Consider the following 57,671-nt stretch of genomic DNA (forward strand, 5'->3'; position numbering starts at 1 on the left):
GAAGTTCTTCAAAGACATCTGAAACATCATCAAAATCAAAAGTCGCTGATATATGGCCACCTATGTCCCTTCCAATAATTTTCATAAGGGGGCCATTATTGATTCCCTGCGCTTCTGAGCCATACCGGACAGCCCGGAAAGCATACTTAAGGAAATCAAATTCATCTTTCAGGGAAGAAGTAAACATATCAAGTGTCTGGTAATAATGGAAATCAAGAGGTTCTCTGGAGCAGGCAATGTACTTGGAACATAAAGTATAGGTTTTCCTGCGTCGGTCAGAGGGATCAACCTGTTCTCTAACCAAATTTGCTTTCTGGAGATCATTTAGATGGACCGAAACAGTAGACTTGGCTTTCCCGGTACTGCGAACAATTTCATCAAAAGACTTGGGATCTGCCTGCAAAAATTCAAGTATCTGGAGTTTCACTTCTCCGTTGATAGCAATAAATCCATTTGCAGTTGCAAAAAGAGCAGTATGATCTTTTGATTCCATACAGAAAAAAGATAAGGCAGGCAAATATATAAACGTTCGCCAAGATTCGAATGAATTTGAAAAAGGTATCCTGATGCAAGCAGAAAATACTAAAGCAATACTTGTCCCGAAGGAAAAAATTGAAGATATTCGCATGCATCTGCTCAAAAAAAATATCCTTGATACAAACAGGAAAATAAAAATTGCGACAAACAAGGATTTGGCCGAAATTCCAGTTTTGGGAGAAGTGGAAGGTTATGAACACATTTTCCAGGAAAAACCTGAATATTATTTCCAGTTCAAAAATTTAAGAGAAAGGCTGCAGGAAATCGCTGATCCTGAACAAAAAAAATACATACCTTCCGGATGGCAGGTGCTTGGAGATGTAGTTGTAATTACCATTCCTGAAAAAATCTCATCACTTAAACCTGTAATTGGGGAAGAACTCCTGAAAATGTATCCTTCATGTCACTGCGTGGTTAACGATAAAGGTATAGACGGAGATCTCCGCCAACCGAAAAGGGAAATCATTGCAGGGAATGGAACTGAAACCACACACCGGGAAAATGGGTGTGTGTTCAGGATGGATGTTACAAAAGTTATGTACTCAAAGGGAAACCTCTATGAAAAGAGGCACATGAGCAATATAGGAACCGGCGAAATCATTGTGGATATGTTTGCAGGCATAGGCTATTTTACAATACCCATTGCAGTCCATGCAAAGCCTGAAAAAATGTACGCAATCGAATTGAATCCTGAGTCGCATTCCTACCTTCTTGAAAATATCAAGTTGAATAATGTAGAAGGTATTGTAGAACCTGTATTGGGTAATTGCCTTGAAAAAGCCCCTGAAGGAGTAGCTGACAGGGTACTTATGGGATATGTAGGAAATACACATGAGTATCTGAAAAAGGCAATCTCAATCCTGAAAAAAGAGGGTGGAATAATCCACTATCATGAATCAGTTCCCGAAAAACTATTTCCTGAAAGACCCGTATCCAGAATAACTAAAGCTGCACTGGAAAAAGGGAAAAAAGTGGAGATTCTTGGCTTTCGGCGTATTAAAAAATATTCACCTGGCGTCTGGCATGTAGTTATAGATGCAAAAATTGGGTGAATTATTTTTCTTTCATGGATACAGACATATCCGCATCAAAAAGGTAGTCAAATTTGAGTTTATCCGTCCAGCCGCGAACATCAAAAGTGGACTGGAAGCATAGTCCAATCAATAAATTCCTGTCAGAATCCTCAAATATATTTGCAAGAAGCTCATTTGCGGCTTCTATATCAATACCTATTTTTGACATTGAAAGACCGCCTAAAAGTACAACTGTGTCAGCGTGGTAATCAATAGACTTGCCTATTTGCATCCCGTAATCGGTAGGAATTATGGCTTTTGCCCCATCAACATCGTCCTTTACAATGAAACCCAGTTCCGCAGGATTTTTGCGCATGGCATATGCTGCAAGCTCGGCAAAAGGTGTGCAAAAACCAGCTGTACCAACAAAAATTACTTTTTTGGAATCCCGGGTAACCTCGGCTAATCCGCGAAGCATTCCTCCGAGACCTTCGGAGGTTTCAATAACATTCAATACAACCACCCTGAACAAAAGAAAGGAGGTTAGACCTCCTTGATTCCAAAAGATTCGAGAAGAATTGGTGAGTTGATGTGACCTGAAGTATAAGACTTCTGGGTAGCAACATCGTTGATTGTTACCTTTGCAGGCGCAAACATTCCCGCATCAACCTTAAAGAAATCGAAGTTAGCTTCCTTGAAAGTTGTGAAGAATGGTTTTCCAAAGTCTTTTGATGTGGTTGAAGGTGCTTTCTTGACAAAGTCTTCAAGATCCTCCTGACCATAATCTACTGTGTAGTATGTTTCACCACAATAGATGATACAATCGTTTGTGGATCCCATACACTTAGTGTCATCTCCCACAACAGGTGCTATTGGAGTTACACCGAAACCGCTCTTGATTGAATTAATGTCAAAACCAATGGATTCAAGTTTGTGAATGCCTGTCTCTACGATACGTGCGGAAATCTGTACGGAACCAGCGATTGAGGATGTGGGCGCAACAGCAATGTAAACGTTTTCAGGGTCAACACTGCAGTGCTTTGCAATGTACTCAACAATTTCCTCATCTGGAAGAGCACCGGATTCCATAACAAGAACTGCGGCTTCAGAGTCATCCTTGTAACCGATTTCCTCGTAGAGTTCTTTTGGTTTGAGACCAAGTGCACGAGCAGGACCGGAACCCATTCCAAAGTACTTGCCAACTGATATCCTCCAGCCGGCATACTGGGAACCCATACATGCAACAATCGGATGATCAGTAACAACCTGGATTGCAGGAACTGGAAGCCCTTCCAGATCAAATTTTGTGTAGGTAATCTCTGCCAGGTCTGCAAGACAAAGACGGGAAAGGTACATACCTGCATCATATCCACCCTCTACGTTGACACCACAGTCAATGATAGTAGCACCATTTTCAAGTTGGCTGGATTCTACCTTGATTTCTTCTTCCCAGTCAAGCATTTCATCGATTATAGCAAGTCCCTTTTCGTTGACACTAATCATGTTATCACCTTTGTAAAAGACAAAGCAAAAAAGCTATCTGAATATAAATATTTGCCGATAAGGCTCAATGACTATAATGCAAAAATAAAATCGAAAAGGAAAAATGGAACATCCGCAAGTTCGGATGTTCAGAAAAGCCAGTAATTACTCTTCCCTGCGTTGCTGGAATATAAATGCCAGTCCGATGACTGCGGCAATTGGCAAAGCAACCGTTGGAAATTCAGGGATTTCTTCCTGACAGCCGTTAAATCCTACCTTATACACTGTAACATGCTTTGCAGAGCCCGTATCTTCCTGGTTTATTTCAATGGTATGGGTATCATAATCAAGACCGGAAATATAGACATATCTCATAGTCTGATTTACTAAGGGAAGACGAAGAGGAACATCATCAGCATCGGTATCACCTTCCCATACCCAGTTCCCATCGATGTAAATACTTGCATTTCCTTCATTGCTGTCACTGGCAAACTGGACGCAGATACAACTGGACGGAAGAAGTGTATTAACAACCATGGAGCCACTTCCATCAGTTGATGTAAGGGCAAGTCTTCCATCAGTTCCATCAACCCATGTAGGACCGGTTATCGATGTGATATTCAATAGATCCGTATCAGGATTATTGAAGGCTGGATCTCCGTATATCCAGTAAGAAGGGCTGCAAACACCTTCGTTGAATTCCACATTTAACTGCACATCTGATGCTGCACCCACAAATGAAAACAGCATTAAAAGGGTAACTGTAAGCACCACAATTTTGTTTAACATATTCAACCACCAACCTATTTATTTAGAAATTAAATTCCGTAAATAAAATAAGAACCTCAAATAATATAAACATTATCCAAATATTAAAGAAGTGATAATAATCCTCATTATGATGTGAAAGAGAAAATTGAATAAGAATTTACCATTTGTTTAATGGTTCGCTTTGCCAAATATGTCCCATTTCACCAATTTGGAAAGTAGTTGAAAAAATATCTCGATATACCACAACAAATCCAATTAAGAGAAATTAAAGATTTTCTACATAAAAAAACAACTAAAACCAGTGGCGGAGTATACATGTCACGTGCTTGGTGGTATTTAAGAACTAAATGTGACAGAATCCCGATGAAAGCGTGTTCGGTAGGCAATAGAATGGGATCTACTCCGCCTATGGTAGTACATTAGTAGTGTATGTACAAATTCGTATTTAAACAACTAAGACAAATGGTTTCGAAACACAGGTCCTTCTAGTTTCGAAGAATAAGTTGCTTGCACTTCTTTTTAAATAAAACTACAAAAAACATTCATTGAGAAGAAGTAAATCAAACAGGACCACAAATCGCGATACATTGTTGTTACTTGCAGTAAGAGACAATGATAGAGCGCTGAGGGGGAGATTCGAACTCCCGAGGCGCGCTGCACCACCGGTTTTCAAGACCGGCGCCGTAGTCCACTTGGCTACCTCAGCAATAAGAAATAGGCGCACTGAGAACAGTACTAATGCTATAAAAGGATAGCGAAGAGGAATTACTCTTCGCTGACTTCAGTTTCCTCAGATTCTGCCACTGGAGCTGCAGATTCCGGAGGGTAGGTTTCAACGTACTGGACTTTTTCCATTCCAATATTTTCAATAATCTGGGTTGCTATCTGGCCTTTAGCCATGAGCCAGCGCTGGTTGAAGGTAAGACCAAGAGGAACTTCAATTAATGCAGTTTTATCCTCAATTGAAACCTCAATTTCCGGTATGCCTGTATAGAGAGTCAGTAAACCAATGATCTTTGCAGCGTCTTCCTCAAGTTTGGATTCAATTGTGTAGTCATAGGTTACGGTCTTGCCTGCAAGGGGATGGTTGAAGTCAACACGTGCCCGCCTTCCAATTACTTTGACAACAACGCCGCGTTTGCCGTTAACTTCCACATTCATACCAGGCTGAATGTCTTTCTTCTCAAAACGGTTTATAGGAAGAGATTCCACAAGCTTTGGATCATGTGTGCCAAATCCTTTTTCAGGAGGTATGTCAACGGTTCCGGAATAACCAACCTTCTTGCCAATGAAATCCTCATCAAGACCCTGGATTGTGTGACCGGCACCGACAACAATCACATCGCCACCATAAACTCCACGTGGATTATAAATCTCGCTTTCCTTTGCAAGCTCTTCATCGGTTGTATCAAAAATGTTATCTTCGTCAAACTTTCCTGTATATGATACTTTTATAAAATCGCCTTTCTCGATTGTCAACATAATCAACTCTGTGTATTTGTATATTACAATAAAGTGTATGTTTGAGGTCTTCTGGCTATAGAACTCTGCCTTTATATAACTTTTTGGAACAAAACAAGGATAGCTTTCCCGCTACCTGCCGTATTGAATATAAAAAGAAAAAACTGAATTTTTCAGGGAAGGCGGCATAAAATTGCTTGCTAAACGATTTTCATAGCAATGCCAATGAACTTACTAAAAGAAAAAGCGGCCACATTAAAAATGCCATTCCATCACAGTATAAATATTAAAGTCAAAGGTAGAAAACATATACAGATTTATATACTTCGAAAGTAGTCTCATTATTTACCTATTTCAGTCAGAATTATGAGAGGATGGAATAATGGCCGCTCTAAAGAGCAAACTTGAAGCGGAGGCTTTATCTGCACCATCATATGAATTGATGGAAGAAACTGACGAAAGCATGGCGAGAATGCTAAGTCGTCTGATCAATAGCAGTCCTGCCGTTGTTATTTTCTGGCAGGGCAATGAAAGAAAGAAGCTTGATTCCGCATCTGAAAATGTCAATCAGTTTGGTTACGATGCAGCTTTGCTGAAATCTGGAAAAGTCGCTTTTGATGATATGGTTCATCCAGAGGATCTTGAATATGTGCATGCCCATTTTATGGACCTGATAGACAAAAGGAAGGACAGCGTTTCTTTTGAATATCGTTTGTACGACATCTCCGGAGATATCAGATGGGTTTCTGAAACAGTGGTATGCCACAAAAGCAAATCAGATCTGAATTACGCCAGCATTATTATTGATATTACATCCCGAAAGGAAGCAGAAAAAACACTGCTTGAGAAAGAGAGGGACATAGCCATTCTTTACTCTGCGTCAAGCCTCGCCTCTGAATCGCTTGATGTTGATGATCTTCTTGACGAAGTTCTGATGGAAATGGGAGATTTACTGGATATCCGCGCAGGCGGAGTTTATATTATAGATCATGAATCAAGGGAAGCGGTTCTTAGGGCATATATAGGACCTCATGACGAATATCCCGAAAAAATCCATTACTCGGTTGTTGAAAACCTTTTCAAGGGATCAGCTGACATCCCGTCAAGGCCTCTTGTTGCTGAGGAAATTGTAAACGTAGGCGGAGAGATCCAAAAACGCAAGCATCTCCTCTTCCACCTTCATTCAAAAGAGCATATTATGGGCTTTGTCCAGCTCACAATTCCCATAGAACATGAAATCAGCAAACCAAGTTTGCAGGTTCTTGAACACGTTGGAAAGCATATTGGCGTTGCTATCGAGAATGCGCAACTGTTCGAGGTCACTCAAAGGGCATATGAAGATCTCAAATCCCTTGACAAACTCAAGAACGAATTCCTTGCTAATTTGACGCATGAACTTAAAACGCCACTTATTTCCATAAAAGGTTTCAGCAAACTTCTGGATGATGGAAGATTTGGTGAATTAAACGAAGAGCAGAAGAAGGCGAACTCTGCAGTTGTCCGCAACTCAGAAAGGCTTAAACGCCTGATAGACTCCCTGCTTTACATAAGCCTGGAAAAAGAAGGCAACTATAAGTATTCTTTTGAAAACCTTGATGTAAATGATGTAGTCAATGATGCCATGGAAATTGTCAAAATCCATACCGAAGGAAAAGACATCAAGATAATTCCAAGCATACCTGAGACACTCTCCCCAATTTACGGGGATAAAGAGCGCCTTACAACAATGATAGTGAATATACTTGATAATTCTATCAAATTCATCCATAATGAAGGTCAGGTAAAAGTTACCGTCAAAGAAGAAGAAAACGATATCCATATCAAAATAAAAGACAACGGGATAGGAATTCCAAAAAGTAAAATCCCCCGTGTTTTCGATATCTTCTACCAGATTGATGGTTCAACTACAAGATCTTACAATGGAATTGGCCTTGGGCTTCACATTTGCAAGAAAATTGCAGAAGTCCATAACGGAAGTGTCTGGGTCAAAAGTCTGGAAGGGTTTGGGACCACTACCCACATTCGCCTTCCAAAATAATCCTTTTTGAATTGATCAATAAGGATAGTATTTTTTGGGTTTTTGAATATTACCAGAAGTAATATATAGTCTTGCAACTATTACTGGAACATATCAGCGAGGTCGGAATATGGTTGAGAAATCGATTAAGGAAATTAATAGTCGAATTGAGGACGGTAGTGTAAATGTAGTAACAGCCGAGGAAATGGTTGATATCGTTGTAGACTTAGGCGCAGAAGGCGCTTCAAGGGAAGTTGATGTCGTTACGACAGGCACTTTCGGTGCGATGTGCTCATCCGGCGTCTGGCTCAATTTCGGGCATTCCGAACCCCCTATTAAAATGAACAAAGTCTGGCTCAACAATGTTGAAGCTTATACCGGAGTTGCGGCAGTTGATGCCTTTATCGGAGCAACCCAATTATCCGAAACAGAAGGGATGGCCTATGGCGGAGCTCACCTAATAGAAGATCTGATAAGGGGCAAGTCCGTTGATGTCCACGCTACTGCATATGGCACTGACTGTTATCCGAGAAAGGTGCTTGATACAAGCATAAACATTTACGATCTTAACCAGGCAATCATGATGAACCCCCGCAATGCCTATCAGAAATACAATGCTGCGACCAACGGTTCAAATCACAAAATATACACTTACATGGGTACCCTCCTGCCAAATTTGGGGAATGTCACGTATTCCGGAGCAGGAGTCCTGTCTCCAATGCATAATGATCCAAACTATGAAACAATAGGAATGGGAACAAGGATTTTCCTTGGAGGAACACAGGGATATGTAATCGGAGAAGGAACCCAGCATTCACCGCAAAGCAATTTCGGAACAATAATGCTGCGTGGGAACCTTAAGGAAATGAGTTCCGATTACATCCGTGCCTCCACATTCGAGGGATACGGCACATCACTTTACGTTGGTATGGGAATACCTATACCGATTATTAATGAAAAGGTTGCTTTAGCTACCGCAATTACAGATGCAGACATAACAACAAACCTGCTGGATTACGGTGTTCCCAGCCGGGACAGACCAAAATTGGGCGAAGTCACCTACGAAGAGCTCAGATCCGGCACAATCGATTTCAATGGAAAGGAAATTCCGACCTCTTCGATGTCAAGTTTCAAGATGGCAAGAAAAATCGCAGGCGAATTAAAGCAATGGATAAAAGAGGGGGATTTCTTTGTCACAGAGCCTGTAGAATTACTGCCTTCTGATACAGTTTGCAAACCAATGAAACAGACAGATCGCAGTTTACTTGTCCAGGATATCATGGCAACAGAAGTTATTACTATAGATCAGGATGCAACGTTCCACAAGGCAGCAAAAACCATAATGGAAAATGACTACGATCACCTTCCGGTAATAAAAGAAGACGGAACAATTGCAGGTATTGTGACTGCATGGGACATCTCAAAAGCTGTTGCAGAAGAAGACTACAAGCTCGTAAAGGACATCATGACTAAAAAAGTTATTACTGCCAATGCAACCGACCCAATAGATATCGCGGCCCGAAACCTTGATTTTAATGGTGTTTCAGCAATGCCGGTTATTGACAATAAGAGAAAAGTTATTGGTATAATAACCAGTGGCGATATCAGCAAACTTATGGCAAGGAGGCAGTAACAATGATGTTCAAAATCAATATTTCAGCAGATATTGTCAGTGAACCAATAATTGCAGATTCAATTCTAGAAACAAAAGTGAGCCTCAACATATCGCAGGCGCATTTTGATGCTAATCATGGGGAAATAATAGCCGAAGTGGAAAATTCCCATTTCCGGAAAATAAAAGATGCACTCACATCGAAAGGGGCTGAAATAACAATCCTTGACAATCCGATAATCAGGGATGAGGAGGAATGCGTGGAATGCGGTGCCTGTATCTCTGTCTGCCCGGTAAAAGTCTTCTCGTTCGATAAGGAATGGAGTCTGCAGATGGATGCTGACAAATGTATCCAGTGCGGAACATGCCTCAAAATGTGTCCGCATAATGCCCTTATTCTTGAACTCTAAGGACAATAACTATGCAAGAGCTTTACAGGCTCAAGGAAACAATTGTTACAATAAAGGCAGACAAACAGGAATACATTGAAGTCGCCAAGAAATCAATTATTTCAAGCCGGAATCTCCTTGAGCACTATATTGTAAGAGACCCATATTTCAAAATCAATCTTGAGCCCCACGAATGTCGGGAAAACGCACCGGAAATTGCCCTCAGGATGGCAAATGCATCGCAAAAAGTTGGTATTGGTCCGATGAGTGCTGTGGCCGGGACAATTTCATCATTTGCAGTAGAGGCGATGAAAGAAGCAGGGGCAACTTACGCAGTAGTAGATAATGGTGGTGACATTGCATATATTACTGACAGAGCACTTCATGTCGGAATTTATGCAGGAGCCTCACCTGTAAAAGATCTGGCATTTGTTATCAATCCAACCCGGGATGTTAAAGGAATCTGCACTTCTTCAGGAACAGTCGGGCCGTCAATCAGTTTTGGAATGGCAGATGCGGCGATTGTGTTTTCAAACAATGTATCCCTGGCGGATGCTGCGGCAACAGCGCTTGGAAATGCCACGGATATCGGGCCTGCAGCTGTTGAAGAAGCTTTCAGCATTGTAAAAGGAGTAGATGAAATCGAGGGCGCAATGGTAATACAGGGAGAAAATGTCGGAATGTGGGGCAAACTCCCGGAAATAATACGCTCGAAAGTGGATTATGATTGTATAACGAAAGGATAAGAGGGGGAAAAAACTGCCACATGAGCCTTTCCCGCCAAATATCATCCCTGTGAAACCGTTGACTGGAAGGGAATTTCCTCATAAGGCTGTATCACAACAAAGCCTTCTCCCTTAAAGGCCATTTGAATACTTTCACCGCTGGTTCTGCCAACAAATGTTTTCAGTGAGATATCAGTTTTCAGATCAGGTTTAAGATTTCCTGACCACGCAACCGTTGCATTTGGATCGGTAAACACTGACCTGTCCTTTGAGACTTTGAGTGTTAATGGATCATAATGAGTTGTGATGGCAACCATGCCGCTGCCTTCAAGTCTGACATTGAAAAGACCTCCTGCCATTACACCGGTTACTTTTTTGAGCATTTTGATATCCCATTTGATACCATCTTCAAAGGCAAGCAGATCATTTCCATTTACATATATCGAATCATTATCGAGATTGAGTACAGATATTTTTTTTCCGGCATCTGCAAGGTAAACTTTACCCTGCCCCTCTGCCTTGGTAAGACTCATACCTTCACCTGTAACAGCCTTCTTGAGCATTTTGCCCACGCCGTGTTCGAGAACACCTTCCCTCGTAAATTTTACGTCTCCAATATACGCAACCATTGAACCTTTTTTGGTCCAGACACGACCGTTGAGGTTCAACTCAAGCATGCGCTCATTCTCCATTTCAAAAAGACCCTCCCCGCGGTCCTTTTGACTGGTCATTTCCACAAACTCATTTACTGAATATCTTCCCATGATTATTCCTCTTTTTATTGCACTGATTCGATACAGTTATTTTATTAACATAAAATAGATAATACTAAAGTGTATTTTTATTATATGTATGTTTTCAAATTCTGACTTTAATATATTAGTTAGATATAATTCGGCAATTGGTATATTTTGATTATTTTTGGCAGAATTACAAAGTGATCAAAATTGTCTTACATTCTAAAGAAAAGCTACCACAAACTAAGTGCTATTTCAAAAACATAATCTATCGAGCGCTTATTCATATTAATCTGCAAGAATTGATCAGAAAAGCAGATAGACCCTTTGTAACTTACAACTCAAATATTTGTTAAAGGAATATAGAAAAAAACCTGAATCCAGCACTCCAGTGACTATGTCCGTTCCGACAATTGTCGATAACCTTATATACGACTATGTACAAATAATATGTCAGACACAAGTCAGATTTTAGACAGACGTTTGGCGGACATATGTCGGCTTTGCGTCAGTTCTAAGGCAGACCATTGTCAGACAAGAGGAGCTAACATGAAGAGAATCACAATCAGATTGCCGGATCAGCAACTTGATATGATTGACTATATGGTAGCTCAAGGCGAATTTCCATCTGCAAGCGAAGCAATTCGGACAGCAGTGCGAGAATTAATTGATGAACGGGGTGAAAAACTTCTCCGTAGATCGGAGATGATAGCAGCCCTGTCATAAACAGACTTTTTGTGTATTCTAAGAGGGGATGAACACATGCAGTCAATAGTGCAGGAAGCTTTGAGACTAACAGAACAAGAAAAGCAGTTTAGAGAAGTATCAGACAGCGAAGATGATTTTGCATTCGGAATGCCCAGAATAACCATTGTTGGTTGTGGTGGAGCCGGAAACAATACCATCAACAGACTTTATAATATTGGCATCGAAGGCGCTGAAACCATTGCAATAAACACGGACAAGCAGCACCTTGATCACATTCGTGCCGATAAAAAAATACTTGTTGGAAAAACGTTAACCCGTGGACTTGGCGCCGGAGGCTATCCTGAAGTTGGTGCAAAGGCTGCAGATCTCGCTCGCGGAACCCTTGAAGAAGTCTTCAAGGAAAGTGACCTTGTTTTTGTTACAGCTGGTATGGGCGGAGGAACCGGTACCGGTGTTGCTCCTGTTGTTGCAGAAATTGCAAAAGAGCAGGGCGCAATTGTGGTAGGAATGGTATCCAGTCCGTTCCGTGTTGAACGTGCAAGAACAGTCAAAGCAGAAGAAGGACTTGAAGATTTCCGCAGAGCTGCTGACACCGTAATTGTGCTTGACAACAACAGGTTACTTGAATACGTGCCAAACCTTCCAATAGAGCAGGCATTCTCCGTAATGGATCAGCTCATCGCTGAAACCGTTAAAGGCATTACCGAAACAATTACCCAACCTTCCCTGATTAACCTTGACTACGCAGACATTCGCGCAATCATGGGATGTGGTGGCGTTGCAGTCATGCTTGTAGGTGAAAGCAAGAACCAGGACAAGAGTGACGATGTCGTAAGGGCAGCCCTGAACCACCCACTCCTTGATGTGGACTACCGTGGTGCTACCGGAAGCCTTGTACATATCACAGGTGGTCCTGATCTCAGCCTCAAGGAAGCTGAAGAAGTTGCATCTTCACTTACCTACGAACTCTCACCCACCGCTAACGTAATCTGGGGAGCAAGAATAAGAGATGATTACGAAGGAAAGATCAGAGTAATGGCCATAATGACCGGTGTGCAGTCAGCACAGGTACTTGGTCCTCAATACCAGACAGATATTGTCGAAAAGAGGGAACCTGTACGCAACACATCAAGAAGCTACACCCGCGTAAATAATGGTCAGCGCGCAATTGTCGAGCCCATTAACAGCTCCGGCAACGGCGGATCTATTATAGACATAATTAACTAAAACTCTATGCCGGGCAGGTAGACCCTGTTCGGCTGGAATAACTTTTTTTATCTTCACTGAACTTCTATATTCATGAATATTCTGATAGCCACAGGTCATCTTGCACTGGACACAGTGAAAGATGCTGCTGGAGACAAAGCCGAAATTCTACTTGTTGACACAGAAGTCGCAGCATTCATAACCCCGGGCAAGCTTCTGGATTCCTATTTAAAAAGTTACAAGCCAAACAGATTTGATCTGTTGCTTGTTCCAGGCCTTGTATCAGGAGATTTTTCTGCAACAGCAAGCAAAATGGGATGCCCTATTTATCGCGGCTCAAAACATGCATATGATCTGGCTACAGTTCTCCGGTTTGCAGATGACATAACCTTTTCCACAGAAATACCCGCCTGTGAATTGATTGAAGGAATCAGGAAGGAAGAAGCTCTAAATACTTTACAGGAACTGGAAGAAAGTGCATCTCCTGCATTCAATATAAGGGATCTCAAAATCGGAGGAAATTCCGGCATGAAAGTCATGGCGGAAATTGTCGATGCAGCATCCATGAATGAAGTTGAACTCAATCAAAAAATCAAGCATTTCCTTCATGAAGGCACAAGCATTATTGATCTCGGCATTGCAATGACAAGTTCTGCCGAAGCAGTTGAAGAAACGATTAAAGTTGCAAGAAAAGCGACAGATATTCCTTTGAGCATTGATACAACAATTGCCGAACATATCCTTTGCGGTGTTGAAAATGGCGTTGATCTTGTACTCAGTCTGAACAGTTCAAATATTGATTCAACTGCCAGAAAGATAGCAGAAAAAAATATCGCAGCCGTTGTGATACCTGATCCGGGAAAAGGACATGATTCGCTGATTAAAAATGTAGAAAAATGCCGGGAATACGGAATCAAGAAAATTATTGCAGACCCTATTCTTGATCCTGCAGGACATGGATTTACGGAATCAATTATCCGCTACAGAATCTTTGCTGAACAATACCCTGACATCCCCCTTTTCTTTGGTGCGGGGAATGTTACCGAGCTTTTTGATGCAGATTCGACCGGGATAAATGCCCTGCTCTGCACAATTGCCTCCGACACAGGGTCATCAATACTTTTTACTCCTGAATACAGTGACAAAACACAGGGTTCCATTTCAGAACTTAAAACTGCTGCAGGAATGATGAAACTTGCAGAATTCCGCAAAAGTTCACCAAAGGATCTCGGCTTTGATCTGGTTCACATAAAAGAAAAAAGGAAGAGACTGGAAATTCCAATGCCAAAAGACGCAATCGCAGCAAAACCCAACAACGGGTGGGAACTTGATCCAAAGGGACCATTCAGGATCGGAATAACGCATGATCCCGAGGGCAGAGGATATATTGTTGCAGAGCATGAGAAGACTACTATAATCGGTAAAACTGCATCAGAAGTACTGGATTCTATCATAACCAACGACTTGGTCAGCAAGTTTGATCATGCTGGATACCTTGGAATGGAGCTTAAAAAAGCTGAAATTGCACTCCAATTTAATAGAAGTTACGAGCAGGATGATGTTTTCTAACGAGGTGAAAAATTGAAACTTAATAGTCAGGATAAAACAGAAATTGCACAGATACTGGCTGAAAAATATTTTTCGGAAATGGACTGGAAGTGGGTAAACCTGAAAAAAGATGTGAACCGCATATTCACAGCTTATGAAGAAATCGGGGACCAGTATAGGGAATACCCCTACATGAGCAAAGACTGGTATGTTGAAAATTCCGCCACCAAAAGCATCCACATGTGTAAAAGCTGGGATGAGCTGAAAGATCTCGTAGACTTCCTGAAAGCATATTCTAACAATTTTGACTTCCTTGCAATGAACGACCGAAAGATGCTGTGTATCGCATCTACCGAAGACTCGCTTAACCCGCAACAGAAAAATGCAATTTCAGAAGCAAAGAAACTGCGCTACAGCATATTTGTATTCAGTGCAAAAGTACCCGAAGATATTGAATTTGAACTGATGCAAATCGGCGGCGGCATGTAAAATATTTCCAGGATTTTGTTACTTACAGGGTATCCAGATGTCCCAAACTGAAGAATATGATGTTGTAATAGTGGGTGCCGGCCCCGCAGGTGCAACGGCTGCTGCCTATGCAGCACAGTCCGGAGCATCAGTCCTTTTAATCGATAAGAAGAAGGACATTGGAGTACCCTTGCAGTGTGGTGGTTTCCTTACCCATGAGGATACATTGAGAGATTTAGTTCCAAGTGCTGAACTCCCTTACCAGCTTTTGGAATATCCAAAGTCCTGCGTTCACACATCAACTAATTTCCAGCGATTCATTGCTCCTGATGGCTACTCCAAGGGTTTTGAAGTTGAAGCCGACGCTCTTGACAGACGCAAATTCGACAGATACTTGGTAAAAAAGGCAGCTGATGCGGGAGCTGAAATACTAATTGGAACAAATGTCACAGAAATTAACAATCAGACAGTAATCACAGATGGCATTTTTGGAAGAAACGATTACAACTGTAAAGTCCTCATCGGGGCCGACGGACCAAACTCTCTTGTTGGAAAATCAAGAGACCTGGTAAGAGAACATGACCCCATGGGAGTCGGGACAGCATTCGAATACGAACTTTCCGGGGTTGATGTTGACAAAGATGCAGTTGAGATGTATTTCGGGAAGAAATACGTCCCGGGCGGTTATGCATGGATTATTTCCCAGGGAGAAGACAATGCCAATATCGGGGTAGGTGTCAGAGAAGCCCTTTTTGATGAAAATATGTGTGCAAGAGACTACCTGAATCGATTTATGCATGTGCACCCGCAGGCTTCCGAAAAACTTGAGGGCGGAACAATCATTTCTGTTGTTGCAGGCCTTGTCCCGGTTGGTGGTGCTCCTTCAAAGACAGCAACTAAGAACACTCTCATTGCAGGAGATGCAGCCGGGCATATAATCGCAACAAATGGCGGAGGAATTGCCACAGCAATGGTTGGAGGAAAACTCGCCGGAGAAACTGCTGCCGATTACCTGAGCGGGAAATGCAATCTTGAAGCGTATGAGAAACGCTGGAGAGAACAGATGGGACTTGAGATCAAAACAGCAGTTTATGCGCGCAAATTAATGGATAATCTCATGAAATCCGATGCGCTCATGTCAAAGGCAATCAAAGTGATTTCCCCGGAGCAAATGAAAGACATCCAGTGCGGCAAACTCCCGACTTCAGTCAAAAAAGCACTTCTAAAGCTTAATTTCGGACTTAATTAATCATGTATCTTTTTGTCTACGGAACCCTGAAAAAAGATTTTTCTAACCACCATCTCATTAGAAATACAAGATTTATCGGAGAAGACAAAACCAGAGATAATTATTGCATGATCGATATGGGTTATTTTCCGGCAATTCTGGAAAGGGATGGAACCACGCCAATAAGTGGAGAAACATATCTTGCTGACGAAAAACTCCTGGAAGTTGTTGATGAATTTGAAGGAAAATGGTTCTACCGAAAACAGATACGACTTGAAAGCGGAAAAAGAGCTTATGCATATTTTCTCTCACCGGAAGCCATTAAAAAGGAATATCCTTTAATCAGCGATGGAAATTGGAAGAGATAAGATGGAAGACACCCATAACAATACCATTTGCTATGAAGCACATGGCAATCTGTACCTGAACATTACCAATAGATGTAGTGCAGATTGCACTTTTTGTGTCAGGAATTTTCAAACAGGCGTGTATGGATATGATCTTCGCCTTTCCAGAGACCCTTCACTGGAAGAAATAATTGCAGAGCTAGAAAAACATGATATTTCAGAATATGGAGAAATCGTATTCACCGGTTTTGGAGAACCGACGTTAAGGTTTGAAGTCCTCCTAAAAATCACCGGCTGGCTGAAATCAAAAGAAGCTTATATAAGGCTTGACACAAACGGCCATGCACAGCTTATCAATCCGGAAAATGATGTTATTGAAAATCTTAAAGATGCCGGACTTGATGCAGTTTCTGTAAGCCTGAATGCCGAATCAAAGGAAAAATACGACAGGATATGCAAACCAGCGTATCCTGATGCCTATCAGGCCATGTTGGATTTCACAAAGAATGCACGCAATGCAGGTATCGACACAAGGATGACTGTTGTGAGAATTCCTGAAATCGACATTGATAAATGCAGGGAAATAGCCACTTCGATTAGAGCAGACTTCCACGTAAGAGGATAAAACTTACAGGTATTTCAGCAGATCATCTCTTTTGGAATCATGCAGTCGTTCCCTTATAAGGGACTTGAGAACACCGAGATCTCCTTTTTTTGCGCTGCTCGGGGCGACAACGTACTTCCATTTTGTCCAGGGTTTCAATAGTCCGAATCTGGAAATTATTTCATCCAGCTCTTCATTCTCGTTCTCCACCTTATCCATTTTATTTGGAACAATTATGGTATCAACTTCAAGTTCTGCAAGGAAATCAAACATTTCAATATCAATTGGAATCTCATTCCTGGACTCCCACCGCCCCACAACATCTACAAAAGAAGGTGCATCGATTACAAGAAGAGCCAGGGAAATCTCATCTGAATTTTTTTCAATGCCACGCACAATGCGATCTTTAACGATATCCTGCTTTCTTTCCTTGACGCCGCTCATAAAGCCAAATCCAGGATGGTCGGTAACAACAAGATCCGAGCGCTTTACAACAGTAGGTTTCAACGTAACTCCCGGACGTTTTCCCACACGAACCTTGTGACCTGTGAGCTCTCTGACAATAGAAGATTTGCCGACATTGGATCTGCCAAACATTGCGATCTCAAATTTTCCTTTTTTGGAGAAGCGTGATTCACTCATGCTTCTGCCGCCTTTTTATCTTCCATCTCGATTCTCCTGTCCAGTTCCAGAATAAAGGATTCAAATGACTCTTCCGGAATACGGGCACCAGCAGCAACGGAATGTCCACCACCGGAACCGCCATACATCGGAGCAACTTCCCTGAGAATTCGATTTATATCCGCACCATTGCGGGATCTAAGACTTAAGTCGTAAGCGCCTTTATTTTCCCTGTGCTCTGCAGCAACTCCTATATTTCTCCTGCCATAGGAAGCGGCATAAATAGCCGATTTTCCTAAGAAACCATCCGGATCTATAACATAGGCAAGGCTGCTAAGACTCTGGACAGTTGCTTTCACACGAATACGCAATTCTTCCTCTAAACGGGAGGCTGCCCTTGCGTACTTCGGAAGTTTAGCAATTTCAGATGGAATCTTATCCTTCGAAAGTGGAACCAGCAAACTTCGCTTGAAATCATAATTCCTGCCAGCATACTGGATTGCCTGAATAAGAGTACCTGCCTGATAATAGAGACTCCGCTTGTCCCAATCCTTGGTCCATTTTTTTACATCTGGGGTATGATCACAGTAATCTCCAATTGCGCCATAAATTGCAACCCTGCGAATATCCCTGCTCAATCTTGACTCAAAAACCTTGTAAGTGAGCTCCGCAGCACAGACATCAAGGTTGTGATGGAACCATGGGGCATCCCAGCACTGTTTGGGTAGCGGATGATGATCAATGTAAACTACGTCGCTTGTTGTTGCAATTGCATCAAGCTTTTGGTATAAAGTAAAACACTCACGTTCATCAACTGCAATATCACATATTATGACATTATCATACCCTTTAGCCATGTCAAGGCGACGGCTTAAGCTTACAGGGCTTGTAAAAAAAACATCTGCATCAGGGTACGCACTTTTAGCGATTGAACCGGAGCAGATGCCGTCTGAATCACCGTGAGTAAAAATTATTGTCTTCTTTGATTTTCCTTTCATTCCAGTCACCCAAAATACATTCAAAAGCCGAGTGCTTCATTGATTATTTCAAGTGTCTGGGTATAAAGAGATCTTATAGAAGTAATTTTCCCATATCCCGGAACAGGTGAATATATATCAGACTCTGTTGTAGCTGAAGAATTGGTTTCAGTAGTTTCAGTAACCACTTCAACTGAAGTATTGGCCACCTCTTCCGTATAAGTGCTATCATCAGTGCCAAAACCGGAATCGAAGATGAGTGATTTTGATTTCACTGTTTTGCTATATCCCTTAGAATCCGAGAATTCCGCAGTCACGGATGGTATGCTGACTGTATCTTTCATAGGAGTAAAAATACTATAACTAATTGATTCTTCATCAGAAGGAACAAGAACCTTTGAGAATTCCAGACTTCCAGCCGCCAGAGTTGTTTCCGGAGGCAATGTATCTACAATAGATGTATATGCTGCCCTGTCCCCCTCATTTGTAATGTTCACAGTAATATCTATCATATATCCCGAACCATCGGCCCTTACTGATCCAAGTTCCGCAGTTTTTGTCAGATTGATATACGGCCCATTAAATGTGAGATTGGTAGCATTTGTGGAAACTGTTCTGATTATACCAAATCGTTCAAGGCTTATTTCTGTAGGCTGGAGAGCATAAGTACCCGGTCGCAAAGCACGGACAGAGTAGTGATAATTGAATTTTTCATACGGATCAAGTTTTATGCTGGAATCCAAATCCACATCCGGATCAAATATTAAACCTTCAGGAAGAGTTTCAGCAATTGTAATATTATCGAAAGTTAATCCCTTGAGATTTGTAATCGATATCGTTACATGAACACGCTGATCAATGTACATTTCATTTCCTGCAGTCCTTGACACCTGAAGTGTATCATTGATCCATGAAACAGGTCCTTTTTTTGTCTCATTTGCAATATATACTTCTATTTCGGCATACGGAGTTGGAATATCAGTCCCAGTTGTCACATTAAGCGCTTTTATTTTGAACTTGTCTTCTACCACCTTCAAAGAAGGAAAAACTGAATTATTAGCTCCAAGTACTGCACTCCATGAATTGGATTTATTGTCTTCTATTGAGAGTACAACATAATCAACTTCCGTATCAAATGGTTCGGACTGGGAAAAATCCGATGCCCTTATAAGATACCCACTAACATTGATTTCATCTCCCCAAAACAGAGTATGGTTTTCGGGATCCTCCCACGATCCATCATCCTGGGCTGATGCCGGAATAGCCATGACCAGCAGGAGAGTCAGAAATATCAGCAGACTAAGAAGTTGAATCTTTTTCATGGCGGCTTTATCACCCACGTCGCTTGAAAATATATATCATACCGATCACAATTATACCTATCAAGGAGCTAAAGCCCGGTTCAACCTTATTATCATCAGCTGCTTCGCCAGGATTATCCGATTCCACAGGATCACCAAGAGTGAAAATTGGATCATTCTTACTGTCAGAATCCGAATTATCTGAGGAGGAAGATGATGAGTCAGATGAAGTACTTTCTGTGTTAGTTTGTGGTCCAACTAAAAGTGACAGAGAATTGGAAATTAGTTCCCCTTTATAGTTTTCCAGATCAATGAAGCTTCCTTCGGCAGGTGGAATCTGAAATGTACCGTTTTCAGTTGCTTCTACAACATAAGAGTAACTTGCTGATGCTCCATTATTAAGAACCTGATCAACAAATAAGCCTCCACTTACGAAAGTGAGGCCATCTGGTGGCTCAGAAGAGAAATAAACACTTGCATCCCTGTTACCAGTGTTTTTAACGGTTACTTTCACAGTTGAAGATTCCCCAATGGAAATATCCGGATCAGTAATGGATTGGCTTACTTCTATAACCGGCCCGTCAATCTGGATTTCCGGTTGTTGTGATTTAGCGGTGTATGTTTCACCATCTGCCTCAAAGGTAGCTTCAGTAGCTGGCAATTTGTGCTTCCCGTCATTAATCGGTTTAAGGGAATATTCAAAAAGAACAACGGATTCATCGGGATCAAGGGAAAGATCTTCTTTGAGGACAATACTATCCAAAATTTCAAAACTGCTATGTAGGGTATCTTCGACATGAATATCAGAAATCGAGTACAGACCCCAGTTGCGAATAGAAACAGTTATCCTGACATTATCTCCCATATAAGCTTCATCAACTGCTGATTTTGTTATCAGCAACTCAGATTTAGGTTTTATTGTAACCTTTTTAGCTTCTTCCTCTGTGTGAACGTCGTTGTTTATATCATAGCCTTCAACTGTAGCGGTGATGTCAATTTTAGTTTCTTCCCATAAATGCGGTATTTCAAGTTTGGTTACAAAAGTTTCACTTGTTTCATCTATCGCAAGATCTGTGATCGGATGAACAAGTTTTCCGTCTTTTAGTTCTGCTCCGGAAATTGTGAGAGTTAAATCTTCAGCCTCAGCATCACCAGTGTTTTTGACATATACAGTAACCTCAATTCCATCTACTCCGGCAGCGGTACGTGGATCATAAGTATCTTTGTTTGTTTCAATAGTTATGTCAAATTCGGGCAAACCTCGCTCAAACACCTGGATATTGGCAGTCGGATCCTGCATAGTCTCTGTCCATTCATCAATATCAAGATCAACTTCCTTTATGAAAACCCGAATGTCATGACCATCTGCAACATCCCTGTATTCCAGAGAATCGCCTACCTGCATTGGAGCATGTTCTACCTCTACACCGTTCTTGTAGAGGGTTACATAAACAAAACCATCCTCGTCAAAATCGGCAGTTTCAATAGTGTATTCATCGTTTTTTGCAGTGTCTCCCCAGTGCATGGTTTTCGAATCAATACTGGAAACCCATTGAACATCATCAAGTTCATAGGCACTGGCAGAACAGGTCAAAAGAAGTGTCGTCATCATAATTAGTATGAGAAAAAATTGAGCGCGCATAGGTATACCTCGTAATTTAGAATTGGATTTTCCCCTCTTATTCGTTTTTTATATAATAATAGAAAATCGTCTTTTTATAAATTTCTTTTTATCGGAAAATTGCATCCAAAAACAAATCAAGCAAACCATAATTCCAATCCGCAGGACATCGATAAATATATATAACTTTCCTAGCTATGTTCCTTAGGCGTGCTCGCCTTATAGCTATATTTATAGAGATTTCTGTATCAAAATGAGGGTTCTATATGGAAGATATCATTAATGAAATTAAGGAACAGGACCCACAACTTTTTTCGCAGGTCGAAAAAATCATTCCTTTCCACGGATATTTGAGTTCCGGTGCATTTATCGGATTGAGAATGCTCAATATGGCCAAACGTATTCTTGAAGTTCAGGATGGGGAACGTATTTACGCAGTCAGCGAGACCTACAATTGTGTACCTGATCCATTCCAGATTCTGGAAGGAGCAACCATAGGCAATAAAGGACTTCGCATAAAAGACTATGGCAAAATGGCTGTTACAGTCAACAAACGAGCTGAAAAAGGCGTAACATCAATGAAAGGTGTGAGGGTATACCTTGACCCTGAAAAGATGGAAGATTATCCTAAACTTCATGCCTGGTATATGAATACTGAAAAAGTGCCGCATGAAGAGGTCCTCCCTGAATTGTTAAAAGCTGGGGAAAGTGTTTACAGCTATGAAATGGTAGACATTGAAATTCCTCCACGAAAGAAAAAGAAAGTACGACTTTGTGAAAAGTGTGGTGAGAGCTTTGTCCAGTATGAAGATGAAGCGCTCTGTCCTGCATGTAACGATAACTAAACGGAGAATACAAGATGAACGAAACCGTGATTTCAACCAAGGACAATAAACAGACCGTATACATTCCAGAGAAATGTATCGGCTGTGGAACATGCGTCATGGTTTGTCCAAAGGATACATTGGTAATCGGATCTGTAGGTCCTGTTGCCCGTGGCCTCTTGGACAAGGATTTTTTAGATATCAGGCCAGATACCTGTATCACATGTGCAATGTGTGCAAAAGTCTGTCCAACCGGCGCATTAGAAATGAGAGAAGATGGAAAGCCAATAACCGATGAAACATACATCAACGGCTCTATTAAACCCACTACTGTAAATGATGACTGTGTGCACTGTGGACTTTGCGAACAGATTTGCCCACAGGGTTGCATTGAAGTCGAACAGTGGCTTTCAAACGATAATGTTGCAAAAGTAGAAGGCCAGACTAACATTGACAATGATTGCTGCGTGCACTGTGGATGGTGTGCTTCAGTCTGTCCAACAAATGCAATTTCTGTTGAGAAACCTTTTGCAGGCACATGGGAACGTGCCGAAGATACATGTCAGGCCTGCCGCACCTGTGTGGATGTCTGCCCATGCAATGCACTCTTCAATCCTGAATGGGAAGTTGGAGAACGTGTGGATAAAGTCGCACAGAGACCTGACGCATGTATATACTGTGGAGCGTGCGCAGTGTCCTGCCCTGTTAATGCAATTGATGTGAGGAAGACAGCCATTGTACCGGAAATGGCAAAGAAGAATGTCTTTGAGAAGAAACTTGTTGACAAGCCCTCTGCTACACCGGCACTCACATCCACTCTGGTTACAGACAGGGATGCATGCCTTGGTTGTGGCAACTGTGTAATCGTATGTCCGGTCAACTCAGAATCAGACGCTGCAATTGCAGCCGGTGCCCTCAACGACATTGATGATAAACCACTCCTGGAAGTAGAGAATGGTGCAATCAAAGTAATCGATCAGGAAGCTTGCGGATCATGTGGCGCTTGCGCACTTATCTGCCCGACATCTGCAATCTGGCTCGAGAAAAGAGAGGTGGTATAAAAATGGCATCTGCACTTATAGTTAAGAATGGTTATGTTTTCGACCCCCTCAACGAAATAAACGGGGAAATCAAGGATGTTTTCATCAAAGACGGAAAAATCGTTGCCGGTCTTTCCGATGCTGAGATGAAAGACGCAAAGGTTGTAGATGCGACCGGTAAGACCGTAATGCCTGGTGGTGTGGATTCACACACACACATTGCAGGATCAAAGGTCAACTCCGGAAGACTCATGAGACCTGAAGACCACTACAAGTACAACAAAGCAAAAACCGATATTACCCACTCCGGATCCGGCGAAACAACCAAAACAGTCTATCTTGAAGGTTATGAATACGCCCAGATGGGTTACACAACTGCTTTTGAAGCCGCTGTGCCGCCAATGAAAGCCAGGCACACCCACGAGGAAATGCGCTCTATCCCAATGCTGGATATGGGTGGCTACCTTGTATTGGGTAACAACTGGTTCATGATGAGGTACCTCAAAGAAGGTGACATGGAAAAGGCAGCTGCTTACATTGCATGGATGATGAAAGCGCATAAGACATATGGTATAAAATGTGTCAACCCTGCTGGTGTCGAGAACTGGGGTTGGGGTGAAAACATCAGTTCACTGGATGAAGCTAACATCCACTTTGAAGTAACCCCAAGGGAAATGATCAAAGGCCTTTGTGAGCTCAACGAAGAGCTTGGAATCCCAATGCCAATGCACTTGCACGCAAACAACCTTGGACACCCCGGGTGCTATGAGACAACTCTCGAATCCCTGGCAATTCCATCCAAGATCAAAGCTAAACAGGATATTGGCGTTGATTGGGCAGAAACAAAGATCGATCCATCAAGGGATAAATCTGTTTACCTGACCCATATGCAGTTTAATGCATTTGCCGGTACATCCTGGAGAGACTTTGAATCCGGTGTCAAGCCACTTGCAGACTACATCAACAAGAACGAGCATGTAGTCATTGACAGTGGCAGCGTACCGTTCGGAGAAGCAACCTGTATGACCGGTGATGGTCCTTCAATCCATGATGTAGCAGTACTGACAGGCGGCAAATGGTCAAACTGTGATGTCGATCTGGAATGTGGTTCCGGTGTTTGTCCGTTCACATACCTCAAGAGCAACCCCGTACACAGTGTCCAGTGGGCAATGGGTCTTGAATGCCTTTTGCTTATTGACAACCCATGGCAGGCAATCATGACAACCGACAGTCCAAACGGCGGTCCATTCACAAAATACCCACTTATCATGACCTGGTTGATGTCCGAATCCTTCAGGGAGCAGACATTCAATGAATGTCATAAATGGGCAAACGACCGCAGTGAACTTGGCGGTGTTGACAGGGAAATGTCACTTTATGATCTTGCAATCCTCACACGTGCCAATCCTGCAAAGACCATTGGTATGGTCCACAGGAAGGGAAGCCTCGGAGTTGGCGCAGACGGTGATGTAACTGTCTACGACATTGACCCGACAAAGCTGGATGTCAATAACCACGAGGATCTTATCAGGAAATTCGGAAGTGTAGCATACACAATCAAAGACGGCGAAATAGCCGTAAAGGATGGGGAAGTCGTTTCAATCCCAACACAGAGAACATTCTACAGTGACATTTCTGTTGATGATGCCGCTGAGAAAGACATGCTTGCGGATGTAAAAGAGTGGTTCAAGTACTACTCCATCGGATTCAACCACTATCCAACCCCTGATAAATACCTTACAAACCCAACCGCTGTCACGGTGAACACGAGACACATGTACAGGTAAATGCGGAGAAGTGATTTGAATGGCAGAGGTTATACTTACACTAAACAAAGAAATAGATCTTAAAGTTGAAGCAGACGTGATTACTCCTGATGAGTTTGCAGGCAAAGGAAATGCTGAAATAAAGCAGCTGCTTGTCTGGCAGGGTCCAACCCAATTCCCTCTTTCAGACTTCTTTGATGTAGAAGGAGATGGAGGAAACTCAGCAGAGGATACCAGCATTGTAATCAACGGCGATACTTCACGCGTAAAACTCATTGGCGCGAAAATGACAGCCGGAAAGATTACCGTAAAGGGTTCCACAGGAATGCATGTGGGATCTGAAATGGCTGGCGGAGAAATTGTCGTCGAAGGTGATGCAGATTCATGGCCTGGAATGGAGATGACTGGAGGAGTCCTCCACATCAAAGGAAACGCAGGCGATCATGTCGGTTCTGCATACCGCGGAAGCTGGCATGGTATGAAAGGCGGACGCCTGATGGTTGACGGAAATGCCCGCAGCCAGATTGGTGGCGGAATGGAAGGCGGAGAAATCATTATCGGTGGCTCCATTGAGAACTTCTGTGGACTTCACCAGACCGGCGGGCTTATTGTGGTAAAAGGTGACGCAATCCGTGCAGTCGGCGCAGAAATGAGCGGCGGCACAATTGTTGTCGGCGGACACATCCTGAAATTCACACCTGGAATGCAGGCTGATGGCGAGGAATCCAATCTGGAATTCGGAGATGTTGCATGCGATGGCACTTTCAAGAAGTTTGTTGGTGACTATGCAATTGCCAAGAAGCCAAAGGGTATCCTGTACGCAGGAAAAGAAACTAATCCGGATCTGTGAGGTGACAACAATGAAATTCTTACTCAACACCGGAAGTACTATTGATGAAGGAAGGCTTGCAAAAGGTGGAAACAAATACAGCCAGGATTACATGGATGAATGTGCTGTCTGCTGGATTTCCCCGGAAGATTTTAACATGCTGGGATGCCCTGAAAAGGTAAAAGTTACCAGCACTGATGGCAAGCACTCAATCGTGGTTAACACAAAATGCACTGACAGTGTAGTGTGCGGAGATGTCTTTATGCCCCGCGCCATCTGGTCAAACGTTGTAGTCGACCCATGGACATTCTCCACCGGTTCCCCACTTTACAAGGGAAGCCCTGTAACCGTGGAACCAAGTGACGAAGAGGTGCTCAGCGCCGAGGATGTCGTACAGAAATTATACTATGGAGGTGAGTGAAATGGTTGTCAAGAATGTAGTATGTCCTGTTTGCGGAGGTTCATGTGAAGACATCCAGGTAGAACTCAAGGACAACAGCATCACTGTAAAAAATGCCTGTAAAATGGGTAACGGTAAGTTCCAGGAAGTTGTAAGTGAACACCGTATAAAGGACCCAATGATCAAGAAAGACGGCAAGTTTGTCAAGGTAAGCTGGGAAGAAGCTCTCGATAAAGCTGCCGAAATTCTTGCTAACTCCAGAAGACCTCTCTTTTTCATGGGAAGTGAAACATCCTGTGAAGCCCAGGAAGTTGGTCTTCATATGGGCGAATATCTTGGCGGTGCAGTTGACTCCAATGCAACTATCTGCCACGGACCTACCTGTATGGGTATTCAGGAAGCAGGTCTTGCTACATCCACCTGTGGAGAAGCAAAGAACCGTTCTGACCTGAACATTTACTGGGGAACAAATCCACTTGCTTCAATGCCAAGGCACATGTCCAAATACGCCCTTTTCCCAAGGGGTTACTGGACAAAGAGAGGCAGGTTTGACAGGAAAGTAATCACCGTTGACCCACGTAAGACAGACACTGCAGTTGCTTCTGACCTGCACATCCAGCTCAAGCAAAACAGTGACTACGAGCTGCTGAATGCATTGAATACCATTCTTAACGGGAAAACACCACACCACTCTGTGGAGCAGGTTACCGGTGTACCGATTTCCGTAATGGAAGAAATGGTTGAAATGATGCTTGAAGCCAAATTCGGAAGCGTGAACGTCGGTCTTGGAGCAAGTTCATCATTCGGTAAGCACCGCAATATCGAAATGGCACTGAACTTTATCAAGGAACTCAACAACAACCATGGCACTAAATTCAGGATCGGTGCGCTTCGTGGACACTGCAATGTTGCAGGGTTCAACCAGATTGCATCCTACCTCTATGGATATCCATTCGCACTTGACTTCGGACGCGGATATCCAAGGTATAACCCTGGAGAGACTTCATGTGTTGATCTGCTGAGGGAACACGATGTTGATGCAGCCCTTGTACTTGGTGCTGACCTTGTGGGACACACTCCTGCAGATTCTGCAAAGTACCTCTGTAACATACCAATGGTTTGTATTGACATTGCACCGGGTCCAACCCCATCAGGTGCAGATGTTCTCCTGCCAGGTGTTATCGATGCATTCGAATGTGATGGTACATTCTACAGGCTGGACAACGTACCAGTCTACTTCGAGCCATTTACTGACTCACCCTTTGAATTTACAAAGAGCAATGAAGATACCATGAAACAGCTCTTTGCAAAGGTCAAGGAACTCAAAGAGAAAGCATGAGTCAGGACGACTGGCATTTCGATAAGAAGCCAAAAACAAAAATCACGTGGAAAGAAGAGGAGCGGGATGAAACCGCTCCTTATGTTTCCATGAACTGCATTGAGATCAAGGGAGATGAAACTCCAAAAGAGATCAGTGTGGACGTTGTCATTGAGGAAATGTATGACGTTTTCCTGAATGACAATTATATTTCTTCTTTTTTAGCAAGTCCAAGAGAACTTGAAGAGATGACCGTAGGCCACCTTATAGCTGAAGGTCATGTCAGCAGTGCTAATGAAATTTCATCAATTGAATTTGACGGTAGCAAGTTGCTTTGCAAAACAAAGGAACCTACCAAAAGCAAGGATGAAATTGTTTCATCATACCTGTGTGACTGCTCGTTATGGAAATTCCACCAGCTTACAAAAAACAAGACTGCCCCTGACCCCGATATACGAGTCAAAAAAGATACACTCTTCGACCTTATTGATCATATTTTTGAAGAAGGTAAAATCTGGAGGCGTACCGGTGGCGCACATTCAACCATCATTGCAAGCCCTGAAGGGGAAGTGCTCGCATTCTGCGAAGACGTCAGCCGGGCATCTTCTGTCGACAAAGCAATTGGGAAAGCCGCGCTTGATGGTGTGAAGCTACACAAATGCATCATGGCAACTTCCGGCAGGCTATCCGTCACAATGGTCGGAAAAGCAGTAAATGCAAGGATCCCGGTTATGGTAAGCAAAGCCGCACCAATGGATCAGGGAATCAAGCTTGCACAGGAAAATAATGTGACACTTGTTGGATTTGCACGCAAGCCTAATCTTTACATTTATGCAAATCCTGAAAGAATAGTGATTTGACAAGGGGTTTTACTGAAATCCCGTTTTCAGCTTTCGATTCGTTTTATTGTTGAAGTCATGTCAAGTGGCATTGCATAATAAGGAGCGGTTGTTACAATGACATCCGCATATGGTGCATATGCAGCCACATCCTTTGCATTGATTCCACCAACTGCAATTTCAAGACATGGGTTTATAGTTCTGAGAAGCGGGACAAGAACATCGAGTTTATCTGGAGTGTAATGATCCAGCAGGAGCATATCTGCAATCTTAGCATACCGGAAAGCGTCCTTATCATCCCGGGGTTCAATTTCTACTTTCCTGACAGCATTGGGTTTTTCCACCGGCCCGGCGACTTCAAGATGATTTTGTGTAATTAGAATCGAATCACTGAGGGAATTGCGATGATGTATGCCACCGCCGGCTTTCACAGCCTTTAACTCATATTTCCTGAAACCAAGATGTGTTTTCCTGCTTGTGGCTATCAGGACGTCCGGGTTTACTGCTTTTGCCGCTTCAACCATTTCCCGTGTTTTTCCTGCAATAGCACAGGTCATCGAAAGAAAAGTCTGGGAAACCCGCCAGAGTTTGAAAATTGTCCGTAGATCACCACTGGCCGAAAAAAGAACAGTGTTAGCATCGAATGAGCAACCATTTGCAACATAAGCTACAACATCCAATCCTCGTTTACGGTAAAACTCAGCGAGATCATCAGTGCAGGCAGCTACTCCTGCGTCTCTTGAAATTATCTCAATTGTGCCTTTTCCGCTAATGCAAAGAAGATCAGTTGTCTCATCACCGTACGGACAATCCTCCGCAAGATAATGCTCGAAATGATTAATCATACCACACCATATCTATGAACTCTTTTGAGTTATATAAAATATTCGATATTTTAGTGGTTTGGATGCAGGACACAGTTACAAATTTTAATTTTTAATAACGGTTATCTCTTTCTTGATGATTACGCGTTCTCCTTCCTCCGTTTGTAAATCATCCAGATCTGCATAGTCAAATTGCTCACAAACAGATTCATCAAGACTCCTCATCACACAAAGCCTGACAATCTCATCAGGAGCTAACTCGTCAATGAAATAGAAAGTTGTGTGTCCATTTGAGTTGGGGTAATTCTTATCTGAGACCTTTTCCACAAGATCAGTACCAAGGTATTCCTTATAAGGATCATAGGATGTGGCGTCTGCTTTTATCTTGAAAGCATCAAAGTGAATTTCCTCACGGGCATAGTACGGAGTCCCATCACTTTCCTTCACATAAACATCCAACCTGGCTGAAAAAGTAATATTTTCAGTTTCCTCAGCCATCAGATCCAGATTGTCTACACAGCCGGAAAGAAATAATGAGCTTAGACATAGACACAAAATTAAAACTGCTGCTTTCATGTTTTCACGTACCACCTTATCTTTCTCAATTGTCTTCATTAGAGGTAATTCTTGTTTTATATAAGTCTGTCTAATTTGTCTTTAAAAGTCTGGATCAAACCAAGATCTCCAAAAAAACGACACATTCATAAGAAAAACCAACCAATCAATACCCATGCACCTTTATGAAGTGGTCAGAACACTTGAAGAAATTGCATCTCCTGAACTTGCAGAAGATTTCGATGAAGGAAAAATCGGCCTGAATCTTGATCTCAACAACGACATAAACAAGATAGCCGTTGCTCTTGATGCCACAGGATACGTAATAGAAAGAGCAGCGGACATTGATGCTGACCTGCTGGTTGTGCATCACCCTTTCATATTCCATTCAATAAACAGCATTTCCACTGGTTTTGCAGCATTGCTTGAAAAAGCTCTTGCAAACCGCATTTCCATTTACTCAATGCACACCAACTTCGATAAGGCAGCAGGAGGAATTAATGATGTTCTTGCAAAACGCCTAGGATTGAAAGGTGTTGAAGAACTGGAGGCCGGGAGAGTAGGCTTTATTGATGACTGTACAGCTGACATCTTTGTACATCATGTCTCAAAATCCCTTGACACAACTATTCAGTATGTAGGGGAAAAAGAATCTATCACCAAGGTAATGGTTTTTGGAGGCAGTGGTTTTAACCCTGAATATCTTGAATCAGCCCGGAAAATGGGAGTTGATGCCTACGTTTCTGCCGAGCTTAAGCATAATATCATCCGTGACTTTACCGATATGCTGCTTGTTGATGCAACCCACTATGCCACTGAGAATCCCGGTATGGAAGAGCTGACTACTACAATTCGGGATAAAACCGGCATTGATACCGAGTTTATCGATCATAACCCATTCATAAAAGTGCTTTGAGGGAGCTTTCGTGGCCGAAAAAAAATCAATAAATGAAGAAGAAATTACCGATGATGAACTGGAGGAAATACTCGTAAGCCAGTTCAGCAAGCAGGGCGATAAAAAGCACCGTGGGTATGGCGGTTACGAAAGAAAACCTTTGCACAAAGGCCCAAAAGCGGAAAAAAAGAAAGATTAATCAGGGTTCTCAATTACCTGCTTCCCGCATTCGGTGGGAACAACTTCCAGTTTTGCCCCTTCAAACTTCTTATTCTTAAGTGGATCATTGCCTTCTGAAAGCCTGTCAAGGGTTACTGCAACTGCTGCAACTTCCGAATGCGGTTGGCTGCCTACCGCAACGTTCCAGTCTGCAAGCCCATAGATTTCAAATGGTACTTTTTCAGCACCTACGACAATCATAAGCTTGTCAGGCAGTTTCATTGACTCTATTGCATCAGGCAAGTTTATCCCATACATGGAAAGATGGCAGATTTTACCGCCCGCTTCCTTCCAATCCCGAATAGCAGCTTTCCAGCTAACATTGTGCTTGATATAGAAATCACCGCCCCATCGCTCAACCACATCACTAACTGATCTGACAATACCCTTGTCTTCGGAAGCAAGCAGCATGCCTTCGGCACCAAAAGCCCTTGCAGTCAACGCTACATGTGTGGTAATTCGCTTATCTCTCTCCGGACGATGCCCGAGACGAAGTATGACTATCCGTTTTTCTGTAGGAGAATCTGACATGAGACAAAGCCTCAGAGTTCCTTGATAGATGGAACCTTTTCAAGCAACATGCCCTCAACAACAATTGGAAGATCACGCTGGGCACTCTTGATTGCTTCCTCCAGCTTTTTTTCCTTGTCAGCATAAATTGTTAAAATCGGCTCACCTTTCTTGACAACCTCGCCATGCTTCTTGTGAATCCGCACACCTGCACCCTTGTCATTGGGAGCACCTGCCGTCCTTGCAATCTGGACAATGCGCTTATTTCTGAATTCAAGAACATATCCCGTTGCCGGAGATACGAGATCAGCAGTGTACTGTCCGGGCTGGATATCATTAGAAGTTACATTCGGATCTCCACCCTGGATTTCAATAATTTCCTTAAATTTGGCAAGGGCCTTCCCGTTTTTCAGGGTCTCAAGAGCAAGTTCCTGACCCTGTCCCGGGGATGCAACGCCACCCATTTCAAGCAGCATTCCTGCAAGAACGGTACTCTTTTCAATCAGGCTGTTAGGACCTTCCAGTGTCTCAAGTACCTTCAATGCCTCATGTACTTCAAGTGCAGGACCAACAGTTCTTCCCACAGGGGATGCACCATAAGTAAGTGCACAATCCACATCCATGCCCAGGCGTTCCCCGAGGTTAATCAGATCCCTGGAAAGTTTCCGCCCTTCATGAACATCCTTAATCTTGGTGCCTGGTCCGGTTGGAATATCCATAACGACATGTGTAGCGCCTACAGCACCTTTCTTTGCCATAATTGAAGCCAGCATCTGACAGTGGGGATCAATGGAAAGCGGGTATTCAACCTTGATTAGTTTGTCATCTGCAGGTGCAATATTGGTAGCACCACCCCAGACAAGAACGCCACCAACCTTCTCGGTCATCTCTTTGACTTCGGAAGCAGAAAACTCCACAGGAGCGAGTATTTCCATCAGGTCCGCAGTGCCACCTGCCCCGGTAATGGCACGGGAGCTGGTTTTGGGAATCAACAATCCATTGGCTGCAACAATTGGAACAATCAGCAATGATATCTTGTTACCAGGGACACCACCGATTGAATGCTTGTCCATTATTGGATTGGTAGCGAATTCCAGCTTTTCACCGGTATCAATCATGGCTCTTGTAAGCCACTCGGTTTCATCATCTGTCATGTCATTAATATAAGTGGACGCAAGAAATGCAGCAATTTCAATTTCACTAAGATTCTCTTCAACAATATCCTTTACAAGCTCATGAACTTCATCCTGCTCCAGCTTGGCCCCATCCATTATTTTACGAATTATGCGAGCAGAGCGAGGTTTTTCAGCTGGCTCCACCTCTACGATTTCAGTCCACTCACGTTTCAGATCTTCCTTAATTTCATGATAAAGGCCAATCATTCCAGGCCCAATCATGTCTTCCGTGAAGTCAACAATCGCAGTTACCGTAACATGCCCGGTAACGCGTACCCTGTCACCCTCGTATACCCCGAGTTCCTTTGCGTCAATGGAATTGAGAATTACCTTGTATTTCCCGACCTGAATGTCTATTGGTTGAACCTTGAGCTCCATTTCTTGTCACCTTGAACTAATTATCGTTAACTTGCTACCGAGTAATAAACTTATTTAAGCCGCTATTAAAAAGGGTTATATATCATTATCATCATCATTATAATGTAATCATAATTATTATATACACCGAAACATTAAGTAAGAGAAAAAAATAATAGAAAATAGATTATATTAAATTTATAGATATATTTGTAGGGGACATGAGATGGTGAGCAGTGTATTCGTTATAGCTTCCGGGAAGGGAGGAACAGGCAAAACTACGCTTTCAGTAAATATTGCAACTGCTCTGGCCGGACTCGGAGAAAAAACGCTTTTAATTGATGCAGATCTTGGCATGCCCAACGTAGGCATGTTTATGAAACTCGATGAAATTACAGTCAATTTTTATGATGTCTTGAAGGGAACTGCAAAAATACAGGACGCGATTTACGAGGGACCCGCCGGGCTTAAAGTACTTCCATGCAGTCTTTCACTGGATTCATACCAGAATTCAAACATCGAAAGGCTAAAAAGTTCTATAGAACCAATTTTGGATGACTACGATCATATTATTATTGACACACCTCCGGGACTAAACAAGAATGCGCTTGTTCCGTTCCAGATATCTGACAAAATAGTTCTTGTAGTCAATGATGACATTACGTCAATAGTTGACACCTTAAAATCTGCAAAAGTAGCAAAAAGTTACGGCAAGCACATTGAAGGAGTTATAGTAAACAGGATCAATGGAAATCTTGAAAGCGGCCTGAAGGCCAAGATCCAGAAAACTCTGGGAACAAACATTTTGTCCGAAATCCCAAATGATCCTATGATTGCAAAAGCATTATCCTTACAAACTCCTGTAGTATCGAAATATCCGCAATCTGAAGCAGCTTTTACCCTGAAAAGAACAGCAGCAATGCTGGTGGGAATTGATGTTCCGGAATATTCGCTTCAACCTGCAGAACCTGTTGTAGAGAGACTTGGATTCTTCAGCAGGGTAAAAGCCATGTTCGTATAACAATGGGTGGTACTTAATGGATCAAGCTTCAAATACTCAACTGTCCAATGCAGAAGAGGAAATACAAAAAGATATAAAAAGTGAAGAACTGGCAGAAAAAGTCACAGACAAGGAAGTTGAAAAAAAGATTGTGACCGAAGATAGTGAAGCCGGCGATTTGCTGGAAAAAGCACTGGACGACCTGCAAAGTGATGATGGTTTTACGGCAATTACTGAAGAAGATGTGCACGCAGAATCCCTACAGGAAACTGCAGAACTTTCAGAGAACATTACCGTTGACAAATTAGGAAAGGTTCCAGAGGAAATCGAAAAGGTTTGGGAAGATGCAATTCGGGAAATTACCGAAGAGAAGGCAAAAGCAATTGAACCGGAAGTTTCCGAGATAAGAAAAGAACCTTTCTACAAGAAGATTGGCAGATTACTTACGGCAAGCAAGCTCAAATTTGAAGATTATGACATTACAAAGGATGGACCCCTTGTCGATCTTTCGATGCCTGCGGGAACTGCACAAAGAGAAGTTGAACTTTATCCTATTAATCCACCCTATTCCTATGTACGGATAACATATGATACTGACATCCACGAATACATGTACACAGTCCTTGAGCCCTTATTGTCCGCAAGTGAAAAAGAACTGCTGGAAAATGTCAAGGAACGTCTCGTGGAGTCTATAGATATTAGCCTCAGTGAAACCAGCCGGACCAATGCAGAGAAACTACTCCGGGACGAATTCCTGCAATTCCTGAGGGATTACTCCATTGAAACATCTGCACTTGTCCGTGAAAAAGTGATTTACCACATTATCAGGGATTTCCTGAACTACGGGAAGATAGACGCAATGATGCGCGATCTCGATATTGAGGATATATCCTGTGACGGACCGAAGACTCCGGTTTACGTTTATCACAGGAAATATGAATCAATTCCTTCAATCGTCCAGTTTGACACCGACGAGGAAGCGGATTCCTTTGTAATCAGGATGGCACAGATCTGTGGAAAACATATTTCCGTTGCTAACCCGCTTCTCGACGCCACAATGCCTGATGGGTCAAGGATCCAGTTAACCCTTGGAAGAGAAATTACCACAAGGGGAAGCACATTCACCATTCGTCGCTTTAATGAAAACCCAATTACTCCGGCAGAACTTGTGGATTTCCATACCTTCTCCAACGCTATGATGGCGTACATGTGGCTTGCTGTGGAATCCAGTAAAAGCATAATTTTCTCAGGCGGTACTGCATCAGGTAAGACAACTGCGATGAACGCAGTTTCAATGTTTGTCCAGCCCGAGATGAAAATCGTATCCATTGAAGATACCCGCGAATTAAACCTAGCACACCCCAACTGGATCCCCGGTGTTACAAGAGAAGCCTTTAGCGGGGAATCAAAGGGATCCATTGAGATGTACGAGCTTCTAAGGGCAGCGCTAAGACAGCGTCCCGAATACATCCTCGTGGGAGAAGTTCGTGGTTCTGAAGCTTACGTTCTTTTCCAGGCAATGTCTACAGGACATACCACATTCTCAACTATACACGCCGATTCTGTCCAGTCCATTGTACACAGGCTGGAAAACCCCCCAATTAATGTTCCAAGAATAATGATCCAGGCTCTGGATATTGTATCCGTACAGGCACAGGTAAAAGTTGGATCTGAACGCGTCAGGCGTAGCAAATCCATTACGGAAATTGTAGGTGTTGATCCCCGTACCGGAGAATTGCTGACAAATGAAGTGTTTGTGTGGAATGCAGCAAAGGATTCCTTCCAGTATTCCGGAAGATCCTATGTTGTCGAAAGCGTCATGGAAAACAGGGGTTGGGATGAAGCCAGGGTGAAATTAGAACTGCAACAGCGCCAGGACGTTCTCGAATGGGCCAGAAGAAAAGGAATCAGTAACTTCAAGGATTTCTCCAAGATTGTAGTGGCTTATAAGAGAGAACCGGAAACCATAATGAAGCTTGTGGAACAGGATCTGGTATGACTAACAGCTATTTTGTTTATGCCTACTCTTTGTTTGGAAAACATTTCAAACAAAGAAAGGATAAATATTACAACCTCAGGATGGATCTCCTGAAAAACAGGATGAATCTCGGATACGACATGTATCTTTCAGGTGCCCTGTTAACCGCAATTTTGAGCACAGTCCTGATATTACTATTATTCAATTTGATCTTATTCATATTTGGAGTTCCTGATCTGCCAGGCAGCAGACTTATGATCCCTGCATGGATGGGATGGCTTGTACCATACAAGCTGCTGATAATACAGTTTTTCGGAAGCCTGTTAACTATAGCCTTCTGCATGGCTGTTATCTACAAAACGTTTGTATTCTACCCTTCAATAATGGCATCTAACAGGAAAAGAAACATCGAGCAAATCCTCCCCTATGCAATTAACTACATGACTGCAATGTCGGGTGCTGGTGTTTTGCCGGTAGAACTCTTCAGATCTCTTGCGCTGAACAAGATATACGGAGAAGTCTCAACCGAAGCACGCTATCTTGTAAGGGATATGGAAGTACTCGGAAAGGATCTGGTAACTGCAATGAAGAACCTCGCCCAGACAACCCCTTCACCAATGATGCAGGAATTTTTGCAGGGTGCAATAACAGTGGTTACTTCCGGAGGAGAACTGGAGCCTTATTTTAAGATTAAGACGGAACAATACATTGTTGAAAACAGGCAACGACAGAAGGAATTCCTGGAAACATTGGGATTGCTGGGGGAGACATATGTAACGGCATTTGTCGCAGGCCCGCTTTTCCTGATTATAGTCATATCCATCATGTCGATAATGGGTGGAGCACAAACAGTCTTCCTTTACTTGCTAATATATGCCATCGTACCAATTGGAAGCATAATGTTCCTGGTAGTAATAAGTACCCTTACCCCGGAGGAATAAAATGAAGGTCTTTGGTAAAAAACAGGAAGAAACAAATCTCGATTACCGGCTTACTGAAGAAGAATTGCTGGAAAGAGAAGACCTTCATATTGAAAAGAGGCTTGAGGAATCCAGACAATTTGTAAAGCTCAGGCAATTCTTGCGAGACCCAAGGAATTCATTTTATCAGTATCCGGAGTATGCATTCATATTCAGCACGCCTGCTGCGTTATTATTTTTCTTATTTGGTTTCCAGGCAACAAGAGGAACTATCTTAATTGACGATGTGATTATTTTCACAGTCTTGATACTGATAGCCCCACCTGCAGTCACATACAACAGGAAGCGTAAGACAATTAACAGGATTGAAGAATCACTTCCAAACTTCCTTCGGGATCTTGCTGAAATGGGTCGTGCAGGGCTAACGCTGCCGGGAGCGGTTAATACCGTTACACGTGGTGAATACGGGGCTCTTACACCTGAAATTAAGAAAATGGATGCTTCACTGTCATGGGGTATTTCATTCGAAAATACGCTTGATCAGTTTGCAGCAAGAATGAACACTCCCCTTATATCCAGAACGGTAGCTTTGATTACACAGGCAAACAGGGCTGGAGGACGTGTTACATACGTGCTGGAAGCAGCTGCAAGAGATGCAAGTGAAATCAAGACACTGCAAAGAGAAAGAAATGCGAACATGATGGTTTACGTGGTTATTGTATACATGGCATTCTTTGTCTTTATTTTTGTCATCCTGATGCTGTCATCCCGCTTTGTACCCACAATGGCAGAAGCCGGGCAGGCTGCAGCTGCTGCGGGTGCAGGAAGTCGTTTCATAGGTGCATTTGATCCGGATACATTCAGAAGATTACTGTTCCACGCTTCTGTAATCCAGGGATTTGTTGCCGGTCTTGTCGCAGGACAGATGGGAGAAGGCGAGATATCAGCTGGTCTTAAGCATTCAATCGTTATGACATTGGTCGCATGGGCTGCATTCACGTTCTTTATCTAAAAACGTGAGTTAACCAATCAGCCCTTTTGCTTTTTCTTTTATATTAGAAAACAGATCGTTTTCTATTGCATCCATTCCGACGATAAGGGGACCAAAGTTTTCCACCTCAAGTTCCCATACACCTTCAGCCATACCCAGATCCGGCCAGTGAAAAGTCTTTACCTTTTTAATTGCCCGGGCTGCAAGGGCAGCACAACCACCCGTGTAGGCAAGGTAGATGCAACGTCCTTCAAAAGAAGCCGATAAGCCATCCATCCCACCTTTCCCGATAAGGACATGCACATCGTACAAATCCAGCAAAGAAGGTGTCATGGAAATCATCCTGGCACTTGTGGTAGGTCCTGCAGCCACAACTTCCCAGCCATTTTCGATTTGCTTCATGAGAGGACCGCAATGATAGATAACAGCACCATCAAGAGAAAAGGGAAGTTTTTCAACTTTTTCGTTGTATTCAAGCATACGTGCATGTGCTTCGTCACGAGCCGTCAGTATCGTTCCTGAGAGGTAAACAACATCCCCACATTTCAGATCAAGAATGTCATCCCTGTAGAGTGGAGTCTTCAGATGATGTTCCACTGAGAGCCCCTCCTGAAAACAACAGTCGAATGTCGATTAGCCCAGCATTGGATGTTAATTGCAACCGGCAGGGATGCAGTATGGCAATGTGCCTTGTTAATATGAACTGCCAACGCAGTAGTGTCTCCACCCATACCCATTGGACCGATACCCAGTGAATTAATCCTGCGAAGAAGGTGAAGTTCTTCTTCGTCCATATCCTGAACATCACGTAGCAGGGATGTTTTTGCAAGAATTGCGGATTTGTCGAAGGAACCACCAACACCCACACCTACAATCACAGGTGGACACGGTTTCCCCCCGGCATTGAAAACCGATTCAAGTATGAAATCATCAATTGAGTTTACTTCAGTAGGGTTCATCATTTTAAGAACGCTCATATTCTCAGACCCGGCACCTTTGGGTACGACAGTAACACGTAGTTCATCCTCATCAATAAAAGAATATTTGATATCAGGAAGACCGACTCCGGTGTTATCATTGCTGTTGTGGCGAGTAATCGGATGAACGGCATTTGGACGAAGCGGTATTTCAAGAGTAGCTTGTCTGAGTGCTTCCCTGAGAGCTTCCTCCAGATTAAATGGCAGTACAATATTCCTTCCAATTTCAACCTTGAAAATAAAAATTCCCGTATCCTGGCACATTGGGATGCTTTTTTCCTTTGCAATAGACACATTCTTCAGGATTGCCTGCAGGTGCGATTTAGCCACATCTTCGGATTCGCTTTTTTCAGCTTTTTCAAGTGCCTGAACTACGTCTTTCGGAAGAACGGTTTGTGCCTGTTTTATGGCAGATTTGACGCCATCGATAACATCTTCATAGCTGAAAGATTCAGACAGAATAAATCACATCCAGAAAAATGGTGCGAGAGGGGGGATTCGAACCCACGAACTCCTACAAGAATGGATCTTGAGTCCATCGCCGTTGGCCGCTTGGCTACTCTCGCACGCTGTTGTGTTAAGGTCTAAATAGCAGTATTTTTTATAAATCTATCGCAGGAGAATAAGTTTTAGGTAATATTTCCAACAAAATAGTCATCGTTTGACCTATAGTTGAAATCCATTTCAAATTTAATTGAAACCACAATTCTCTTATACGACAAAAGCATTTCAATAATTATTGAAACATGGGAGACATACAACTATGGGTGAAGAGAGCTGCCCCCCGGTGGGACCAAAAGGACTTGGTTTTTTTGAGAAATATCTTACAGTATGGGTTTTCCTGTGCATAATTGCTGGCATACTACTTGGTAAATTCGCACCCGGACTGGCCCTTTATCTTGACAGCATTGCAATTTACTCGGATGGAGCACCAATTGTCTCAATCCCTATTGCAATCTGTCTTTTCTTCATGATGTATCCCATTATGGTTAAGATCGATTTCGGGGAAGTCATCAAAGCAGGCCAGAATCTGAAACCGGTAAGCTTGACTCTCTTCATAAACTGGGCAATCAAGCCTTTCACAATGTATGCTATCTCAATCTTTTTCCTTGGCACCGTATTCCTTCATTTCATCGGACCTGATGCAGTAGATCTAGTCAAGATGCCTCTGGGACTTGATCTCCCCGTAGGTGCAACCTACGGCGAAGGTACAGTGGTGCTTGTCGAAGGCATAAAGATGCTGGAAATACCACTTTGGAGAAGTTATCTTGCAGGCTGTATTCTGCTGGGAATTGCTCCATGTACCGCAATGGTACTGGTTTGGGGCTACCTGGCGAAAGGAAATGATTGCCATACGCTTGTAATGGTAGCAATCAACTCCCTTGCAATGCTCCTGTTCTACGGCCCACTCGGAGGATTCCTCCTTGGTGTTGGCAATCTCCCTGTTCCATGGGAAGCACTTGCTATGTCCGTGGGAATCTACGTTGCACTTCCCCTTGGAGCCGGATACCTATCACGCAAAATTATATTCAGGACAAAGGGAGAAGAATGGTTCAACAATAATTTCCTTCACCTGCTGACACCTGTAACCATAATCGCACTCCTTGTAACCCTTATACTATTGTTCAGTTTCAAGGGAGAAACAATCCTTGCGCAACCACTGACAATACTCTGGATTGCAGTACCCCTGTTCCTTCAGACATGTCTGATCTTTGTTCTTGGGTATGTAATGGCAAAGATGCTGAAACTCACATATGAGGATGCAGCCCCTTCAGCGATGATTGGTGCTTCCAATCACTTTGAAGTGGCAATTGCAACCGCAACAGTGCTGTTTGGCATTTCCTCAGGAGCCGCACTTGCTACAGTCGTTGGTGTACTAATTGAGGTACCTGTGATGCTGCTGTTGGTAAGATTTTGCCTACGAACAAAGGGCTGGTTTGGAACGGAAAATGCATGAAAAGCTATATCAGCTTGCAAAGAAATCTCATATGTGGAGTGTGGCCATCACATGAAAAAAATCCTGTTTACCTTAACACTTATTCTGATCTTGCTTTCAGCCGGGTGTATATCGACTACTCCCGATGAGGCAGAAGTATCCCCGATAAATGAAAACGAGACTGAAACACTGGAATATGACGGTGTAGATCTTACCCCTATTGATGAGCAGCGAAACAATGCGATTAAAGGAACACAGTATCTTTATCCGGACGATTATCGGCTTGAAATAACCGGAATGGTAAACGAAACAACTGTCCTGACATACGACGATATACTGTCTTACCCGTCTGTCTCAAAGGCAGTTCCGCTGGATTGTGTTGAAGGCTGGGGATTTGCGGCAAAATGGACAGGTGTAAAAATGGAAACCCTGCTTGATGATGCCGGATTGCAGGAAGGGGCAACAACAGTTATCTTTTATTCCGAAGATGGGTATTCCACAGCCCTTGAACTGGATTACCTGCTGGATAAGAACATTATTGTAGCCTACAAGATCAATGATGTAACCCTGCCTCATGACAGAGGATTCCCCTTGCAGCTTGTTGCTGAAGGAAAATACGGTTACAAATGGGCAAAATGGATAGTGAAAATAGAAGTAACCAATGAGGACTATCAGGGTTACTGGGAAAGCCGCGGCTACAACAACAATGCTGACGTTGGCGGTCCAAGATTTGGATAATCTGTAAAGCAGTTATTAGAAAAATGGAAAAGATGAGGATTTCATCTTTTCCTGAAAAAATCAGGATGAGATTTCCACAACTTTTATTTTAAAGTTAAGAGGTTTGCCGGCAAGAGGATGGTTCATATCGAGAATAATTTCCGAATCTGAAACTCCTGTTACCTTCGCAGGTAATTCCATGCCCTCAGGTGTTTTAACGACAAGTATGACTCCAGGAGTAACCTCACCATCAATCTGAATCTGGGCTCTGGGCACATGCTGAACAAGCTCAGGGTTAACATCGCCGTATGCATCTACGGCTTCAATCCTGAACTCTTTTTCTTCATCCACTTCCATGCCGATTACCGCTTCTTCAAAACCCTTGATAACCTGTCCTGCACCAACGGTAAATTCAAGTGGTTGTTCATGATTTTCTGAACTGTCAAAAACAGTTCCGTCATCCAGAGTCCCTGTATAATCAATTTTTACTGTATTTCCATCATTTACTGCCAATTTATCAACTCAGTGTTGTATTCAAATGAGAGTACCCATTCTTGGGTTGAAGTGCGCAGAGAGTTTATTTAGTTGTTGTGGTGATAGGAGAAAAACTACCAGAATAAGATGGTTAGTTCCCCTATTCCAAAAAAAGCATGTTAGAATTCAGGAAAACACTGCCTATCAAAATAGAAATATCCGGGATATTTCCCGGAAAATTGATTTCTCTTATTTCCATAGTTTCCGCAATTCCAAGTTTTTTCAAAATCACTTTATGGAACGAAACGGAAAAGTATAAGTCTTTAATTCCGTTCAATCCCCCATACCTTTTTCTGTTTCCAGCACTTTGAGACGTATCTTCAAAACCGAGTCCGGATTCAAGGAAATGGAATCGATGCTTTCTTTTACAAGAAACTCAGCAAATTCGGGAAAATCACTTGGAGCCTGTCCACAAAGACCACTGTGCTTATTGTTTCTCATTGACCCTTTAATTGCCATGGATACCATCGCCTTCACAGCTTCATCCCTTTCGTCAAAGGTTGAAGCCAAAATTTCAGAATCCCGGTCAACCCCAAGTGTAAGTTGTGTAAGATCATTTGAACCAATTGAAAACCCGTCAAAGTATTTACTAAATTCATCAATCAAAATAACATTACTGGGTATTTCACACATCATATAGATTTGGAGATCATTAACACCCCTCTCCAGACCATGGTTTTCCATTTCTCCAATAACTTTCCTGGCTTCTTCTACACGCCGGCAGAAAGGTATCATCAGAATAAGATTGGTGAGCCCCATCTCATCCCTTACCTTTTTCATTGCCCTGCATTCAAGAGCAAATCCTTCCCTGTATCTTTCATCGTAATATCTGGAGGCACCTCTGAAACCCAGCATTGGATTACTCTCTTTGATCTCAAAATCCTCTCCCCCGATGAGGGTTGCATATTCATTGGATTTGAAATCACTCATACGCACCACTACCGGTTTTGGATAAAATGCTGCAGCAATTGTAGCGACACCTTCTGCAAGCCTCTCTACAAAATATTCACTTTTATTGGAATAACCATATGTTAATTGCCCGATTGTTTCAATTACATCCTTATCCGTAACCTTTTCCATATGTATCAAAGCCATCGGATGAACTTTGATGTAACTGCTAATGATGAACTCAAGCCTTGCAAGCCCGATCCCATCATTGGGTATTTTTGACAGTGAGAAAGCCTCTTCCGGATTTCCCAGATTCATCATAATCTCCGTTCTGGGTTTGCCCACGTCTTTTAGTTCCGTAATTTCTTTGTGGAAAGAAAGCTCACCTTCATAGACTTTTCCCGTATCCCCTTCGGCACAGCTTACAGTAACATCCATACCCTAACTCAGCTTTTCTGTGCCGTTATCTGCACCCACCACTGCCGGGATATCAAGTTCACGGCTGACGATAGCCGCATGACATGTCCGTCCTCCCTTGTTGGTAATGATGGCTGCTGCTTTTTTCATAACAGGTTCCCAGTCAGGGGTAGTGGTATCTGCTACCAGCACTTCTCCGGATTTAAAGGAAGATAAGCCTGAAATGTCCTTAATGACATGTACTTTGCCAGAAGCAATTTTGTCACCCACACTCCGACCGGTAACCAGTACTTTTCCTTTTTCATCCATGAAATAGGTTTCAAGTGTATCCTTCCTTTTCTGGGACTGCACAGTCTCCGGCCTTGCCTGGACAATGAATAATTCACCTGTATCCCCATCTTTCGCCCATTCGATATCCATAGGCATATTTTTATTGGCTTTGCCTGAATAGTGCTCCTCTATGATAACAGCATACCTGGCAAGTTGAAGGATTTCATCATCGCTTATGCAAAATTGTTTTCTGTCGGACTCAGGCACTTCAACATTACGTGTCAGCACTCTGGAATCCCCACGACCATAGATCATTTTGATTTCCTTGCTGCCAACCTTTTTGCGGATAATAGGCTTGTAGCCTTCCTTAAGGGTTGGTTTGAATACATAAAACTCATCCGGATTTACCAGCCCCTGAACTACATTTTCGCCCAAACCATATGCTCCGGTAATAAAGACTACATCTTCAAAACCTGTTTCCGTATCGATAGTGAATAAAACCCCGCTTGAAGCAAGATCAGAACGCACCATTTTCATGATACCAATAGATAATCCCACCTCAAAATGATCGAAATTGTTGTTTATCCTGTAAGAAATTGCCCTGTCAGTGAACAATGAAGCAAAACATCGGCTACAGGCATCTCTCAGGGAGTGGTAACCATGAATGTTAAGATAGGTTTCCTGTTGCCCTGCAAAGGAAGCTGTCGGCAAATCTTCTGCTGTGGCTGAACTGCGCACAGCGACATCTGCATCAACACCATACTGTTCGCACAATTTATCATACGCATCTTTAATCTCATCCCATAAGTCGTCTGGAATGGAGGCATCCAGTATCATGTGCCTCGCTTTGTTGCCCACTTCAGGGAGATTGCTGAGATTTGCCGAATCCAGTTCATCAAGAGTTGCTTTTAATTCTTCAACAATATCTGCTGAATCAAGTACATGCCAATAGGCCTTGGCAGTGATGGCAAATCCGTTTGGAATCTTGATATCTTTGTCTGTAAGTTCCCGGTACATCTCCCCAAGAGAGGCATTTTTGCCCCCTACAAGAGGAACATCATCGATAGTTATCTCTTCAAACCAACGTATATACTTGCTATTGCTCATTGTAACCCCACCGGAATGTTAATCCCATATATGATTGTTCTCAAGAAGTTTTATCTTTTCGTATATCCCACTGTACCCCAGATAGATCTACAGCATCCGATATCCTGTATCCATAGATTTCCCAATCTGCAAAACTGTGAAAATGCGTGCATCAGTTTTTCATAATCAACTATCGTTTAAATCTGAAGGATTCTGATGCCTGAGTGCAACTTCAAATACTGCACTAAAGAAACTATCCTTCAGTTTTTCAACGTACAACGCTTCATCCAGATCTATCCAGACACTATCAGTATCTTTGCTTCTTTCCGGCTCTATCTGAATAACATAGGAATTTACCTGCCTTTCCCAAAACCAGTCTGCACTTCCAAATTGAATGTACTCAGCATCCTGTTGAGCAAGATTTTGAAAATCCTGAAACAACTTCTTCCCATCAGCATTGTTCTGAATACAAAATGTCAGATATCCAATTCGATAATTGACTTTCTCAATCTCATTAGAATACTTGTCAAGAGGAACAAGGTTGTGGGGGTCACGCTCCGCATCATGAACAAAATGTCCATAGCAACATTGGATAGTAAAACAATGCGGGATTTTTGTAAATTCCTCCACTAATCTCAATATCGGAGAATCAATCGATCCTTTATTGATCTCTTCCTTCAACTGAAATAGGGATTGCTTTCGCTCAATTTCATAGGATTTGTTGAGAACGAAAGGTTTCGCAGTTGTGAAAGTTTCCATGTTGAATTATTTGGGTTGGCTGTATTTAGCGATGATGTTCACTCCGAAAGTGAAAAACCAGATAAAACCCCTTGCTACCGACAACATTTATAAGTTAATACGTCACTTTTTAAAATACAATGGGAGAAGCAGACGACTCTACAGAGAAAAAAAACAAAAAAACTGTGATGAAAGTCGCGAGTGCAGGCTGGAAACCGGAAGTAGTTTCTAAATACTGCTCAGAGGATTACCTGATTCATTTTGGAACTGCCGATCTGGATCGTGACCATCTGATGGAATTCATGGGATCAATCCATCACGCACTACCTGATCTCAGGTACAAGGTTAACGACATAATTGCAGAAGGAGATAAAGTCGTTACCCGTTGGGTTGCTCTAGGAACTCACAAACGAGCTTTCCAGGGGGTTTTACCTACACAGCAAACTGTCCAGTTTAGCGGAATTACTATTAGTCGCCTGAAAAACGGAAAAATTGTGGAAGACTGGGAAGAAGTCGATCAGCTGAATTTCAGCCAGCAGTTTGGAGCATTTCCTCAAGAATCAATGTGATATATCCTGCTGATTTTCCGTAGACCGGTTGGATTTAATACAAAAAGCTACACCTAAACAATATACTAACCCGGCGGAGAGTAATCTTGACAAATACAACAACTGCACTGGCAGTCTTTTTTGTTTACTGGATGATAGTAGTCCTGCTTGAAAAGAGGGGAATACTTGCTAAATATAACATCTCTACTTATGGCCCTATCCTCATGATCAGGACCCTCAGGGGACAGGGATTACTTAACTGGCTTGCAAGACCACGAAACTTCTGGAAAAAGTTTGCTGATGCGGGTATTATCCTCATGTTTGTGGGAATGTTCGCCATGTTGCTTGTGGTGATAGTCTCGGATATTGCCCTGCTGTCATCCCTTACTACAGATTCCATGCCGGAACCCAGTAGCTTTAATGAAGCAAGGAACATCTTCCTTATACCGGGAGTTAATGAATTCATACCCCTTACATGGGGAATAATTGCCCTTGTTGTTACCCTTGTGGTACACGAGCTTGCACATGCAGTTCTCTGCCGTGCCGAAGACATCCGTGTGAAATCAATGGGCCTGTTGGTTGCAATCGTGCCTATCGGCGGATTTGCCGAGCCTGACGAAGATGAACTGTTCGGAGAAGAGGAAGTTGATGAGGAAGGAAATATTCTCGGAAGAGTGAATCCTAAAGCTACGCAAAAACAACGTGCACGTATTCTTGCTGCAGGAGTTATGTCCAACTTTATTGTAGCCCTAATTGCTTTTGCACTTCTTTTTGGCCCTGTTATGGGAGCAATTGCACCTGTCGGAAACGCTCTGGTTATGGACGTGCAAAATGGATCCTCTGCAGCAAATGCCGGAATTGAGGGCGGAATGATAATAACCGGGATTAACGATGTCCAGATCTCCAACGTCAGCGAACTCATAGCCTACACAGATACACTTGCAAATGGCTCAATTGTAACTGTTTATGCATCAAAGGACAGGATTGTTGAACCCTATGAAGTGACAGTAATTCAAACCGCTGATGAAATAAAAACAGGCATTGCCATAAATGACATTGTGGATGAGTCACCCGCAGAAGCAGTAGGACTTGAAGCCGGAATGGTAATTCTGGAAATCGACGGAAACCCAACAGAAACTCCGGATGATTTCGTTTCATACATGAATACTACTACAGCAGGCCAGGAAATTGAACTTCTGATAAGAACAACAACCAGCGATGAACCTGTGTCTTACAGGATTACACTTGCTGCGCATCCAAATCCAGAGAATGAAAAAGGTTTCTTGGGAATTTTCTACGCACCGGATGGCATCCGGCAAACGCCCCTTGGAATAACCGTTGGTGAATATCCTGCAAAAGAATACCTGGAACTTCTCAAAAGTATCCCGTCAATGCTTACCGGCATAGCAGGATGGATAATCATTTTCGGATTGCCAATCGTAGGTTTTGCAGGAGAAGGATTCCCTGGATTTACAGGAGCACTTACGCAGCTTTACCAGCCTGTGGGATGGGCAGAACCTCTGGGAGTAGGAATATTCTGGATTGCGAATAGCTTGCTCTGGATCGGATGGCTGAATTTCTATGTAGGACTTTTCAACTGCATGCCTGCAGTTCCACTGGATGGTGGACATGTGTTCCGTGATTACCTGCAGAAATTTATTGGCGGAATTGTCAGGGATACCGAGAAGGCAAAAGGTCTTTCATCATCCATAGCAGCTGGATTTACAATCCTGATTATCATGTCATTCGCTTTCATGATATTCGGTCCGTATCTGGTGCATGGTTTCTGAGAAGAGGAGTCTGAATGGAACTTCCATCCATTTTAAGAAAACCGCTTGCAAAGCACCTCATTTTAGCGCTCTCAGTGATCATAATCCATATCCTCCTTTTCCTTTATTTTGCTTCAAGAGAAGGACAAATAGAATACGTCAATGTTGTCGACGCCACCTACTGGGTCATCAGTACGGTTACAACTGTCGGGTATGGGGATATAGTGCTCACTTCAATGGGTGGGAAAATTTTCACAATGATTGTACAGCTTACAGGCGTGACAATGGTATTCGGGATACTCATTTCTTTCGTTGTGACACCATGGTTTGAAAAATCCCTTCACACACAATTGCCGAGGAAAGCGCCTCCGAATCTGGCCGATCACATAATAATATGCGGATACAACCGACTTGTTGAGACTCTCATAGAAGAGCTAACAGAGCAAAATGTAGATTTCCTTATAGTAGAAGAGGATGAGGGAATTGTGGAGAGCATTGCACAAAGGAAATTACCATGTATATTGGGTTCTTCAACAAGTGAAGAAGTCTTGAAAAATGCAAGCATTGAAAATGCACGTTTTTTGATAGCTAACGGGAATGATGAGGAAAACGCAAATATCGTCCTCACTGCAACAAACTTTGCAGATGTATACATAATTGCAGTTGCCGATGAAATGTCGAATGTAAAATACCTCAAATATGCCGGAGCAGATAAGATTGTGTCCCCGAAACTCGTTCTGGGAAGATTCCTGGGAAACAAGGCAGTTGATCCCTGTTCGGGAAATCTGGGAGATGCTACGAATTTCTTTGATGGGTATAGCATTGTGGAGCTGCCCATATATCCGGGAAGTGAACTGCTGGGCAAAAGTCTCGGAGCTTCCAAAATCGAAGAAGAAACTGGAGCATCTATTATAGGTCTTCGTAAAAGCGGCGTCCTGACTTTTGAAATCAAACCAACGGAAATTATTCGTGAAAATTCCGTTCTTCTTGCAACCGGAACACTGGAACAGCTTTCCTACCTTAAGCAAATGACACGTGGAGGGACAATATGCAAACTGAACACATAATTGTCATGGGCTACGGAGACGTCGGGAAGAATATTATCGGAATACTTGAGAAAGAAAAGGCAGATTTCGTAGTCATAGATATTTCCGAAGAAACATTTTCAAAAGCTTCTTTTAATTACATCGTTGGTAACGCAGCTGATGAAGAAGTTCTCAGGGAAGCGGGTATTGAAAATGCCTCAACTGTGATTATTACTTTAAACAATGATACCAGTGTAATTTTTGCAACCTTAATCGCAAGAGGGCTAAATCCCCTGGCAAATATTTTTGCCCGTGCCAATTCCGTTGATTCAATTGATAAGATATACAAAGCAGGTGCTGACTACGTTGCATCCCTTTCAATTGTTGCAGGGCAAATGCTTGCAAGAATTACAGCAAGCTGCATTAATGTGGAGTGCGAGGAACTCAAGGAAGAAATTCACCTGTATGAAGGTATTGAAATCGAAAAATACCAGATTCCGGAAAACTCTGCTCTTGCAAGGAAAACACCAAAGGAGCTGGATCTCATAAGGCAAATGGGATGCAGAGTGATAGGAATCCAGACAGGAGACAATGTTATTGTTAAAGGGTTTGAGTCCCATGAACTCCTGCCCGGGGACATTATTGCTGTTGCCGGAACGCTTGAGAGCATAGGCCAGTTCAAGCAACAATACATGCATCCAGTCAATGACTGAAAGGAAGAAAAGTGCCAATGCTTGAGCTATTCGAATTTATTCCAATAATTTTCTGCCTCTCAGCAGTCTTCGCCCTTCTGGGGGTAGGGGGTGCAGTAATTTATATCCCCCTGTTTTACCTGCTGGGAATGGATCTCCTCGTCGCAATTCCCCTGGCTCTTTTGCTCAATGTAGTAACAGCGGGTTCTGCATCGATTACTTATATTCACAAAAAGACCACTGATTTCCACACGGCATTTCCAATTATAATCGCAGCCGTTATAGGCGCTCCCGCAGGTGCATATTTTACCGGCATCCTGCCTGAAAAGACATTGCTCATACTGTTCAGTCTTGCTCTTGTAATTGCCGGAATCATCTTAATTCGATCAAAGGATCGAGGTACAGAAGTACATGCAATTCCACTGAAAAAGAAGATCTTTTTCGGATCCATCCTTGGTTTTTTCATCGGTATCATAACAGGTCTGCTGGGTCTGGGTGGAGGGATCTTTTTAGTACCAATGCTCCTGATGCTTGGATACAGCACAAAGGAAGCTCCTGCAACATCAATGCTGGTTGTTGCGTTTTCCTCGCTTTCAGGATTCCTGGCACATGTTGCTGAGATTGATATTGAAATCACTTTTCTGGCAGCACTCTGTATCGCAGCCCTTGCAGGAAGCCAGATAGGCTCCCGCCTGATGTACACAAGGAAGCTGGGACTGGATAGCCATCTCAAAATTCATTTCAGGCATATCTTTGGAGTACTTCTGCTTTTTGTTGCGGTTATGCTCCAATACTGGAATGGTGCGTGAGCTACAGTTTTAAAATTGCACAGAAAACTTTAATACTGACAGCAGTCTAGTTAGTTCCGCTGGGCCTGTAGGGTAGCGGATATCCTCATGGGCTTCGGAGAACTATAAAAAATAGTTTCGGAGACACCCATTGACCCGTGTTCGAATCGCGGCAGGCCCGTTTATCCCTTCTTATCCTTATTTTGGAGTAATGTCCATTTCAAAGCCTACGGTAGCGTGTCCCATTCCAAAATTGGTGAGCACTTCGGGGTGGAATTCACCCATGACTCCAACCTGAACTCCGTCAACAAAAATATCAGCAGCTCTGCCCGGAATAAAGGCCGGATCATCGGACTTGGCAGTGGTATACTCCACGCATTTCTCTCTCATCACGGCATCAACCAATTCCCTGACTTCCTCAAAGTTTGCCTGTGAATGAATGGAAATAGCTGCTAAATGAACACGGTTTCTGCAATCTTCCACTACTTCACCGACTTCAAAAAGGCGCTGTGGAAGCTCATGGTGCTGGTTTAATGACAGTATTTCCATCAGGTTTGGCAGGATGGTAGGACGCACAAGTGTCTGGTCCTCGCTAATCGGTTTCAGGACTTTTGTGATTCCCTCCTGCTCCGGGCGCCTCATCCAGTCAAAATGAACCCTTTCGCTTGTAAGGGTGAATGGCATGACTTCCATATACCCCAGACCAACCATTATCTCACGCATTCTTGTGCCAAGAAGGGAGAGTGGATGTGCCGCTCCAACTGCTGCGTTTTTGGGTGGAACAGGTTCGATATTATCATAACCAATTCCGATTGCGATATCCTCAATTAAATCATAACTGTGGAGTATGTCAGCCCTGAAGGAAGGAACCTGAATCTCAATATTCCCGTTCCCGGCATCCTTTGCACCTAACCTCATTTTCTCAAGACAGGCAACAATTTGGTCCACAGGCATTTCCACACCGATAAGGGATTCAATGTCGTCTCTGGTCAGGTGACGAACAGTCGGGGAGAGGTCAGGAGTAACCTGTGTACTGCCGTCAGGAGAGATGACTTTTACAGTCTCAATCCGGGCGCCTCTCTCAGCAAGAGCGGAAACCACAATGTTAAGAGCCGTATAGACTTCCTTGCTGAGACCGGTGACATCAATGAAAAGATCTGTTGTGCTTTCTTCCACCATAGTCAGAGTACCGTTGATGATTGGCGGGAAAGAAAGGACATTGTCATTGGCATCCTTGATAAGCGGGTAGTAGTCAAATCCTTCAAGCAGGTTTGCAAAGCGAACTCCCTTGGGGTGTTTCTCAAGGATTTCACGCATGCTCATCGGCTCTGTAAACCCGAGTGGCACAAACTCGAATTCCGGATCTGCTGCCATATACCTGAATGGCGGCTTAATATTGGCAAGATCATGAACACCTATGGATACTTTTTTGCGATCCCTTCCAAGTCCCCAGTGAAGGGACTCCTGAAGATCCATGAGTGATTTGATTGAAGAAGAGGTGAAATTGATTCCACGTACGATTGCACAGCCTAACACCGGACGAATATCTGCAATTTTCTTATCCAGAGTTATTTCAACACCTGATTCTTTAGTCGTGTATTCAGGAAGACCGGGTTCAATGTCCATGAAACCACGCATTGCCCTGGCTACGCCTTCAACACTGTAAAGATCGGGCCTGTCAGGGAAGAACTCAATGTCAATGGAAGATTCTTCTTTTCTTTCAATGTCTGCACCGATCATGGGGACACGATCAATAATTGTATCCCTGTCACTTCCGGTAAGTTCTTCGAGGTCGTTGTAATCCAGTGTTATTATAGGCATAGGAATCGCTCGGCCAATTTGTTAGTGTGGATGTATCCTACATGTTGGTCTATGATTTAAACATTTTTCATGCGAAAAGAGAGAAAAATGGTAATAGCAGACCGCCGAAATTAAATGAAGCAAAAATGGGTGTCAAAAAGTACTATTATTTGAATAGCTTCGAAACAGTAGATTTTAATTCCCAATACTTCTCAACTATCGATGGATCTTCATCAGAATGATCCAACAACTTTTCCAGATCCCAGTCCGGATTTTGATCATGCAGTTCTTTTAGTTGCATAAATTTTTGAGTGGCTTTTTTTTGCTCAGCTGTTGCATCAGAATGAATTAAAACAGAATCTGACGAATGGTTACCTACCCATCCACATTCCACACAGGTATAAACGGTAGAAAAAATGAAAATGTTAAAGGTTGTTCCACCACAATTTGGGCATGGATTGCCACTTATTTCTTTACTCATATTGTCCATTGATACCCCGCTCCCTCTTTATCTGCTCAATTCCCTTTCTTAATGCTGCACGTGCTGCATCACTTGAGCTTGTGAAAACACCCTTTCTCACCAGATACTCTAGATCCTCCCTATCTACAGGAGCCAGACGGAAACTTGTTGGTTTGTTTTGACTCATTTATGCACCCAGGTAGTATACAGAATACTAAATAAGTACACATTGTATAAAAATTCTTTTGATCAAACATTATATTATCAGCCATACGTAGTAAATAGTCTTATAAGTATCTACTACCATTGTATTCTCAATGAAAACACATGGAAAAATAAAGACTTCAATTTCATTAAGTACCCACCTCTACGATTCAGCCAAAGAAATGGTAGACTCCAACAGGTTTTCTTCAATATCAGATCTGGTTTCAACTGCATTGACGGACTTTTTGGCAAGGCTGGAAGAAAGGGAATTGAGTGAAAAAGATCAATCTAATATGAAATTTAAGGAACTTCTGGAAGCATATTCCAAAACAGATGAAGGACACAAATTCCTTGAAGAACTGGCCAGGTATGAGAAGAAAAGGTGAATATTATTCAACCAACTTCTTCCCTCACTAACCTTTTATCCTTTTATTTTCGAAGTCTGTCCGAGGACCATGAGTTTTGTCTCCAGTGGATTAACCATGCCTTCCACAAGGAGCTCGTTTTTCTGAACATTGATGTGAACAGACTCTGAATTCAGTCCTGCATCTTCCATATATTGCTTCACCGTAGTCTCCCCAAAACTAACCGCATAATCAACTGCCTCATGGTAACTGAGGAAGCTTTTTCTTCCATGCTCGGAGAAAACAAAAAATTCCCAATCCGGTGTCGCAAGATTTGCGGGCCTTATCAGGAAGTCAACCCTGCGAATACCTTTTGCGGCTACTGCTCCCGCAGCATTCCCAACATAGGAATATTCCGGAAGAATTATTTCAGCATCAAGGATCTCTTCAAGATCTTTCTGATAGGCTACCACCGGCCCTCCAATAAGAACCACAGGAACACCTACTTTGAACTTAATCGGAGATTCAATGTCAAAAAGCCTGCGGATATCTTCTTCCGGGACGCCGTTCATGAAGAAAGAAACCAGATTTGAAGCCATTTTTCTGGCAAATTGCTGCTTAACAGATGAAGCAAATTCCTTTGCGTCTTTCCGAGAAACTATGCCAAGAAATTCAGCACCAATTTGTGCAGCTTCAACATTGTGATCTGTATAGTCTCCAAGCACGTGCAGGGCATCGGTTGGAGTAAAACCTATTGTCTGAATCAAACGTTTCTGAAGCAGTGAATCAAGAACCTTGGAAGAAGGGTAGCTGTTGAGAATCCTCCGAATCTCACGCAGGGACGTCGGTTCATTGGATATTGCTTCATAAACCCTGGTTTCAAGAGGAGTGAGGTCAAAGGGTTCATAGCCTGATTTCATAAAGAAAGAAGTTGGCTGGATATTATGGTTTAAAATTGCCTTGGAAGGACGTGTATTAACTTTTAATGCATCAAGAAATTCTGGATACAAATCCGCCGCCCTGCTTAAAGGAATAACCCGTCTTGGACCAATATGGATTTTGCCCTCCTTTACCCAGACGTGACTATCGCCACCCATTGCAGAAGTTTCCATCCTGAGTGCTTTTACACGGGTTTTCCAGCCACCAACAACCGCACCATCATCACTAATTTCAGGGACACCATCATAAATAACCGAAACATCGGTACTTGTACCTCCGACATCGATAACAGCGCATGTTTCATTATTGCTAAGAAATGAAGCACCAACAAGACTACCTGCCGGACCTGAAAAAATAGATTCAATCGGTTTTTCAAGAGCTTTCTTGATACCTATAACCGAACCATCACACTTCAACATAAAAATTGAAGCATCAATGCCTCGCGACTTGACCTCGGATTCTACAGAACGCATGAATTTTTCCGTTACAGGAATGAGTTGCGCATTCAACATTGCTGTAACTGCCCTCTCAAAAGCTCCCAGATCCTGGGACAAATGATGAGCACAGACTACCGGCAATCCGGTAAGGTCTCGTATTGTATCCCTTATCTGTTCTTCATGCTCTGGATTTCGGATACTGAAAAGTGAAGATACTGCAAAAGCGGAAACGTTGTTTTTTGCAGAATGAACGAATGCCTTCACAGCACTCATATCTAATGGCTCGGCTTCCCTTCCGTTGGTATTATGCCCACCCTTCACCTGAACAAAATACTTCGTTGGTAATTCCTTCTGAATATTGAAATCCCCTACAAGGATCAAACCTACAGGGAAACCCGTTCCTTCCAAAACAGTATTTGTCGCCAATGTAGTGGAAACAGAAACAATTTCCACCTTTTGGAGATTTTGTTCAGACAGCCCTCCAAGCGCATCTTTGATCCCTTTAAGGGGGTCAGGATACGTTGTAAGGGCCTTATTTGCTTCAATAACCCTGTTTTTTTCATCGTCCAGTATTACGGCATCTGTGTATGTTCCACCGGCATCAATTCCAAGGCTTACGCTCATTCATATCAACTCCATACTTTTTTTGCGATGCCTTTTGGCACCCACTTATATCAGAAAATTGGTTTTTCAGAGATTGTGCTTATTTTTGCTTGCTCACTTCCCTGACGCTTGTTACAAATCCTTCAACTTGTAATCGTAATACAAGGCTTCCTTAATGCGATCCCGATCCCATTTTACATTGATCAAACGTGTTTTCCCATATCTGCCACGACTTCTATGGGAAGCGGAAATAATATCCTGCATGTCAAATTCGGAAATCATTTTTGAAACACTTGTTCTTCCAAGTGGATTAAGATCCAGTTTTGAGCAAAGATCCTGATACTCTGCAACAACCTGCCCGGTAGTTATTTTTTCATCACTGACTTTTGCAAGCCTGACAACACTGAGAAGAACCAGCTTCTGATGTATTGGAAGCTTTTTCAGGGTTTCAATTCCACTTTCGGATTTCAGCTCATCATTTGCAAGAAAAACATGCTTATCACTAACGAAATCTTCATTTTTCCTTTCTGCAATATTCCCGGCTTTTTCCAGTAGCTTAATCGCTTTGTATGCATAGCCGTCTTTCTGGGAAAGTAAAATACATGTTGGAATGACGTATTCATCAATTACTTCTTCCCTGAAGGCGATGGAAGAGCGGGAATTCAATATTTCTGCCAGTTCTTCCTCGTTGTAAGGTGGAAAAATTACCTCTTTGTAATTGACAGACTGGATCAAGCCCGGAGACAGTTTTTCCGTGAAAAAAACATCATTTGAAATCCCAATAATGCCTATGTGAACATCGTTGGCAATATGCATCTTCCCCCCTGCCTGACTTAATGACATCAGGATATCAAGGTTTTTGAGCATTTCCAAATCATCAAGAACCACAATTATAGAAGTCTGTTTCTCGTTAAGTGCATCCCAGAGAATATTGTAATATTCATTCATTGAAAGACCGGTTTTTGGAACCTGCAATTCCGGACTCACCTGATGTACAATTTCAAGAATCACGCGACTTACGGTATTTGCAATACCACAATTCACAAAAATACATACTGTATCAATTTCATCCTTCGGTGCAATCTCATTGAACTGTTTGATTACAAACTTTGCAACGCTTGTCTTTCCAGTGCCTTTTTGTCCCATGATTAATCCGTTATTTGGGACTCCCCGATGAAGAGAAGGCTCTATAAGTTCCGCAATCTCTCTTATTTGCCCATCTCTTGCAATCAGACTGTCGGGCAAATACTGTTCGGAAAGAACTGCCTTTTTCTGGAAGATAATAGATTCTGTCTTGAAGATATCGTTCATTGGAAACCTCTACACCTGAATAAAGCATAAAAATTGGGATTCTGGAATTCATACCGTTTTTCCTTTGGAAGAGAGTCGACAGAAAACACAGCTTTGCATCCCAACTTTTATGCCTGCAATTTACTCACTCAATGGAGCAGTATTCATGTATTTCATTACTCACTTCCTTATATAGTTGCATATATTCATCGGTTGGATGCATCTCATACTCTGAGTTTACAACATAACATTCGCTGAATGGTTTTCCGGGAGGTGCGGCAGATAGCATGTTTCCATATTTGGAATAGATTTTTCCAATAACATAATTGGCTTCATCTACAGATAATTCAGTTGCCAGATGAGCCATTTCTCCCATGAACCTTGACTCCAGTCCTGTTGAATGATCCGCACCAGCACCCCGTGCACCGACCGGTCCTGCAAGGACATCCCTTCCACTGACAGTGTCTCCTATTGCCTGGGCAGCTGTTTCATAGAACATCATGTCAGTGCAGCACCCGGCAAGATTCCAATAATATCTCCCAATATAGTGATGGAAGTTTCTGGAAATCGCAATTGAAGAAAGGTTTGAGGCCCAGAGAATTTCTTTTGTTGAAGACGAGTTCGTATTTATGTGCACCGCACCTGACAAATGCACACTTGCACCTGTAACAACCTTTGATTGAATGGCTTCCGCAGCATCAATGATTGCAAGACCTGCAGGAGAACCAATCGCCGGCCCTCCGAATACAGGACATTGCCCGGAGAGGAAATTGCCACCTCGTTCCTTATGGAAAATCGATTTGTAGAATGTTTCATAGTCAGTCTTTAGCTCATCAAGCTGGTATACTTCCTGCACATCGGAAGGAGAATACAGCTCATCTGTTGATACTAGCATATATGCCTGGGAGATAGTCGGAGTACCCGGGCCCATCAGCGCCATGCCTTCCCTATTTGCAAGCTTGGTGGCAAGTCTTTCCAGTCTCGCCTCCTTCAGCGCCGCCATCATTTCCATAGGTGTTTTGCCTTTTATGCCCTTGCCACCCATTTTTTCGATAGCTCCTGCATAAATTCCCTGAACAATGGGTTCCATTGCTGAGCTGAGGTGCACCTCGAGGAAATTTTCTTCTGAGACAGTACCACCCATAGGCCCTCCAATTATGACAGGAGGTTCGGAGTCCTGCATGTACCTGTTGGGAACAAGCACTTTTTCCCTGAGACGACCTATTTCCAGAGTTTCGGTGGCATTAGCAGCTTTAGTAATATCCTCTTCATCAATCCGGACAGATTTGTTTGTGTCAATACAGTAAATCCCGGTTGATACCAGAAGTTCAACTGCAGCCTCATAAACCGAATCTGCCATAGAATAATCATTCGGAATGAAAGTGCCCGGATCATA

57 protein-coding genes, 3 tRNA genes and 1 pseudogene (2 of these 61 cut by a window edge) are annotated in these 57,671 nt (G+C 42.8%); 34 read left to right on the forward strand and 27 right to left on the reverse strand.

All coding sequences use genetic code 11. The annotated features are described in order from the left end of the window. A protein-coding gene (locus J2755_RS02955; RefSeq protein ID WP_209679445.1) for a V4R domain-containing protein crosses the window boundary here: on the reverse strand, window positions 1-493 show its 5' portion. Its footprint begins 242 nt before the window's first position; 493 of the gene's 735 nt are visible here — the first part of the coding sequence; it begins with the start codon at window positions 491-493; the stop codon falls past the left edge of the window. 73 nt (window positions 494-566) lie between these two features. Here J2755_RS02955 and J2755_RS02960 point away from each other — a divergent pair, with 73 nt between their 5' ends. Beyond that, window positions 567-1,589, forward strand: coding sequence for a class I SAM-dependent methyltransferase (locus J2755_RS02960; RefSeq protein WP_209679448.1), 1,023 nt, complete (start codon window positions 567-569; stop codon window positions 1,587-1,589). A gap of 1 nt (window position 1,590) precedes the next feature. On the opposite strand, the gene J2755_RS02965 is transcribed toward J2755_RS02960, so the two are convergent. The 5 genes from J2755_RS02965 to J2755_RS02985 all read right to left on the reverse strand — a co-directional run bounded on the left by J2755_RS02965 (window position 1,591) and on the right by J2755_RS02985 (window position 5,282). Continuing rightward, window positions 1,591-2,064: a DUF2124 family protein gene (locus J2755_RS02965; RefSeq protein ID WP_209679451.1), complete on the reverse strand. Its 474-nt coding sequence runs from the start codon at window positions 2,062-2,064 to the stop codon at window positions 1,591-1,593. A gap of 29 nt (window positions 2,065-2,093) precedes the next feature. Next, window positions 2,094-3,053, reverse strand: coding sequence for a methenyltetrahydromethanopterin cyclohydrolase (gene mch, locus J2755_RS02970; protein WP_209679454.1), 960 nt, complete (start codon window positions 3,051-3,053; stop codon window positions 2,094-2,096). 144 nt (window positions 3,054-3,197) lie between these two features. After that, window positions 3,198-3,821 (reverse strand): PEF-CTERM sorting domain-containing protein, encoded by a 624-nt coding sequence (locus J2755_RS11315; RefSeq protein ID WP_245312624.1) that lies wholly within the window; start codon window positions 3,819-3,821, stop codon window positions 3,198-3,200. Window positions 3,822-4,424: 603 nt separating this feature from the next. Then, window positions 4,425-4,509 (reverse strand) — tRNA-Ser (locus J2755_RS02980). 59 nt (window positions 4,510-4,568) lie between these two features. Further along, complete coding sequence (locus tag J2755_RS02985; RefSeq protein WP_209679883.1) at window positions 4,569-5,282, reverse strand: peptidylprolyl isomerase; 714 nt, start codon at window positions 5,280-5,282, stop codon at window positions 4,569-4,571. 364 nt (window positions 5,283-5,646) lie between these two features. Here J2755_RS02985 and J2755_RS02990 point away from each other — a divergent pair, with 364 nt between their 5' ends. The 4 genes from J2755_RS02990 to J2755_RS03005 all read left to right on the forward strand — a co-directional run bounded on the left by J2755_RS02990 (window position 5,647) and on the right by J2755_RS03005 (window position 10,028). Continuing rightward, entirely contained in the window at window positions 5,647-7,302 is a 1,656-nt protein-coding gene (locus J2755_RS02990; RefSeq protein ID WP_209679457.1) for a sensor histidine kinase, read from the forward strand. A 109-nt stretch (window positions 7,303-7,411) separates the two neighbouring features. Continuing rightward, window positions 7,412-8,914 carry a homocysteine biosynthesis protein gene (locus tag J2755_RS02995; RefSeq protein ID WP_209679460.1) on the forward strand — a complete coding sequence of 501 codons (1,503 nt, stop codon included), beginning with the start codon at window positions 7,412-7,414 and terminating at the stop codon, window positions 8,912-8,914. A 2-nt stretch (window positions 8,915-8,916) separates the two neighbouring features. Further along, window positions 8,917-9,303, forward strand: coding sequence for a 4Fe-4S binding protein (locus J2755_RS03000; protein WP_209679463.1), 387 nt, complete (start codon window positions 8,917-8,919; stop codon window positions 9,301-9,303). 11 nt (window positions 9,304-9,314) lie between these two features. Beyond that, on the forward strand, window positions 9,315-10,028 hold the full coding sequence (locus J2755_RS03005; protein WP_209679466.1) for a UPF0280 family protein: 714 nt from the start codon (window positions 9,315-9,317) through the stop codon (window positions 10,026-10,028). 41 nt (window positions 10,029-10,069) lie between these two features. On the opposite strand, the gene J2755_RS03010 is transcribed toward J2755_RS03005, so the two are convergent. Further along, window positions 10,070-10,771, reverse strand: a complete 702-nt coding sequence (locus J2755_RS03010; RefSeq protein WP_209679468.1) for an AIM24 family protein — start codon at window positions 10,769-10,771, stop codon at window positions 10,070-10,072. Window positions 10,772-11,194: 423 nt separating this feature from the next. On the opposite strand from J2755_RS03010, the gene J2755_RS03015 reads away from it, so the two are divergent. From J2755_RS03015 to J2755_RS03045, 7 genes are all read left to right on the forward strand, one after another. Further along, window positions 11,195-11,470 (forward strand): ribbon-helix-helix domain-containing protein, encoded by a 276-nt coding sequence (locus J2755_RS03015; protein WP_209679471.1) that lies wholly within the window; start codon window positions 11,195-11,197, stop codon window positions 11,468-11,470. Window positions 11,471-11,506: 36 nt separating this feature from the next. Further along, window positions 11,507-12,679 carry a cell division protein FtsZ gene (gene ftsZ, locus J2755_RS03020; RefSeq protein ID WP_209679474.1) on the forward strand — a complete coding sequence of 391 codons (1,173 nt, stop codon included), beginning with the start codon at window positions 11,507-11,509 and terminating at the stop codon, window positions 12,677-12,679. A 72-nt stretch (window positions 12,680-12,751) separates the two neighbouring features. Next, entirely contained in the window at window positions 12,752-14,227 is a 1,476-nt protein-coding gene (locus J2755_RS03025; RefSeq protein WP_209679478.1) for a dihydropteroate synthase-like protein, read from the forward strand. A 12-nt stretch (window positions 14,228-14,239) separates the two neighbouring features. Next, window positions 14,240-14,695 (forward strand): hypothetical protein, encoded by a 456-nt coding sequence (locus tag J2755_RS03030; RefSeq protein WP_209679480.1) that lies wholly within the window; start codon window positions 14,240-14,242, stop codon window positions 14,693-14,695. Between the two features lie 37 nt (window positions 14,696-14,732). After that, window positions 14,733-15,923 carry a geranylgeranyl reductase family protein gene (locus tag J2755_RS03035; RefSeq protein WP_209679483.1) on the forward strand — a complete coding sequence of 397 codons (1,191 nt, stop codon included), beginning with the start codon at window positions 14,733-14,735 and terminating at the stop codon, window positions 15,921-15,923. Window positions 15,924-15,925: 2 nt separating this feature from the next. After that, complete coding sequence (locus J2755_RS03040; RefSeq protein WP_209679486.1) at window positions 15,926-16,270, forward strand: gamma-glutamylcyclotransferase family protein; 345 nt, start codon at window positions 15,926-15,928, stop codon at window positions 16,268-16,270. Next, the gene (locus tag J2755_RS03045; RefSeq protein WP_245312626.1) at window positions 16,251-16,874 is read left to right on the forward strand and encodes a TatD family nuclease-associated radical SAM protein; all 624 of its coding nucleotides are present in this window, start codon (window positions 16,251-16,253) and stop codon (window positions 16,872-16,874) included. The genes J2755_RS03040 and J2755_RS03045 overlap by 20 nt, the downstream gene beginning before the upstream one ends. A 3-nt stretch (window positions 16,875-16,877) precedes the next feature. Here the strand turns inward: J2755_RS03045 and engB are convergent, their stop codons facing one another. From engB to J2755_RS03065, 4 genes are read right to left on the reverse strand one after another with little or no spacing between them, the layout of a single operon-like run. After that, window positions 16,878-17,495 (reverse strand): GTP-binding protein EngB, encoded by a 618-nt coding sequence (gene engB / locus J2755_RS03050; protein WP_209679489.1) that lies wholly within the window; start codon window positions 17,493-17,495, stop codon window positions 16,878-16,880. After that, window positions 17,492-18,472: a DHHA1 domain-containing protein gene (locus J2755_RS03055; protein ID WP_209679492.1), complete on the reverse strand. Its 981-nt coding sequence runs from the start codon at window positions 18,470-18,472 to the stop codon at window positions 17,492-17,494. Before J2755_RS03055 ends, engB begins: the two co-directional genes overlap by 4 nt. 20 nt (window positions 18,473-18,492) lie before the next feature. Beyond that, window positions 18,493-19,773 carry a hypothetical protein gene (locus J2755_RS03060; RefSeq protein WP_209679495.1) on the reverse strand — a complete coding sequence of 427 codons (1,281 nt, stop codon included), beginning with the start codon at window positions 19,771-19,773 and terminating at the stop codon, window positions 18,493-18,495. Between the two features lie 10 nt (window positions 19,774-19,783). Then, a complete protein-coding gene (locus J2755_RS03065; RefSeq protein WP_209679499.1) occupies window positions 19,784-21,394 on the reverse strand; it encodes a BatD family protein in 1,611 nt (536 codons plus the stop codon). Between the two features lie 245 nt (window positions 21,395-21,639). On the opposite strand from J2755_RS03065, the gene J2755_RS03070 reads away from it, so the two are divergent. The 7 genes from J2755_RS03070 to fdhD are packed head-to-tail and all read left to right on the forward strand — an operon-like array spanning window position 21,640 to window position 28,410. Continuing rightward, complete coding sequence (locus J2755_RS03070) at window positions 21,640-22,218, forward strand: FmdE family protein (RefSeq protein ID WP_209679501.1); 579 nt, start codon at window positions 21,640-21,642, stop codon at window positions 22,216-22,218. Between the two features lie 14 nt (window positions 22,219-22,232). Then, a complete protein-coding gene (locus J2755_RS03075) occupies window positions 22,233-23,258 on the forward strand; it encodes a 4Fe-4S binding protein (RefSeq protein WP_209679502.1) in 1,026 nt (341 codons plus the stop codon). Window positions 23,259-23,260: 2 nt separating this feature from the next. Continuing rightward, a complete protein-coding gene (locus tag J2755_RS03080) occupies window positions 23,261-25,024 on the forward strand; it encodes a formylmethanofuran dehydrogenase subunit A (RefSeq protein ID WP_209679503.1) in 1,764 nt (587 codons plus the stop codon). A 19-nt stretch (window positions 25,025-25,043) separates the two neighbouring features. Further along, window positions 25,044-25,853, forward strand: a complete 810-nt coding sequence (locus tag J2755_RS03085; protein WP_209679504.1) for a formylmethanofuran dehydrogenase subunit C — start codon at window positions 25,044-25,046, stop codon at window positions 25,851-25,853. Between the two features lie 10 nt (window positions 25,854-25,863). Next, window positions 25,864-26,253: a molybdopterin dinucleotide binding domain-containing protein gene (locus J2755_RS03090; protein ID WP_209679505.1), complete on the forward strand. Its 390-nt coding sequence runs from the start codon at window positions 25,864-25,866 to the stop codon at window positions 26,251-26,253. Window position 26,254: 1 nt separating this feature from the next. Then, window positions 26,255-27,571, forward strand: coding sequence for a formylmethanofuran dehydrogenase subunit B (locus J2755_RS03095; protein WP_209679506.1), 1,317 nt, complete (start codon window positions 26,255-26,257; stop codon window positions 27,569-27,571). Further along, entirely contained in the window at window positions 27,568-28,410 is an 843-nt protein-coding gene (fdhD, locus tag J2755_RS03100) for a formate dehydrogenase accessory sulfurtransferase FdhD (RefSeq protein WP_209679507.1), read from the forward strand. The genes J2755_RS03095 and fdhD overlap by 4 nt, the downstream gene beginning before the upstream one ends. Before the next feature lie 26 nt (window positions 28,411-28,436). Here fdhD and J2755_RS03105 read toward each other — a convergent pair whose 3' ends face one another. Together J2755_RS03105 and J2755_RS03110 are read right to left on the reverse strand one after the other, a co-directional pair. Further along, window positions 28,437-29,234 carry a nicotinate-nucleotide pyrophosphorylase gene (locus tag J2755_RS03105; protein ID WP_209679509.1) on the reverse strand — a complete coding sequence of 266 codons (798 nt, stop codon included), beginning with the start codon at window positions 29,232-29,234 and terminating at the stop codon, window positions 28,437-28,439. Between the two features lie 84 nt (window positions 29,235-29,318). After that, window positions 29,319-29,828 carry a hypothetical protein gene (locus J2755_RS03110; protein ID WP_209679511.1) on the reverse strand — a complete coding sequence of 170 codons (510 nt, stop codon included), beginning with the start codon at window positions 29,826-29,828 and terminating at the stop codon, window positions 29,319-29,321. A gap of 115 nt (window positions 29,829-29,943) precedes the next feature. Here J2755_RS03110 and J2755_RS03115 point away from each other — a divergent pair, with 115 nt between their 5' ends. Both J2755_RS03115 and J2755_RS03120 read left to right on the forward strand, forming a co-directional pair. Beyond that, on the forward strand, window positions 29,944-30,684 hold the full coding sequence (locus tag J2755_RS03115; protein WP_209679521.1) for a Nif3-like dinuclear metal center hexameric protein: 741 nt from the start codon (window positions 29,944-29,946) through the stop codon (window positions 30,682-30,684). Window positions 30,685-30,694: 10 nt separating this feature from the next. After that, complete coding sequence (locus J2755_RS03120) at window positions 30,695-30,862, forward strand: hypothetical protein (protein ID WP_209679524.1); 168 nt, start codon at window positions 30,695-30,697, stop codon at window positions 30,860-30,862. On the opposite strand, the gene J2755_RS03125 is transcribed toward J2755_RS03120, so the two are convergent. Continuing rightward, complete coding sequence (locus tag J2755_RS03125) at window positions 30,859-31,413, reverse strand: tRNA (cytidine(56)-2'-O)-methyltransferase (RefSeq protein ID WP_209679526.1); 555 nt, start codon at window positions 31,411-31,413, stop codon at window positions 30,859-30,861. The genes J2755_RS03120 and J2755_RS03125 overlap by 4 nt on opposite strands. Window positions 31,414-31,424: 11 nt before the next feature. Beyond that, a complete protein-coding gene (locus tag J2755_RS03130) occupies window positions 31,425-32,945 on the reverse strand; it encodes an AMP phosphorylase (protein WP_209679528.1) in 1,521 nt (506 codons plus the stop codon). A 205-nt stretch (window positions 32,946-33,150) separates the two neighbouring features. Between J2755_RS03130 and minD the strand changes: the two genes are divergently transcribed. The 4 genes from minD to J2755_RS03150 are packed head-to-tail and all read left to right on the forward strand — an operon-like array spanning window position 33,151 to window position 37,834. Continuing rightward, on the forward strand, window positions 33,151-33,945 hold the full coding sequence (gene minD, locus J2755_RS03135) for a cell division ATPase MinD (protein WP_209679531.1): 795 nt from the start codon (window positions 33,151-33,153) through the stop codon (window positions 33,943-33,945). Window positions 33,946-33,961: 16 nt separating this feature from the next. Then, the gene (locus tag J2755_RS03140; protein ID WP_209679533.1) at window positions 33,962-35,923 is read left to right on the forward strand and encodes a type II/IV secretion system ATPase subunit; all 1,962 of its coding nucleotides are present in this window, start codon (window positions 33,962-33,964) and stop codon (window positions 35,921-35,923) included. Next, window positions 35,920-36,843: a type II secretion system F family protein gene (locus tag J2755_RS03145; protein WP_209679535.1), complete on the forward strand. Its 924-nt coding sequence runs from the start codon at window positions 35,920-35,922 to the stop codon at window positions 36,841-36,843. Before J2755_RS03140 ends, J2755_RS03145 begins: the two co-directional genes overlap by 4 nt. A gap of 1 nt (window position 36,844) precedes the next feature. Beyond that, window positions 36,845-37,834 (forward strand): type II secretion system F family protein, encoded by a 990-nt coding sequence (locus tag J2755_RS03150; RefSeq protein WP_209679537.1) that lies wholly within the window; start codon window positions 36,845-36,847, stop codon window positions 37,832-37,834. Window positions 37,835-37,843: 9 nt separating this feature from the next. On the opposite strand, the gene J2755_RS03155 is transcribed toward J2755_RS03150, so the two are convergent. The 3 genes from J2755_RS03155 to J2755_RS03165 form a co-directional block, all read right to left on the reverse strand. After that, the gene (locus tag J2755_RS03155) at window positions 37,844-38,410 is read right to left on the reverse strand and encodes a FumA C-terminus/TtdB family hydratase beta subunit (protein WP_209679539.1); all 567 of its coding nucleotides are present in this window, start codon (window positions 38,408-38,410) and stop codon (window positions 37,844-37,846) included. Continuing rightward, on the reverse strand, window positions 38,395-39,249 hold the full coding sequence (locus tag J2755_RS03160) for a fumarate hydratase (protein ID WP_209679889.1): 855 nt from the start codon (window positions 39,247-39,249) through the stop codon (window positions 38,395-38,397). The genes J2755_RS03155 and J2755_RS03160 overlap by 16 nt, the downstream gene beginning before the upstream one ends. 21 nt (window positions 39,250-39,270) lie before the next feature. Further along, window positions 39,271-39,356, reverse strand: a tRNA-Leu gene (locus J2755_RS03165). A 197-nt stretch (window positions 39,357-39,553) separates the two neighbouring features. Here J2755_RS03165 and arsB point away from each other — a divergent pair. Both arsB and J2755_RS03175 read left to right on the forward strand, forming a co-directional pair. Next, window positions 39,554-40,747 (forward strand): ACR3 family arsenite efflux transporter, encoded by a 1,194-nt coding sequence (gene arsB, locus J2755_RS03170; RefSeq protein ID WP_209679542.1) that lies wholly within the window; start codon window positions 39,554-39,556, stop codon window positions 40,745-40,747. 51 nt (window positions 40,748-40,798) lie between these two features. Further along, window positions 40,799-41,464 (forward strand): molybdopterin-dependent oxidoreductase, encoded by a 666-nt coding sequence (locus J2755_RS03175; RefSeq protein WP_209679544.1) that lies wholly within the window; start codon window positions 40,799-40,801, stop codon window positions 41,462-41,464. A 60-nt stretch (window positions 41,465-41,524) separates the two neighbouring features. Here J2755_RS03175 and J2755_RS03180 read toward each other — a convergent pair whose 3' ends face one another. The 3 genes and pseudogenes from J2755_RS03180 to J2755_RS03190 all read right to left on the reverse strand — a co-directional run bounded on the left by J2755_RS03180 (window position 41,525) and on the right by J2755_RS03190 (window position 45,397). Beyond that, window positions 41,525-41,956 (reverse strand): FKBP-type peptidyl-prolyl cis-trans isomerase, encoded by a 432-nt coding sequence (locus J2755_RS03180; RefSeq protein WP_209679545.1) that lies wholly within the window; start codon window positions 41,954-41,956, stop codon window positions 41,525-41,527. A gap of 294 nt (window positions 41,957-42,250) precedes the next feature. Then, window positions 42,251-44,659 (reverse strand): annotated as a pseudogene (gene ppsA / locus J2755_RS03185) (phosphoenolpyruvate synthase). A 165-nt stretch (window positions 44,660-44,824) separates the two neighbouring features. After that, window positions 44,825-45,397 (reverse strand): hypothetical protein, encoded by a 573-nt coding sequence (locus J2755_RS03190; protein WP_209679547.1) that lies wholly within the window; start codon window positions 45,395-45,397, stop codon window positions 44,825-44,827. 119 nt (window positions 45,398-45,516) lie between these two features. Between J2755_RS03190 and J2755_RS03195 the strand changes: the two genes are divergently transcribed. The 6 genes from J2755_RS03195 (at window position 45,517) to J2755_RS03220 (ending at window position 50,379) form a co-directional block, all read left to right on the forward strand. Continuing rightward, entirely contained in the window at window positions 45,517-45,945 is a 429-nt protein-coding gene (locus tag J2755_RS03195; protein WP_209679549.1) for an ester cyclase, read from the forward strand. Window positions 45,946-46,031: 86 nt separating this feature from the next. Beyond that, complete coding sequence (locus J2755_RS03200) at window positions 46,032-47,714, forward strand: site-2 protease family protein (protein WP_209679551.1); 1,683 nt, start codon at window positions 46,032-46,034, stop codon at window positions 47,712-47,714. A 14-nt stretch (window positions 47,715-47,728) separates the two neighbouring features. After that, window positions 47,729-48,760, forward strand: a complete 1,032-nt coding sequence (locus tag J2755_RS03205; protein WP_209679553.1) for a potassium channel family protein — start codon at window positions 47,729-47,731, stop codon at window positions 48,758-48,760. Then, on the forward strand, window positions 48,742-49,431 hold the full coding sequence (locus J2755_RS03210; RefSeq protein WP_209679555.1) for a potassium channel family protein: 690 nt from the start codon (window positions 48,742-48,744) through the stop codon (window positions 49,429-49,431). Before J2755_RS03205 ends, J2755_RS03210 begins: the two co-directional genes overlap by 19 nt. A gap of 17 nt (window positions 49,432-49,448) precedes the next feature. Then, window positions 49,449-50,219: a sulfite exporter TauE/SafE family protein gene (locus J2755_RS03215; protein WP_209679557.1), complete on the forward strand. Its 771-nt coding sequence runs from the start codon at window positions 49,449-49,451 to the stop codon at window positions 50,217-50,219. 61 nt (window positions 50,220-50,280) lie between these two features. After that, a tRNA-Arg gene (locus J2755_RS03220) sits at window positions 50,281-50,379 on the forward strand. Window positions 50,380-50,396: 17 nt separating this feature from the next. On the opposite strand, the gene pheT is transcribed toward J2755_RS03220, so the two are convergent. From pheT to J2755_RS03235, 3 genes are all read right to left on the reverse strand, one after another. Next, window positions 50,397-52,019 (reverse strand): phenylalanine--tRNA ligase subunit beta, encoded by a 1,623-nt coding sequence (gene pheT, locus J2755_RS03225; RefSeq protein ID WP_209679560.1) that lies wholly within the window; start codon window positions 52,017-52,019, stop codon window positions 50,397-50,399. 145 nt (window positions 52,020-52,164) lie between these two features. Then, window positions 52,165-52,479: a hypothetical protein gene (locus tag J2755_RS03230; RefSeq protein WP_209679563.1), complete on the reverse strand. Its 315-nt coding sequence runs from the start codon at window positions 52,477-52,479 to the stop codon at window positions 52,165-52,167. Then, the gene (locus tag J2755_RS03235) at window positions 52,472-52,645 is read right to left on the reverse strand and encodes a hypothetical protein (protein WP_209679566.1); all 174 of its coding nucleotides are present in this window, start codon (window positions 52,643-52,645) and stop codon (window positions 52,472-52,474) included. Before J2755_RS03235 ends, J2755_RS03230 begins: the two co-directional genes overlap by 8 nt. A 130-nt stretch (window positions 52,646-52,775) precedes the next feature. On the opposite strand from J2755_RS03235, the gene J2755_RS03240 reads away from it, so the two are divergent. Beyond that, the gene (locus J2755_RS03240) at window positions 52,776-53,048 is read left to right on the forward strand and encodes a hypothetical protein (RefSeq protein ID WP_209679569.1); all 273 of its coding nucleotides are present in this window, start codon (window positions 52,776-52,778) and stop codon (window positions 53,046-53,048) included. 35 nt (window positions 53,049-53,083) lie between these two features. Here the strand turns inward: J2755_RS03240 and J2755_RS03245 are convergent, their stop codons facing one another. The 3 genes from J2755_RS03245 to J2755_RS03255 form a co-directional block, all read right to left on the reverse strand. Beyond that, a complete protein-coding gene (locus J2755_RS03245) occupies window positions 53,084-55,006 on the reverse strand; it encodes a hydantoinase/oxoprolinase N-terminal domain-containing protein (RefSeq protein WP_209679571.1) in 1,923 nt (640 codons plus the stop codon). 111 nt (window positions 55,007-55,117) lie between these two features. Beyond that, window positions 55,118-56,296 carry a Cdc6/Cdc18 family protein gene (locus tag J2755_RS03250; protein ID WP_209679573.1) on the reverse strand — a complete coding sequence of 393 codons (1,179 nt, stop codon included), beginning with the start codon at window positions 56,294-56,296 and terminating at the stop codon, window positions 55,118-55,120. 124 nt (window positions 56,297-56,420) lie between these two features. Further along, a protein-coding gene (locus J2755_RS03255; protein WP_209679585.1) for a monomethylamine:corrinoid methyltransferase crosses the window boundary here: on the reverse strand, window positions 56,421-57,671 show its 3' portion. The gene runs 120 nt beyond the window's last position; only the last 1,251 of its 1,371 coding nucleotides appear in the window; its start codon lies beyond the right edge, outside the window; it ends in the stop codon at window positions 56,421-56,423.

The sequence above is a fragment of the Methanohalophilus levihalophilus genome, from assembly GCF_017874375.1.
Classification (GTDB): domain Archaea; phylum Halobacteriota; class Methanosarcinia; order Methanosarcinales; family Methanosarcinaceae; genus Methanohalophilus; species Methanohalophilus levihalophilus.

What these genes read in the sequence shown, in the direction of transcription:
- J2755_RS03010 (WP_209679468.1), bottom strand. Translation starts at nt 10,771, where the DNA reads ATGGGAAGATATTCAGTAAATGAGTTTGTGGAAATGACCAGTCAAAAG.
- ftsZ (WP_209679474.1), top strand. Translation starts at nt 11,507, where the DNA reads ATGCAGTCAATAGTGCAGGAAGCTTTGAGACTAACAGAACAAGAAAAG.
- J2755_RS03215 (WP_209679557.1), top strand. Translation starts at nt 49,449, where the DNA reads ATGCTTGAGCTATTCGAATTTATTCCAATAATTTTCTGCCTCTCAGCA.
- J2755_RS03190 (WP_209679547.1), bottom strand. Translation starts at nt 45,397, where the DNA reads ATGGAAACTTTCACAACTGCGAAACCTTTCGTTCTCAACAAATCCTAT.
- J2755_RS03060 (WP_209679495.1), bottom strand. Translation starts at nt 19,773, where the DNA reads ATGAAAAAGATTCAACTTCTTAGTCTGCTGATATTTCTGACTCTCCTG.
- J2755_RS02960 (WP_209679448.1), top strand. Translation starts at nt 567, where the DNA reads ATGCAAGCAGAAAATACTAAAGCAATACTTGTCCCGAAGGAAAAAATT.
- J2755_RS03000 (WP_209679463.1), top strand. Translation starts at nt 8,917, where the DNA reads ATGATGTTCAAAATCAATATTTCAGCAGATATTGTCAGTGAACCAATA.
- J2755_RS03110 (WP_209679511.1), bottom strand. Translation starts at nt 29,828, where the DNA reads ATGAAGACAATTGAGAAAGATAAGGTGGTACGTGAAAACATGAAAGCA.
- J2755_RS03095 (WP_209679506.1), top strand. Translation starts at nt 26,255, where the DNA reads ATGGTTGTCAAGAATGTAGTATGTCCTGTTTGCGGAGGTTCATGTGAA.
- mch (WP_209679454.1), bottom strand. Translation starts at nt 3,053, where the DNA reads ATGATTAGTGTCAACGAAAAGGGACTTGCTATAATCGATGAAATGCTT.
- J2755_RS03070 (WP_209679501.1), top strand. Translation starts at nt 21,640, where the DNA reads ATGGAAGATATCATTAATGAAATTAAGGAACAGGACCCACAACTTTTT.
- J2755_RS02990 (WP_209679457.1), top strand. Translation starts at nt 5,647, where the DNA reads ATGGCCGCTCTAAAGAGCAAACTTGAAGCGGAGGCTTTATCTGCACCA.
- J2755_RS03055 (WP_209679492.1), bottom strand. Translation starts at nt 18,472, where the DNA reads ATGAAAGGAAAATCAAAGAAGACAATAATTTTTACTCACGGTGATTCA.
- J2755_RS03245 (WP_209679571.1), bottom strand. Translation starts at nt 55,006, where the DNA reads ATGAGCGTAAGCCTTGGAATTGATGCCGGTGGAACATACACAGATGCC.
- minD (WP_209679531.1), top strand. Translation starts at nt 33,151, where the DNA reads ATGGTGAGCAGTGTATTCGTTATAGCTTCCGGGAAGGGAGGAACAGGC.
- J2755_RS11315 (WP_245312624.1), bottom strand. Translation starts at nt 3,821, where the DNA reads ATGTTAAACAAAATTGTGGTGCTTACAGTTACCCTTTTAATGCTGTTT.
- J2755_RS03210 (WP_209679555.1), top strand. Translation starts at nt 48,742, where the DNA reads ATGCAAACTGAACACATAATTGTCATGGGCTACGGAGACGTCGGGAAG.
- pheT (WP_209679560.1), bottom strand. Translation starts at nt 52,019, where the DNA reads ATGCCTATAATAACACTGGATTACAACGACCTCGAAGAACTTACCGGA.
- J2755_RS03235 (WP_209679566.1), bottom strand. Translation starts at nt 52,645, where the DNA reads ATGAGTCAAAACAAACCAACAAGTTTCCGTCTGGCTCCTGTAGATAGG.
- J2755_RS03015 (WP_209679471.1), top strand. Translation starts at nt 11,195, where the DNA reads ATGTCAGACACAAGTCAGATTTTAGACAGACGTTTGGCGGACATATGT.
- J2755_RS03130 (WP_209679528.1), bottom strand. Translation starts at nt 32,945, where the DNA reads ATGGAGCTCAAGGTTCAACCAATAGACATTCAGGTCGGGAAATACAAG.
- J2755_RS03230 (WP_209679563.1), bottom strand. Translation starts at nt 52,479, where the DNA reads ATGAGTAAAGAAATAAGTGGCAATCCATGCCCAAATTGTGGTGGAACA.
- J2755_RS03080 (WP_209679503.1), top strand. Translation starts at nt 23,261, where the DNA reads ATGGCATCTGCACTTATAGTTAAGAATGGTTATGTTTTCGACCCCCTC.
- J2755_RS03250 (WP_209679573.1), bottom strand. Translation starts at nt 56,296, where the DNA reads ATGAACGATATCTTCAAGACAGAATCTATTATCTTCCAGAAAAAGGCA.
- J2755_RS03075 (WP_209679502.1), top strand. Translation starts at nt 22,233, where the DNA reads ATGAACGAAACCGTGATTTCAACCAAGGACAATAAACAGACCGTATAC.
- J2755_RS03040 (WP_209679486.1), top strand. Translation starts at nt 15,926, where the DNA reads ATGTATCTTTTTGTCTACGGAACCCTGAAAAAAGATTTTTCTAACCAC.
- J2755_RS03090 (WP_209679505.1), top strand. Translation starts at nt 25,864, where the DNA reads ATGAAATTCTTACTCAACACCGGAAGTACTATTGATGAAGGAAGGCTT.
- J2755_RS03140 (WP_209679533.1), top strand. Translation starts at nt 33,962, where the DNA reads ATGGATCAAGCTTCAAATACTCAACTGTCCAATGCAGAAGAGGAAATA.
- J2755_RS03065 (WP_209679499.1), bottom strand. Translation starts at nt 21,394, where the DNA reads ATGCGCGCTCAATTTTTTCTCATACTAATTATGATGACGACACTTCTT.
- J2755_RS02995 (WP_209679460.1), top strand. Translation starts at nt 7,412, where the DNA reads ATGGTTGAGAAATCGATTAAGGAAATTAATAGTCGAATTGAGGACGGT.
- J2755_RS03145 (WP_209679535.1), top strand. Translation starts at nt 35,920, where the DNA reads ATGACTAACAGCTATTTTGTTTATGCCTACTCTTTGTTTGGAAAACAT.
- fdhD (WP_209679507.1), top strand. Translation starts at nt 27,568, where the DNA reads ATGAGTCAGGACGACTGGCATTTCGATAAGAAGCCAAAAACAAAAATC.
- engB (WP_209679489.1), bottom strand. Translation starts at nt 17,495, where the DNA reads ATGAGTGAATCACGCTTCTCCAAAAAAGGAAAATTTGAGATCGCAATG.
- J2755_RS03005 (WP_209679466.1), top strand. Translation starts at nt 9,315, where the DNA reads ATGCAAGAGCTTTACAGGCTCAAGGAAACAATTGTTACAATAAAGGCA.
- J2755_RS03125 (WP_209679526.1), bottom strand. Translation starts at nt 31,413, where the DNA reads ATGTCAGATTCTCCTACAGAAAAACGGATAGTCATACTTCGTCTCGGG.
- arsB (WP_209679542.1), top strand. Translation starts at nt 39,554, where the DNA reads ATGGGTGAAGAGAGCTGCCCCCCGGTGGGACCAAAAGGACTTGGTTTT.
- J2755_RS03085 (WP_209679504.1), top strand. Translation starts at nt 25,044, where the DNA reads ATGGCAGAGGTTATACTTACACTAAACAAAGAAATAGATCTTAAAGTT.
- J2755_RS03105 (WP_209679509.1), bottom strand. Translation starts at nt 29,234, where the DNA reads ATGATTAATCATTTCGAGCATTATCTTGCGGAGGATTGTCCGTACGGT.
- J2755_RS03175 (WP_209679544.1), top strand. Translation starts at nt 40,799, where the DNA reads ATGAAAAAAATCCTGTTTACCTTAACACTTATTCTGATCTTGCTTTCA.
- J2755_RS03045 (WP_245312626.1), top strand. Translation starts at nt 16,251, where the DNA reads ATGGAAATTGGAAGAGATAAGATGGAAGACACCCATAACAATACCATT.
- J2755_RS03150 (WP_209679537.1), top strand. Translation starts at nt 36,845, where the DNA reads ATGAAGGTCTTTGGTAAAAAACAGGAAGAAACAAATCTCGATTACCGG.
- J2755_RS03025 (WP_209679478.1), top strand. Translation starts at nt 12,752, where the DNA reads ATGAATATTCTGATAGCCACAGGTCATCTTGCACTGGACACAGTGAAA.
- J2755_RS03240 (WP_209679569.1), top strand. Translation starts at nt 52,776, where the DNA reads ATGAAAACACATGGAAAAATAAAGACTTCAATTTCATTAAGTACCCAC.
- J2755_RS03035 (WP_209679483.1), top strand. Translation starts at nt 14,733, where the DNA reads ATGTCCCAAACTGAAGAATATGATGTTGTAATAGTGGGTGCCGGCCCC.
- J2755_RS03205 (WP_209679553.1), top strand. Translation starts at nt 47,729, where the DNA reads ATGGAACTTCCATCCATTTTAAGAAAACCGCTTGCAAAGCACCTCATT.
- J2755_RS03115 (WP_209679521.1), top strand. Translation starts at nt 29,944, where the DNA reads ATGCACCTTTATGAAGTGGTCAGAACACTTGAAGAAATTGCATCTCCT.
- J2755_RS03195 (WP_209679549.1), top strand. Translation starts at nt 45,517, where the DNA reads ATGGGAGAAGCAGACGACTCTACAGAGAAAAAAAACAAAAAAACTGTG.